This is a genomic window from Mangrovimonas sp. DI 80, from assembly GCF_001975575.1.
Taxonomy (GTDB): domain Bacteria; phylum Bacteroidota; class Bacteroidia; order Flavobacteriales; family Flavobacteriaceae; genus Mangrovimonas_A; species Mangrovimonas_A xylaniphaga.
In genome coordinates, this window is sequence record NZ_MSDT01000006.1 from 57,672 (window position 1) to 115,342 (window position 57,671).

Annotated in this window: 36 protein-coding genes (2 of these 36 cut by a window edge); 24 read left to right on the forward strand and 12 right to left on the reverse strand. The window is 37.0% G+C overall.

Annotation, left to right across the window (positions count from 1 at the left end; all coding sequences use genetic code 11):
- From BKM32_RS12210 to BKM32_RS12265, 12 genes are all read left to right on the forward strand, one after another.
- Positions 1-751 carry the 3' portion of a DUF4270 family protein gene (locus BKM32_RS12210; protein ID WP_076664058.1) on the forward strand. It extends 563 nt beyond the left edge of the window, so 751 of the gene's 1,314 nt are visible here — the last part of the coding sequence; the start codon falls outside the window, past its left edge; the stop codon is at positions 749-751.
- Positions 735-1,994 (forward strand): hypothetical protein, encoded by a 1,260-nt coding sequence (locus tag BKM32_RS12215; RefSeq protein ID WP_123812117.1) that lies wholly within the window; start codon positions 735-737, stop codon positions 1,992-1,994. Before BKM32_RS12210 ends, BKM32_RS12215 begins: the two co-directional genes overlap by 17 nt.
- Positions 1,995-2,042: 48 nt before the next feature.
- A complete protein-coding gene (locus BKM32_RS12220; protein WP_076664060.1) occupies positions 2,043-3,989 on the forward strand; it encodes a M43 family zinc metalloprotease in 1,947 nt (648 codons plus the stop codon).
- 346 nt (positions 3,990-4,335) lie between these two features.
- Positions 4,336-4,974: a formyltransferase family protein gene (locus BKM32_RS12225; protein WP_053975855.1), complete on the forward strand. Its 639-nt coding sequence runs from the start codon at positions 4,336-4,338 to the stop codon at positions 4,972-4,974.
- A gap of 552 nt (positions 4,975-5,526) precedes the next feature.
- On the forward strand, positions 5,527-6,957 hold the full coding sequence (locus BKM32_RS12230) for a choice-of-anchor Q domain-containing protein (RefSeq protein WP_123812118.1): 1,431 nt from the start codon (positions 5,527-5,529) through the stop codon (positions 6,955-6,957).
- 169 nt (positions 6,958-7,126) lie between these two features.
- Positions 7,127-8,473: a DUF255 domain-containing protein gene (locus BKM32_RS12235; RefSeq protein ID WP_053975853.1), complete on the forward strand. Its 1,347-nt coding sequence runs from the start codon at positions 7,127-7,129 to the stop codon at positions 8,471-8,473.
- 23 nt (positions 8,474-8,496) lie between these two features.
- Positions 8,497-9,837, forward strand: coding sequence for a thioredoxin domain-containing protein (locus tag BKM32_RS12240; RefSeq protein WP_076664062.1), 1,341 nt, complete (start codon positions 8,497-8,499; stop codon positions 9,835-9,837).
- A 17-nt stretch (positions 9,838-9,854) separates the two neighbouring features.
- Positions 9,855-11,186: a thioredoxin fold domain-containing protein gene (locus tag BKM32_RS12245; protein ID WP_076664063.1), complete on the forward strand. Its 1,332-nt coding sequence runs from the start codon at positions 9,855-9,857 to the stop codon at positions 11,184-11,186.
- A gap of 89 nt (positions 11,187-11,275) precedes the next feature.
- Positions 11,276-14,080: a pitrilysin family protein gene (locus BKM32_RS12250; protein ID WP_076664460.1), complete on the forward strand. Its 2,805-nt coding sequence runs from the start codon at positions 11,276-11,278 to the stop codon at positions 14,078-14,080.
- Positions 14,081-14,120: 40 nt separating this feature from the next.
- Positions 14,121-16,934, forward strand: coding sequence for a pitrilysin family protein (locus BKM32_RS12255; RefSeq protein WP_076664064.1), 2,814 nt, complete (start codon positions 14,121-14,123; stop codon positions 16,932-16,934).
- Between the two features lie 7 nt (positions 16,935-16,941).
- Positions 16,942-17,391, forward strand: coding sequence for a protein-disulfide reductase DsbD domain-containing protein (locus BKM32_RS12260; protein WP_076664462.1), 450 nt, complete (start codon positions 16,942-16,944; stop codon positions 17,389-17,391).
- A 388-nt stretch (positions 17,392-17,779) separates the two neighbouring features.
- A complete protein-coding gene (locus BKM32_RS12265) occupies positions 17,780-19,333 on the forward strand; it encodes a T9SS type A sorting domain-containing protein (protein WP_076664065.1) in 1,554 nt (517 codons plus the stop codon).
- 92 nt (positions 19,334-19,425) lie between these two features.
- Here the strand turns inward: BKM32_RS12265 and BKM32_RS12270 are convergent, their stop codons facing one another.
- The 7 genes from BKM32_RS12270 to BKM32_RS12300 all read right to left on the reverse strand — a co-directional run bounded on the left by BKM32_RS12270 (position 19,426) and on the right by BKM32_RS12300 (position 31,899).
- Entirely contained in the window at positions 19,426-22,107 is a 2,682-nt protein-coding gene (locus BKM32_RS12270; protein WP_083702184.1) for a M16 family metallopeptidase, read from the reverse strand.
- Positions 22,108-22,146: 39 nt separating this feature from the next.
- A complete protein-coding gene (locus tag BKM32_RS12275) occupies positions 22,147-23,634 on the reverse strand; it encodes a hypothetical protein (protein ID WP_076664067.1) in 1,488 nt (495 codons plus the stop codon).
- Between the two features lie 28 nt (positions 23,635-23,662).
- Positions 23,663-24,784 carry a hypothetical protein gene (locus BKM32_RS12280; protein ID WP_076664068.1) on the reverse strand — a complete coding sequence of 374 codons (1,122 nt, stop codon included), beginning with the start codon at positions 24,782-24,784 and terminating at the stop codon, positions 23,663-23,665.
- 32 nt (positions 24,785-24,816) lie between these two features.
- Complete coding sequence (locus BKM32_RS12285) at positions 24,817-26,244, reverse strand: RagB/SusD family nutrient uptake outer membrane protein (RefSeq protein WP_076664069.1); 1,428 nt, start codon at positions 26,242-26,244, stop codon at positions 24,817-24,819.
- Positions 26,245-26,254: 10 nt separating this feature from the next.
- Entirely contained in the window at positions 26,255-29,899 is a 3,645-nt protein-coding gene (locus BKM32_RS12290; protein ID WP_076664070.1) for a SusC/RagA family TonB-linked outer membrane protein, read from the reverse strand.
- Between the two features lie 162 nt (positions 29,900-30,061).
- Positions 30,062-31,249 carry a FecR family protein gene (locus tag BKM32_RS12295; protein ID WP_076664071.1) on the reverse strand — a complete coding sequence of 396 codons (1,188 nt, stop codon included), beginning with the start codon at positions 31,247-31,249 and terminating at the stop codon, positions 30,062-30,064.
- A gap of 119 nt (positions 31,250-31,368) precedes the next feature.
- On the reverse strand, positions 31,369-31,899 hold the full coding sequence (locus tag BKM32_RS12300; protein WP_053975842.1) for an RNA polymerase sigma factor: 531 nt from the start codon (positions 31,897-31,899) through the stop codon (positions 31,369-31,371).
- A 387-nt stretch (positions 31,900-32,286) separates the two neighbouring features.
- On the opposite strand from BKM32_RS12300, the gene BKM32_RS12305 reads away from it, so the two are divergent.
- On the forward strand, positions 32,287-33,810 hold the full coding sequence (locus tag BKM32_RS12305; RefSeq protein ID WP_083702185.1) for an aminotransferase class V-fold PLP-dependent enzyme: 1,524 nt from the start codon (positions 32,287-32,289) through the stop codon (positions 33,808-33,810).
- Positions 33,811-33,819: 9 nt separating this feature from the next.
- Here the strand turns inward: BKM32_RS12305 and BKM32_RS12310 are convergent, their stop codons facing one another.
- From BKM32_RS12310 to BKM32_RS12330, 5 genes are all read right to left on the reverse strand, one after another.
- Positions 33,820-35,841: a DUF2264 domain-containing protein gene (locus BKM32_RS12310; protein WP_076664072.1), complete on the reverse strand. Its 2,022-nt coding sequence runs from the start codon at positions 35,839-35,841 to the stop codon at positions 33,820-33,822.
- A gap of 11 nt (positions 35,842-35,852) precedes the next feature.
- Positions 35,853-37,160, reverse strand: a complete 1,308-nt coding sequence (locus BKM32_RS12315; RefSeq protein WP_076664073.1) for a BNR repeat-containing protein — start codon at positions 37,158-37,160, stop codon at positions 35,853-35,855.
- A 13-nt stretch (positions 37,161-37,173) separates the two neighbouring features.
- The gene (locus tag BKM32_RS12320; protein WP_076664074.1) at positions 37,174-38,400 is read right to left on the reverse strand and encodes a glycoside hydrolase family 76 protein; all 1,227 of its coding nucleotides are present in this window, start codon (positions 38,398-38,400) and stop codon (positions 37,174-37,176) included.
- A 207-nt stretch (positions 38,401-38,607) separates the two neighbouring features.
- Complete coding sequence (locus BKM32_RS12325; RefSeq protein ID WP_076664075.1) at positions 38,608-39,351, reverse strand: hypothetical protein; 744 nt, start codon at positions 39,349-39,351, stop codon at positions 38,608-38,610.
- 360 nt (positions 39,352-39,711) lie between these two features.
- Positions 39,712-40,401: an NUDIX domain-containing protein gene (locus BKM32_RS12330; RefSeq protein ID WP_053975838.1), complete on the reverse strand. Its 690-nt coding sequence runs from the start codon at positions 40,399-40,401 to the stop codon at positions 39,712-39,714.
- A gap of 237 nt (positions 40,402-40,638) precedes the next feature.
- Here BKM32_RS12330 and BKM32_RS12335 point away from each other — a divergent pair, with 237 nt between their 5' ends.
- From BKM32_RS12335 to BKM32_RS12385, 11 genes are all read left to right on the forward strand, one after another.
- On the forward strand, positions 40,639-43,692 hold the full coding sequence (locus tag BKM32_RS12335; RefSeq protein WP_076664076.1) for a TonB-dependent receptor: 3,054 nt from the start codon (positions 40,639-40,641) through the stop codon (positions 43,690-43,692).
- 19 nt (positions 43,693-43,711) lie between these two features.
- Positions 43,712-45,277 (forward strand): RagB/SusD family nutrient uptake outer membrane protein, encoded by a 1,566-nt coding sequence (locus tag BKM32_RS12340; RefSeq protein WP_076664077.1) that lies wholly within the window; start codon positions 43,712-43,714, stop codon positions 45,275-45,277.
- Positions 45,278-45,357: 80 nt separating this feature from the next.
- On the forward strand, positions 45,358-46,908 hold the full coding sequence (locus BKM32_RS12345; RefSeq protein WP_076664078.1) for an alpha-N-arabinofuranosidase: 1,551 nt from the start codon (positions 45,358-45,360) through the stop codon (positions 46,906-46,908).
- A gap of 33 nt (positions 46,909-46,941) precedes the next feature.
- Entirely contained in the window at positions 46,942-48,519 is a 1,578-nt protein-coding gene (locus BKM32_RS12350; RefSeq protein WP_253187462.1) for an arabinan endo-1,5-alpha-L-arabinosidase, read from the forward strand.
- Positions 48,520-48,621: 102 nt separating this feature from the next.
- Positions 48,622-49,629: a glycoside hydrolase family 43 protein gene (locus BKM32_RS12355; RefSeq protein ID WP_083702186.1), complete on the forward strand. Its 1,008-nt coding sequence runs from the start codon at positions 48,622-48,624 to the stop codon at positions 49,627-49,629.
- Between the two features lie 4 nt (positions 49,630-49,633).
- Positions 49,634-50,629 carry an arabinan endo-1,5-alpha-L-arabinosidase gene (locus BKM32_RS12360; RefSeq protein ID WP_076664080.1) on the forward strand — a complete coding sequence of 332 codons (996 nt, stop codon included), beginning with the start codon at positions 49,634-49,636 and terminating at the stop codon, positions 50,627-50,629.
- Between the two features lies 1 nt (position 50,630).
- A complete protein-coding gene (locus BKM32_RS12365) occupies positions 50,631-53,003 on the forward strand; it encodes a glycoside hydrolase family 127 protein (protein WP_076664081.1) in 2,373 nt (790 codons plus the stop codon).
- A gap of 82 nt (positions 53,004-53,085) precedes the next feature.
- Positions 53,086-54,429, forward strand: a complete 1,344-nt coding sequence (locus BKM32_RS12370) for an MFS transporter (RefSeq protein ID WP_076664082.1) — start codon at positions 53,086-53,088, stop codon at positions 54,427-54,429.
- Between the two features lie 2 nt (positions 54,430-54,431).
- Complete coding sequence (locus tag BKM32_RS12375; RefSeq protein ID WP_076664083.1) at positions 54,432-55,442, forward strand: glycoside hydrolase family 43 protein; 1,011 nt, start codon at positions 54,432-54,434, stop codon at positions 55,440-55,442.
- Positions 55,443-55,556: 114 nt separating this feature from the next.
- Positions 55,557-57,233: a ribulokinase gene (locus BKM32_RS12380; protein ID WP_076664084.1), complete on the forward strand. Its 1,677-nt coding sequence runs from the start codon at positions 55,557-55,559 to the stop codon at positions 57,231-57,233.
- Positions 57,233-57,671, forward strand: the 5' portion of a protein-coding gene (locus BKM32_RS12385) for an L-ribulose-5-phosphate 4-epimerase (RefSeq protein WP_076664085.1). The gene runs 263 nt beyond the window's last position; only the first 439 of its 702 coding nucleotides appear in the window; it begins with the start codon at positions 57,233-57,235; its stop codon lies beyond the right edge, outside the window. Before BKM32_RS12380 ends, BKM32_RS12385 begins: the two co-directional genes overlap by 1 nt.

Sequence of the window (57,671 nt, forward strand, 5' to 3'; positions counted from 1 at the left end):
TGAGTTCTCCGATTTTGAGGAAGTCTTCAAGGGGCTTACAATTCAGCCTGAATTGGAGAGTAATACCTCTATTTTGGGGATTTCCAAAAGTACAGACGATACCTATTTACGTTTTTATTATTCGCTAGGTGGTGAGGTAGGTGAGGATTCCTATACGTTCGATCTTAAATTGAGCCAAGGCGATGTGTCTTCTTACAATAAAATTTCCTCTACCAATAGTAGCGAATGTCTATCGCAAATGATAGATCAAGATTTGAGTATTGCGACTTCCGAATGCGATTTTCGTGGAGTGATGCAGTCGGGAACGGGGTATACCTTTAGAATCGATTTTCCAACCTTGAAAAACCTTTATGATTGGCCGGTAAAAGGAACTGTGTTGAGTGCCGATTTAACCTTTACACCCGATTGGGGAACCTATAATGAACCCTTTCATTTACAGGATTCCTTGATTGTTTCAAAAATTAGAGCGAAGAATAACATTACCGGTCAATTGGATAATGGTGAAGATTATATCTATGCCAACCGAGTGGAAGGCGCATCGGAATTTGAACTGACTTCCTATAACGTGGCTTTGGATGGTTATGTGGATGATTTACTCGATCCAGATACCCAAGATACCAATGAGGGCTTGACCTTTTATCCGGAGCTGTTCAATGCTATGGTGGACAGAATGATTATTGATGATGATCCAGATTCTGAATACCGTCCCAAATTAAAAATTGTTTATGCCATTTATGATGTTGAAAATTAAAACCTATAAGTTGTATGGGGCATTTTTGCTAGTGTTTTTAGCATCCATGTCTTTGTATTCGCAATCGGCCACTTCCAACGGGTCCCCTTATTCTTTATATGGATTGGGATACTACAACCCCAATAGCATTGGGCTGGCGCCAAGTATGTCGCAAAGTGGGTTGGCTTGGAACAATCCTTATTTTATAAACGACCTGAATCCGGCAACACTCAGTGGTTTGTATTCTGATATATTTATTTTGGATGCCGGGGTGAATGTGTCCATCAATGAGTTGTCTAATTCAGGAAATAGCAAAACCTTTCTTCAGTCTAATTTGTCGCATTTTTCGTTGGCTACCAAGTTGAATAAGAAGTCAGGGGTTAGTTTGTCATTGCTTCCGGCAACTTCTGTGGGTTACTCGTTTATTAGTGAACCGCTAGCGGTAGAAGGGGCTAACGAAGAATATAGAAATCTGTTTATTGGTTCCGGTGGAATTAATGAACTTAAATTCAGCTATGGCTACCAAATAGGTACTAATATTAATTTAGGGATTACAACTTCCTATCTGTTCGGGAAGATTGAACAATCCAGATATTCTGCAACATCTGTATCGGAATTGGCTATTGAAGAAGACTATTATTACAATGGTGTCAAGTTAGGACTTGGTGGAACGGCCAATATCAGTAAAGATTTAACTTTTGGTGCCATTGTCAACTTTCCTACGAAGGTCAACGCAAAGAAAAACATTGACGTCTATAAAACCACCGATGGAATTTCAAGTGTGGTAGAGGATGAAAATGATGTGGGAGCCGATAATTTTTATATGCCATTGCATGTTGGAACAGGGCTAACGTATTCCTTAAAATCGGACTTTTTGTTTAATCTGGATTTCAACCATAAGTTTTGGGACGCCACAGACCAAAAGGATAATCTTGGAACCTTTGTGGACCAGAGTATTTATAGTTTGGGTATGCAATATAAAAACTCCAATCCCAATAAGTATTGGGAGTATTTCAGTTTTAGGTCTAGTGTGAAATACGATTCCGGTTATTTGATGATTGATGATATGCGAATGGACAACTTTGAAGCCACCATGGGTGTTGGGATTCCTTTGGGCCGTAATTTTTCTTCATTGAACATTTCTTATTCTAGGCGTTTTACCTCTGGAGCAGCAAGTAACTCCGTAATTCAGGAGAACTTAAATACCATCAATATAGGGTTGTCCCTATCAGATATTTGGTATCAAAAGCTGAAGTACAAATAGGGGGGCTTAGGTTTTTGTCAAGTTTAATTTTAACACATCATCAATATTATGAACAAACTTTATGTAGTGTCATTGAGTATTTTCTTTGCCTTGAGTATGCAGGGTTGGGCTCAAAATAATTCAGCAGTAAAAAAGGCGAAGCAACCGAATCTTGATTCAGCAGTACGATGTTATTCGGATGAGTACAATACCATCATCCGTAATGAACATCCCAATATGATGGGGAGCAAAAGCTTTGAAAATAACCTCAAGCAGACTTTGGAAGGCATAAAATCCCAAAAGAGCAGTGCTACTACAGACGATGTTATAGTCATTCCTGTGGTAGTTCATGTGTTGCACAATGGAGAGGTTATCGGTGTAGGACCCAATATCACGGAAGCTCAAGTGCTGTCGCAAATTACAGTGCTTAATGAAGATTATAGACGTATGATGGGCACACCTGGATATAATACCAATGAAGATGGTGCTGATGTGGAGGTGGAATTTGTTTTGGCGCAACAAACACCAGAGGGTTGTCCAACTAATGGAATAGATAGGGTGAATATTTGTATGGATGGCGTAGGTTATAGCGAAATGCAAAGTCAAAAGACGCAAACCTATTGGGATTCTGCAAACTATTTAAACATGTGGTCAGCCAAATTTATAGATGATTTGGAGGGCATCTTGGGCTATGCGCAATTTCCAGGAGGCACTGCCAGTACCGATGGGGTTGCCTCCAATTACACCACCTTTGGAAGCTCCGATTATGATGACGGTACTTTCAGTCTTTCCGCGCCGTACGATAAGGGGCGAACCATGACCCATGAGGTTGGGCATTTTTTAGGTCTTTACCACACCTTCCAAGGAGGTTGTGATGATGAGGATTATTGCGATGATACGCCTGCGGTGGAAGAAGCTAATTATGGGTGTCCAACGAGTAATTTATCCTGCGGAACTTATGACATGGTGGAAAACTTTATGGACTACATTAATGACGAGTGTATGAATGTTTTTACTAACGACCAAAAAGCGAGAATTCTTGCCGTACTCAGTACGTCAACAAATAGAGCTTCCTTGGAAGATTCTTTTGCCTTGAATGCTCCAACGGAAGTCACTTCCGATCCTGCTGTGGCAATTGAAGAGCTGCAAATTGGTTGTGGAACGTCCATTACTCCCGTAGTAACTCTTTCCAATTGGGGAACCCAGCCATTAACGACTGTAACCTTTCAATATGATATAGACAGTGGAACTCCAATAACTTATAATTGGTCTGGGAACTTGGAGGCTCAATCCAGTATTCAAGTTGTTTTGGAGGCTATGGAAACAACAGCGGGAGATCACAGTTTTAATGTTTCAGTGGCTAATAGCCTTAATGCGCGGACATGTAATGATGGTGATAGTACCTGCTTTAGTGTTAATGATGCATTGCAGATAGCTGCTTCACAAATAAATTTGACTTTGACTTTGGATATTTATGGTTCTGAAACTACTTGGTCTCTTCAGGACAGTGAAGGAAATATGCTGTATTCGGGTGGTCCTTATACCGATGGGAATTTAGGAACTGTATTTAGTGAGATCTTTAACTTGTCTGGTGAGGATTGCTATCTTTTCACCATTAATGATACTTATGGAGATGGTATTTGTTGTGACTTAGGAAAAGGATCTTATCAACTAGCAGATGGAGAAGGAAATATTTTAGTAGAAGGGGGAGAATTTCAAAATGCAGAATCTGTAACCATTCATTATGCCACACTTGGTACTGAGGATTATTTTATGGACGCAGATTTGAAAGTCTATCCAAATCCTGCTACAGATATCTTGAAGGTTAAGATGAGCAACAATAATTTGCCTGATAGTTATGAAATATACAATGCGCTTGGTCAAAAAATAAATGGGAGAGAAATAAGTTTAGACGAAGATTTAAATATCAATGTCAGTTCTTGTGCTCGAGGATTATATTTTTTAAAATTGAATAAAGGAAATGAAACCATATATGTTCAATTTTTGAAAAACTAATGGTTTGGTGATTTGTTGTTATTAAAAAAACTTTTGGTTGAGTTTAATTTAGTTTTTTGAATCCAAAAAGTGTCCTGTTACGTGTGGGCCAATTTTTTAAGCATGGTCAAAATTGTTGGTCATGCTTTTTTTGTTTTTAAAGAGTTGGTAATTTATTTATGGAGAGATTTTTGGTGTTGATTTGCGATATAGAATTCGTTCAAATAGCTTCTTTAATTCATTAAATAGAATTAACTTTAATGGGGATTAAATTATGATATTTTAATCTAAATGTTCTAACAATTATTATATTGTGTTTTTATAATGGAATTATTGTTGAGTTCTTAATTTTTTTTGGTTTTGGGTTATGTGTGGAGAGAAAATTACTTGGGCTATTTTCTTTAGTGGAGGAGGGCGTAGTGCAAAAGATTGTTTAGATCTTTGGGTGGATGGATGTTTAAGTGTGCATCAAATTAATTGCGTGGTTACTGCTGGGCAAAATGCAGATAACATCAAGAGTTTCTTAGATAGGAATATCAAAGTAATTGATAAATCGCCAAGTGAGTTTGCTACCATTTCTGACTATCAAGTATGGCTCGCCAATATCCTTGTCGATATGCAAGTTGATTATCTATTTCTTATTGGCTATAAATATCGGATAAGGTCAATTCTTCTACATACTTTTAAAAATAGAATATTAAATATTCATCCTTCCCTTTTGCCTTCATTTAAAAATACGCAAAGGGCAATACACGAAGCCTTGGAATTGGGGGTGAAAATTTCGGGAATCACAACACACATTATTGATGAGAATATTGACGAGGGATATATCCTCGATCAAGAAGCTGTAAGAATTCCTGCAAATACTACCTTTTCAGAAATTGATGTGGCCTTTAACCAAGCGGGTAAGATTCTTATTGAGCGTACTTTTAATTTGGTAAGGGAATATCACAAGCCACAAAGTTATTTAAATGGATATATTGAGAATGCAGCAAATCTTATTTGAGATAAGAATTGGGAATCACCCTAAATCTAGTTTAAAAGTTCTCTCTTTTTGGTTTGAAAGATATTTTTTGAATCTTATTTTTTGTAGGATAGTGACGGAGCTTTCATGAGTCTTTGGTGTTTTTGTAAATCTAATTGAGTTACAATTATTCAGTAAGTTTAATAAGTATTTTAGTACGAATTTTTTGAATTTTGTATGGTATAATTTGTTAATTATTAATCTAAAAGTAAGGTCTTTCTTCAGATGTTTTTAGATTGAAAAAGAATAATATATTTGCTCGAATTATTTGTTTTAAATAGCAATTTCCTGTCATTTATTGGAGTATGAGATGAAGTGAAAAGTTGTAGGAATTCGAAAAGAATTTTCAGCTTAGAGCCATTCTTTTGTGCCTTTACAATACTACTGTTTTAATTAACCTACAGAACAGTTTTGCGTGTTTGGATTGTTGCGTTTGGACAAAGCAGACATAACTAAACGAAAGTGAATACGATTTGCCCCAAATTAAACCGTTTTCAAATTCACAGATTTCTACTATCAAAATCAAAGTTGTTTTTGTGTAGTGGGAAAGGATTTGGAATATTAGCCATGCTGTTTTTGGTGCTGGGATGCTCCACAGTCGAAGAAAAGTCTTACTCAATTGAAAATACGAATATTTTCTACGTTTCTCCAAACGGTAACGATTCCAATGATGGACTTTCGCCGGAAACAGCCTGGCAGACTAGCGCTAAGGTGAATAGTGACGATTTTCTTCCGGGATATACAATTCTGTTTGATGGCGGACATACCTATCAAAGTATTACTTTCGATGCTAACGATGGAGGGGATTCCAATAATAGAATAACGATTTCATCCTATGGAGAAGGTGTGGCTGTTTTTGAAGGGATGGATTTTGTGAACACGTCTGGTTTTAACGTTACTGATGTTGATGTTGTCATTCCACAAGTACCAGAAGGAGAGTTTCCTCGGAATGGTGTAAATCTCTATAGTACTTTGGATGAAGCTACCAAACTGCAAGGGTTTCAATTTTCCAATTTAAATGTCAGCGGAGGCTATGGCGGGATTGCAATAGAAGGTGTTAACGATACTTCAGGCTTCTCCGATGTGAGTATTCTTAATTGTACGATTTTTGACTGTATGGATAGCGGTATCATATCCAAAGGGTATTTCAATCAAAATAAAGCAGGGTATTCGCATGAACATATTTATGTTCAGGGGTGTACGGTTTATAATATCAGTGGCTGGGATAATCAGTGGAGTCATTCAGGGAATGGTATTGTATTATCAGACGTGCAATTTTCATCCATAAGCAACTGTGTGGTTTATGATAGTGGTTACAATAATACACATTGTGGGGGTAATTGCGGTATTTGGTATTGGGATGCCAAAGATGTGGCTATTGAATACTGCGAGGCTTATAATATCGAAACACAAGGCTGTGATGCTGCAGGATTCGATTTGGATGGAGGTGTGGTGAATGGAATCATGCAGTACAATTACTCTCATGACAACGATGGAGCTGGATTTCAGGTGGGGCAGTTCAACGGGGCGCGACCAATGTCCAACATCACTGTGCGCTATAACATATCGGATAACGATGCGAATGGCTATAGCGGAAGTTTATTTTTGTTTAATAAAGGGAGAGCGGAAGTTTCAAATGTATGCTTTTTTAATAATACGGTAATTCAGGATGATAAATTAGCTTTTAAGTCAATAAGTAATTGGGAGACCGGGATTGCTTTTGTTAAAAACAATATTTTGGACGGCGATATAGAAGTTGATACTAATATTGAGTTTGAAGGAAATTCCTATGAAAATCCAAATCTGGTGGATTATAAATTGGAACCAGGTTCACCGCTTATTGATGCCGGAATCAATCTAGACTACAATATCGGGGATTATGATTATTTTGGAAATGCCTCATTGTCAGGAGAATCCCAAGATATAGGAGCCCATGAATTTAGCAATACGCTAAGTATTGATTAAAAACTTAAAAAATAAGTTGAAAAATAGATGCTTCTTTATAGGTTGTTGATAAAATGAGCTAAATAATGGTTAGGTTTTTGTAAGCATAGATGTCACTCTAGGCATCAAATAATGCGTTTAATTATTATATGGTTACTTTAAGACCATCCTAAAAAAACTTAATAAAAATATGAAAAAAAATGTTTTGTCCCTTGTAATTGTCTTCTTTATAGGGGTTTTTAATTTATTCGCACAAGGTATCGAATTTGAGCATATATCCTTAGAGGAAGCTTTAAAAAAGGCAGAGTTAGAGAATAAATTAGTGTTTATTGATTTTTATACGACTTGGTGTGCGCCTTGTAAAATTATGTCGAAGAATGTATTTCCAATACCTGAGGTTGGAGCATTATACAATAAGGAATTTGTGAGTATTAAGTTAGATGCCGAAAAGGAAGGTTTAGAGGACGCAAAAAAGTATCAGGTTAATAGTTATCCTACTTATTTATATTTAAATTCTAGCGGGAATGTGGTTTACAAAGAATCAGGTTCGCGTATGCCTGAAGATTTTATTCAATTAGGTCGTGATGTCGCAGCGTCGGTAAGCAGCGAGTACAGTCTCGAGAAGCTTCAAACGATTTTCATCAATAAACAAGATGATCCAGATTTCTTAAAAATCTATTATACTAAAATGATGGAGTATGGGCAAAATCCAACAGAAGGAATTAATGCTTGGTTAAAAGTACAGAATGAAATAGAAGAGGATGATGTAGACATGATGGAGTTTTTGTTAAAGTATAAAGACTATATTATTCTTAACTCTAAAGGAGCAGAAATCTTGAAGGCTAATTTCGATGAATACATGGATATCGCAACCAGAAAAGAAGAAGAGGAATTAGAAGTATTTAAAGAAGTTCGTTTGGCAAAAAATACAAGAGACTATGCTTTTGAAACCAAAAACCCCGAGTTGTGGTTAATTTTCATGGAAGCTTTCAATGAATTACCAGAAAAATATAAGAAAAAGGGGAATTACTTAGAGTATAAAATTACTTATTCAGGCTTGCTTAATGATTCACAAGGTTATAAGAAAGCGGTTATTACTTATGTTGATAGTTTAATAGCTGATAAAACTATAAGTGAGATTAAAGCAAAAGATCAAGCAATTTATGAAAAGCGTAGTAAGGCTTTAGAAGGGAATAATACTCTTCAGGCAGAAAGCATGTTAAAAGCTTATAAAAACGGTATTAATTCTGGAAATATAGTTGAAGATCTTCACCAAAAAGGAGAAGCTTATTTGAAGTATGTAGATTCTAAAAAGGAGTATAAAAATCTTGAAAATTGGATTGAATACGGTTATAATTTAGAGGCTAGTGCCTATTATATGGATGACTTAACAGCCGATATGTACTATAAAAAAGGTAAGGCTAAAAAGGCCATTGAGTGTAAAGAAAGGGCTCTAGCTAATTGGCCGGAAGACGATAAAAAATTTGCTGCTAAAAAGTATGAACTGGAGCAGATGAAAAAGGGAGCATCAATTTAATTGAATATAAAAAACGGACAATAATGATTAATAAAAGTATATTTTTCTTAAGCTTGTTGGTATTGCCTTTTTTAGGGATGGCACAGGGTATGAACTTTGAGCATATAACATTAGAAGAAGCTTTAGTTAAGGCTAAGAAGGAGAATAAATTAGTGTTTATCGATTTTTATACTGTATGGTGCGGCCCATGTAAAAAGATGGCCAAAGATATATTTCCGCTTGCTTCAGTAGGAGAAGTCTATAATAAAAACTTTATCAACTTAAAGTTAGATGCAGAAAAGGAAGGTCAAGCTGTAGCTAAACAGTATAATGTAACAGGGTACCCTACATTGTTGTATTTAGATGCAGATGGTAAAATACTTCTTAAAGATACTGCCTTCAAAGCAGAAGATACCTTTATAGAAATGGCTAATAGAGCCGTAAGTTCTGTAAATAGTAAATATAGTCTGGAAAACCTTCAGGACATGTTTCCTAAAAAACAAAACGATGAGCAATTTCTAAAGATGTATATCAAAGAAATGGAGCAATATGGACAGGATACATCGGATGGAATTGATGCCTGGTTAAAAGTGCAAACAGAAATGGAGGAGTCAAGTCCAGAGATGTTAGATTATGTTTTTCATAATATAAGAAATTTCATTGTTGGAGGTAAGGGCGAGCAGATTTTAAACGAGAACTACGATACTTACATGCAACAGGCGTCAGAATATCAGGCTAAGATGTTACCTAGGTTGTCTACCCAGATTCTTAATGGTACCATGGATACAGCGATACGCAATAAAGACCCTGAGTTGATGAAAGCATATATTGAAGCTTATAAACAACAGCCTGAAAGCCGTTTTCGGGAGGATAATTTGCTGGAAGCAGAATTAATATATTACGGTATGTTAAATGATGACGAGTCTTATAAAACAACTACCTTAAATTATATTAATGGCCTTATCGAGCAATCAACAATAGCTGAAATTCATGAATCAGATAAGAAAAGCTATGAAATGTATAAACGAGCATACGATAATGATCCTAAACCTTCAAGGGAGCGCATGTTGAATGCTTCAAAAGAAGGGTTAAAAGCATCAAAAATTCTCAAGGAAATAAATGAATTAAGTAAAGGGTATTTACAGCGCGCGACCTCTAAAAAGGAATATGAAACATTAAACAGCTGGATTGAATACGGTTATGAATTGAGAAAAGACAACTGTTTTACGGATGATATAAAGGCTGAAGTTTACTATAAAAATGGAAAGAAAAAGAAGGCGGTTGCACTTAAAGAGCGGGCCGTTAAAAATTGGCCTAGGTCGGATAAAAAGTTTGTAAACAAAGAATACGAACTGGAACAAATGAAAAAGGGGGCATCAATTTAAACACTAAAGATTTATTCATGATTAAAAAGCAAACAACTTTATATATACTACTTCTATTGCCTTTTTTTGTTATTGCACAAGGTATTCATTTCGAGAAAGGAAGTTTTCAGGATGCACTTGATAAAGCGAGAAAAGAAAACAAGGTGCTTTTTGTTGATGGTTACGCTGATTGGTGCGCACCATGTAAAAAAATGGCCAAAACTGTTTTCATGGAAGATGAGGTAGGTACTTATTTTAACGAGCATTTTGTGTCTTATAAATTGAATATTGAAAAAGGAAATGGACCTAAACTAAAAGAAAAATATGGAATTCAAGGTTTACCGAGTTATGTGTTCATAGATAGTAATGATGAGGTGGTTTACAGGTCGTCAAGTGCCATGTCTACAGAAGCATTTTTGAATGAAGCAAAAGCCGCTATGGCCTCAGCTAAGAATCCAAACAGTATAGCGCGTTTATCGGAACTATACAATAAAAATAAAGAAGATGAAACTTTATTAGCTAAATACTTGGATAAGTTGCTAGAGGTGAAATCGGAAAAGAATTATGCCGATATTCTAGAGCAGTATCTAAAAGTTCAAAAAACAATTGCAGATTCAAGTCAGGCCATGGTAAACTTGTTAGCGAATCATCATAAGCAAATTGTTTTTGGAGGTGAGGCAGACCGTATTATTAATGAGAATATAAAAACTAAGGCTTGGAAAAAGTATGTTAGAAAAGACATTAGAGAAATCTACCAAGGTATTCCAAAGTCAATGATAACAACTACTACCGAGTATGCTATTGTTCTGCGAGATACAAGCTTATTAGAGTTAACATTTAAAAGAGCCGCTGAAGCAGGTTTTAGAGCGGACGATGCACAAAGAAAACGCATTTATACTTACTATTATTTAAAAACAGGACAAGGAGAGAAATATAAAGCTTTAGTGCATGACGATATAGCAAACTATGTGTCTTCGATCGATAAGGAAAGTTTTAGAACCTTTTATTTAGGTTGGTTACAGAAACGTGCAGAAGGCGATCCGGAAGCGTTAAGAATGGTTAGGCCAAATGCTGTTAAATATAGTGAGGAACTTTACGGAATGTTAAAAGATTATGTAGGTTTTGTAAATACTGAAGAAGAGAAGAAAGAAGCATTGTCTTGGATGGAAGTCGCTTATTATATTTATCCAAATTCGGCTGAAAACACTAGTAATTATGCCAATATATTGTATGTGTTAGGAGATAAGGACAGAGGAGTAGAGATGAAAGAAGAAGCCTATAAATTAGGAAAAGAGGAAAATCTTAAAAGACTTTCTGCTATTAAAGGGGAATTGGATTTAATGAAGGCAGGCGAAGACATTTTGCTTTAAGATTTAAATTTGACAATTATTAATTATTAAGAATAAGAGGCGATGTGTTTACTTAATCTGTAAACATGTTGCCTTATTACATTATAAGCATGCGTAAATTTTTATTGTTCACATTTTTATTTTTTATTGGATCGACAGTATTAGCTCAATCTGTAATTGATTTGTCCAAAGATGTTCCTTTTGATGAAGAATTCAGGATAGGAGTGTTGCCCAATGGTTTAACATATTACATTAAACATAATGAAGCTCCAAAGGGTAAAGCAAGCTTTTATTTATATCAAAATGTCGGTGCTGTTTTAGAAACTGATAAGCAGAATGGGTTAGCGCACTTTTTAGAGCATATGGCCTTTAATGGAACCGCACATTTTCCTGAAAATAGCATGATTGATTGGTTGGAGAAAAAAGGGTTGAAGTTTGGCAAGGATATAAACGCCTATACATCCACAAATGAAACGGTGTATAACATTAGCCAGATGCCTTTAGAAAATGAAAAGGATTTGGATACTTGTCTTTTAATATTGAATGACTGGTGCAATGAATTGTCTCTCATCGATAACGAAATAGATGCCGAACGTAATGTGATACAGGAAGAATGGAGACAGCGTTATAATGCCAATTACAGAGTAGGGCAACAGTTAAAGGAGGTGAAATACAATAATAGTGTCTACTCTAAACGAGATGCCTTGGGAAGTATGGAAGTGGTTCAGAATTTTAAGCATAAATCCTTACGTGAATTTTATCACGATTGGTATCGTACGGATTTGCAAGCTATAGGTATTGTAGGTGATTTTGATGTAGATGTAGTAGAAGAAAAAGTTAAAAATTTATTTTCCCAAATACCAGCCATTAATAAGGCGAAAGAGCGTATTTATGTAACAATTCCAGATAATGAAAAACCACTTTATAAAGTTGCTACCGATAAAGAGGTGAGAAGTATTAAGCTAGAATTGGAAATTAGGCATTTTAATAAAAAAGATAATTCTCAGGCTCAGTTGAGAGAGACCTTTGTTAATGCCTTTTTTACTGTTTTGCTCAATGCGAGATATAAAGACGTAATTATGAAAGGTAATGCGCCTTTTATAGAAGCAAGGACAATTTATGCTGATTTTGAAAAAAATTATAAAGCCTTCAATATGAGTTTTAAAGCGGAGGAAGCTCATGTTGAAGAGGCGTTAAATGTTGTCTATTGTGAATTGCAACGTGTCGTTCAACATGGGTTTACTCAAACTGAAATAGATCGCTTGAAATCTAAAATGTTGACAAATAATGAAGCTCGTTTTAAAAAGGGAGGTAGAGTAAGTTCAGATGCTTATGCCAAGAGTATTAAAAGCGCTTATTTAGATAATCTTGCCATTCCCGATTCGGAGTTTAATTACAATTTTGTTACATCCGTCGTTCCAACTATTACAAAAGAAGAAGTTTCGGCCTTGGCAGAACAGTACTTAACTGAAAAGAATCGAGTATTTATGATAACAGCTCCTGATAAGGAGAATCTAAAATTACCTTCTTTAGAGCGAATTCAGTCTATTATGTCAGAAGTCGAAGCGGCCTATTTGGATCCTTACGTTGATTTGGGGACAGAAGATATAGACTTGCTGGAAGAATTGCCAGAAGGAGGGGACATTATTAGCGAAAAGCTTAATAGGAGTTTCAAAGCTGTAGAATGGCAATTGTCTAATGGGGCAAAAGTGGTTTATAAATTCAGCAGCACTAAAAAGGGACAGATTGAGCTCAATGCCGCTAGCGATGGGGGAGCATCTGTTTACGATGTTAATGATATTCCTTCATTACAGGCAGTTAGTTTGGTTAATAGGTTTGGAGTTGGCGATTTGGATCCGTTGACCTATAGTAAGGTGATGTCTAATAATTCGGCAAAGTCAAAGGCGTCAATAGGAACTTATGAAGAATCTGTTACGGCAAGTGCTTTATCCAAAGATATTGAAACCATGTTTCAGTTGGTGTATATGCGTTTTGAAAAACCTAGATTCGATGAGGAGATGTTTGACAATATAATGGCCAATAATTACAAAGGTCTAGAAAGCCGTTTACAAAACCCAAATACAGTTATCGGTGATGCATATAAACGTTTGGCTGCAAATGGAGATCCCCGTTATTTTGAATATAATAAGGCCTATCTAGATCAAATAGATTTCAATAGAATGGAAGAAATCTATAAGGAAAGATTCGGTAATGCAGGAGATTTTACTTTTTATTTAATAGGGGATGTACCATTTAAAACGGTAAAATCCATGGTTCAAAAATATATAGGGGCTATAGCGGCTAGTGAAGGAAAAGAAAACTGGAAACCATTAAAAGATTATTTTCCTAAAGGATTTAATAAACATCGTATAGAAGTTCCTACTGAGGCTCCAATGGCTACCGTTGTCATTAAAATGCAAGAAGCAGTTGACTACAATAGGGAAAATATTGTATATCATACCATTTTAGGAGATATTTTGAATATTCGTTTTATTGAAAACATTAGAGAGAAAGAAGGAGGGGTGTATACAATTAGTGTTAATGCGAGAGATCTACGTATTCCTAATGCTAAATTGAATATGGATATTTCGTTTAGCTGCGATCCAAAAAATGCAGAGCATTTAAATAGTTTAGTATACAAAGAATTAGAGCAGGTTCAAAAAGAAGTGAAATTATCTGACTTGGAAAAGGTCGTTTCAAATATTAAGAAAAACAGACCCCTTATGATACAGTCCAATAAGTATTGGATGTCGACTTTAGAAGCCTACTATAATTATGGTGAAAACATGATGGCTCCTGAGTATTTTGATGCTATTTTAGATAAAGTAACAACTGAAGATATTGAGCAAGCGGCCAAAAACTTTTTTGAAAAGGCCGATACCTTAGATATTATCTTTTTGCCAGAATCCAAGTAAAATCATAAATCCAAACAAATACTATAATAACATTATAAACATGAACCGATTAGTTTTATCGTTGGCTTTCTTTATAGCCTTTTTAACAAAGGGAGTTTCCCAATCCATTAATTATAATGATCCTTTGCCTATTGACAGTACAATTAAAAAGGGTGTGTTGCCAAATGGCATGACTTACTATATAAAAAGTACGGATGTAGTAAAAAATGCTGCTAGCTATTACATCATTCAAAATGTGGGGTCTATTTTGGAAAATGATGATCAAAAAGGCTTGGCTCACTTTTTAGAGCATATGGCCTTTAACGGGACTGAGAGTTTTCCAGGAAAAGGTATTTTGAATACACTTCAAAAGCATGGAGCCATATTTGGTAAGGATATTAATGCGTATACTGGCTTTGACGAAACGGTGTATAATTTAAGTAATATACCTACTAAAGATAGGTTGGTAGATACATGCTTAACCGTTTTAAGAGACTGGTCCAATTACCTCTTATTAACAGATGAAGAAATCGATGCTGAAAGAGGTGTTATTAAGGAAGAGTGGAGAACAAGACAAAATGGTAATATGAGGATTCTTAATACTACCATGCCAATTAAATACAATTATTCGAAATATGCCGACAGAATGCCTATAGGATCTATGGATGTGGTGGAGAATTTTGAATATAAAGCACTTCGGGATTTTTATCACGATTGGTACAGAACCGATTTACAGGCCATTGCCATTATAGGAGATGTAGATGTAAATGAAATTGAAGAGAAAATAAAAAATATCTTTTCAGTAATTCCAGCAGTTGACGGTGCTAAACCTCGTTTTTTGGTTGATATCCCAGAAAATGATAGTTTAATGTACATTTTAGGTATGGATCCAGAGGTTTCAACTGCAAGTATAAGTTTTGGTATTAGACATAAACGATCGTTAGAAGACAATACAGTGGGGGATTTAAAGCGTTCTCTACTGGAGTCTATGACCACAAGAATGCTTTCCGATAGAATTTCGGAAGAAGGTAGAAAACCAGAGGCAAGTTTTTTACGAGCTCGTGTGGGTTATGGAAGTATGTCTAGAACTTCAAATGTATTTAGTGTTAGTGTCTATCCAAAACCGAATCAGCAAAAGGAGGCCTTTAAGGATGTATTGACCCTTGTCGAAAGTGCGGTGAAATATGGGTATTTGGAATCGGAAATTGAAAGAACCAAGCTTAAAATTGAAACTTCCTATGAAAACCGAATCGCAAAGAAAAACGATGCGAGTCATCAAAGTATAGAAGCTGCAATTCAAAATAATTTTTTGGTAAACTCAGAGTTAACCGATGTGGAAAAGGAGTATGAAATTGTAAAAGTATTATTGAAAGATATCACGGCTAAAGAACTTCATGAGACCATTAAGGCCTTATATTCTAAAAAGAACAGGTTTATAACGGTTACAGGGGTTGATGGACAGGACAATTTAACAAAAGAACAGGCCGAAAACATTATCGATGCTGTTGAAAATGACAATAATATTAAAGCGTATTCGGAAGATGTAGTTGCGGAAACATTGATTTCTGATACAGATATTGTTCCTGGAGCCATTCAAACTACAAGAATTAATAAAAGTACAGGGTCTACAACTTTTGAATTAAGTAATGGGGTTACGGTACATTATAAATTTGTTGATAAGCAAAAAGATCAGGTGACTTTGAGGGCTGTTAGTTATGGAGGGGAATCACTAGTGAAGAATGAGGATTTGCCTTCTGCTAACTTTGTAGAAAATTTAGTTCAAATGTCTGGATTAGGAGACTTTTCTGCAACTGATTTGAAGAAGGTTTTAGTAGGGAAAACAGCAAATGTTAAACCTAGTTTAAAGGGGATAAGTGAAAGTCTTTCTGGAAGTTCAAATACCAAGGATGTTGAGACAATGTTGCAGATGGTCTATTTGTACTTTGAGAAGCCTCGTTTTGATGAACAGGCCTTTGAGGTTATAAAAAACAATGTAGATAACTATTTGATTAGGAAAAGTAAAGATATTAATGCAAAAATGCGGGATAGTATTACCGTCGCGTTATATGGCAAAAATGACCCCAAAAAGCCTATTTATGATCAGGAGTATGCTAATGCCATTTCCTTTGATAAAATAAAGGCTGTTTATGAAGAGCGTTTTGCTGATATTTCAGACTTCGAGTTCTTTATTGTGGGTGATGTAAAAGAAGACGAATTGAAACCTCTGTTGGAGAAATATGTAGCTAGTGTACATTCTAAAAACAACTCGAAGGAGGAAATGTACAAGGATAATGATTCTGAATGGCTTTCGGAGCACATTCAGAAGGATGTTTATCTGGCTATGGAAGACCCAAAAGCCTCTGTAAATATTGCCTATAAAAAAGATATGTCATACAATGTGAAAAATAGTTTGTATGCAAGAGCTTTGGGAGATATTCTACAGTTGAGAGTTACCGAAACGGTTAGAGAATCGGAAGGAGGAGCTTATAGTCCAAGGGCGGATGCCTATATGACCAGAGAACCAAAATCACAGGTTTTTGTATCCTTTAAATTTGACTGTAATCCAGATATGGCTGATAATTTAGTGGATATTGTCAATAACGAGTTGCGCAAAATAGCAAATGGCACAATTCTTGACAATGATTTAAGTAAAACAAAAAATAACTTTATCAAGGAAGAAGAACAATCCAGAAACAGAAATTCATACGATCTAGGAATGGTGATGAAATATTTTAGATATCAAGAGAATCCTGAAGATTTGTCTAAATTTGTGGATATGGTAAATAAAATATCCAAAAAAGACATTCAAAAGATTGCTCAAAATGTACTAGAGGGATCAAAATCATACGAAATTGTATTTAAACCACTTAATTAACATGGAAATGAAAAAGATATTAGCCTTACTGGTTTTATGTATCAGTTTTAATGCTTCGGCTCAAATTTTTGATCCTGTAAAATGGTCTACCAGTGTCGTTAAAATTTCGGATACTGAATACGATTTAATCGCCACAGCAACTATTGAAGAGCATTGGCATTTATATTCGCAGGATGTGCCTGAAAATGGTCCAAGGCCTACAAAGTTTGTATTTGAGAATAATGGACAATACTTAAAAAAAGGAAATACCAAAGAAGGTGCTGGTCATGAAGTAGATGATCCTATTTTTGAGATGCGGATCAAATATTTCGACAATCAAGCAAATTTTAAACAGCGTATCAGGTTAAAGTCCAAAGAATCTTTTACCGTGAAAGGAACGGTGGAATTTATGGTTTGTAATGATACCCAATGTCTGCCTCCAAAGGAAGTAGACCTAGAGTTTAAAGTGGGGGAGTAGTTAAACATTGGAAAAGATAGATGGTCGCTTGTTATTTTTTGCGGCTATTAATTAGTTTACATAGAGTGAAAACCTGTTGGTGTTTTTGATAGATGAATCAAAATGTCAACAGGTTTTTTTATGAAATAATTTTAATTTTTTATTTGGGAACAAAAAGTTACTCAAAATTAGTTTTTGAATTGAGGAAACTGTTTGATTTTATGGGGAATATGGGGGTATTAAGGGTTTAGAAATATTGTTAAAATTTTCACTATAAAGATGTTTGTTTGGAATAAATGTTATTTTTTTCTTAAAAAAATGTCACCCTTGTTGTATTTTCTTGCGTTTTATTGGTAAGCAACCGATGTGTTGTATAAAAAGACCAATTAACTTTAAAATAAATTCATTTATGAAAAAACAACTACTTTCATGTTTGGCATTTTCTTTGGCCCTTGCTGCAACTGCCCAAATTTCACTAGTAAAAGATATTAACCCAGGAACAGGAGACTCAAGACCTGGTTCTAATGGTTTCTTTGAATTCAATAACAAACTTTATTTTCAAGCAGATGATTCTTCTGGAGAAAATACAGGAGGTGTAGATTATGGAAGTGAACTTTGGGTAACTGATGGCACCGAAGAAGGCACAATGTTTATTCAGGATACCAGAGAAGGGGGAGCGTCAGGGGGACCTGAGGGGTATTTTGAATATAATGGTGCGTTATATTTTTCGGCTAATTCAGGAAGTGGTCATGAATTATTTAAATTAAATGCTTCAGGAACAGGAGCAGAGCCTGTAGGAGATGTGCCTGGTTTCTATAGCTTTTGTGAGTTGGATGGTAAAATTTATTTTATAAATAATCAAAATCAGGCAGATTCAAGCTTGTGGGTTTTTGATGGCACATCCGCAAGTCAAGTAACTAATAATTCTGAGGCGACTTTAGGTACAGAAGTGCTTTCTGGTGCAGTGTCAGACGTAGCACCTAAAACTATTTTGCCTTACAATGGAAAGTTATATTTTATGGCTACAATGTCCTTAGATAATGCCTCTGAGGATTTTTCTCAAAATATTGGATACGAACTTTATTCTTACGATCCCGCAACGAGTGAGTTTGCTTTAGTTAAGGATGTTTCGCCTGGAGCAAACACTCAAAATGATGGTGCAGCCGGTAGTAATATTACTTCTTTAATAATTATGGGAGATAAGTTTTATTTTAAAGCTGGAATGGAAAATATTTTATATGAAAGTGATGGTACTGCAGACGGGACCATCCCGGTGTCGGTGGTAATGGATGCTGGTATTGATGGTGTTGTGTCTTTGTTTGTTTGGAACGATAAGTTGTATTTTGAAGGAGATGATGGTGTTGTGGAAACAGGTGAGGTAGCTGATACAAGTAGTGATGATCAGCTTTTTATGTATGATCCTAGTGCTAATACAGTAACTCAGATTAGTTCGAATGTAGAAGAAGATTATGACCCTCGTTTTTATGCGATTGTTGGTGACGATTTGTATTATGGAGCTAGTATAGATGATGACGATGGAGATTTCAGTATTTTTAGAATACAAAATGGGTCAAATACTCCTGAATTAATTGAAGCTACTCTTGATTATGATTGTGAAGATTTGGTGGAATTTAATGGTAAGCTTTATTTTAATGGCGATGATGATGGTTTGGAAACACCAGTAACAGGGGCAGAGTTATATGTATTAGACCCTGCATCACTTTCAGTAAATAAAGTGTTGGCCAATGTAGCTAAGGTGTATCCTAATCCAGCTACGGAGTACTTAATGGTTTCATCAAACTTGTTGAATGCTCCATATACAATTTATGATATCACAGGTAAAGTGGCACAGGATGGTGTTATAGAAACAGAAAGAGTGGACCTAAACTTAAACCAAGGGATGTATTTGTTTGAAGTAACAATAGATTCTGGTACTTATACCCATAAACTATTGATTAAATAATTTTGTTTTTTTAGATTATAGATTAATTTGAAAAAAGGCCTTCTGTAACAGAAGGCCTTTTTTAGTGATGTAGATTTGAAAATATGTACAACTTATAAGTTATTTACCTGGATAATTTCCATCATCTGTTTTTTTAGTTCTTGTTCGGAAATGTTTTTGATGGCGTTATTCAAGGCTTTTATTGTATACAATTTACCATATTCCAAGGCTGTTTTTAAATAAGTGTCACTGATAACTTCGTCGTCATAAAAATACAGGTCTAATTTAGTGGCTACCTTAGCTTTGGCTATTTCTAAACCTTCGTTGGAAATGTTCCCTTGATTCATTGGGGTTAAAATCTCCTCGATCATTATAGCTTTATTTCTCATTAAATTATCATTATCGGCAATATAGCGTAGACTCACCAAAGATGTTTTAGTTGGTTTAGTGCCACTGCCAGTAACTCCTAAAGCATAAATTAAACCGTATTTTTTGCGTAAAATTTCAAAAATACGATAGTAACCATCCTCAGCAATAGCTTGGGCTATTAAGGCATCTTTAAATGTATAATCCTTACTGTATTGTTTTTTGAATATAAAGCTAGCTCTGGTTTGGGTCTTAACTTTTCTATCTTCTACATATTCAGCAGCAATAACTTTATTTATTTTACTGTTTTTGGGAGGGTTTTCTGTCCATTCTAGAACGGGTATTGTAGCAATGTAGGTGGAAATTAAGGTGTCAATGTTTTCAGGTAAATCTCCTCCAACATACAGATAGGAATCCTTAAAACTACGTTTGAATAGTTGATTGTATCGAAACATTCTGTCAGCCAAAACTTGATTGAAAACTATATTGTTTAAACTATCTAATTGCTTATTGGAATTCAATTTTTTTAGGACTTCTGAAGTATCTGGTTTTTTCTCATTGGCAACTACAAGATAAAAAGCCTTGAGTAAGTTTTCATAATTCAGTGACTGATTGGCACTTCTTAATTCAAATTCAAAATTATCTTTACTTATATCCGTTCGACTTGAAAACATGTATTGACGTAAAAAGCTCGAGGCTTCTTTTTCTGAATTTTCCCCGAAGGCTTTGCCAAAAAGGTCCAAGCTTTCATTAAAAATAGGTTGGTCTTCTTTGGGTAAATCGTTCAAACCATGTTTGGATACTATCCGAATTTTAGGTTTCGCGGTGGGCGAATTATTAACTACTACAGAAATCCCGTTTTTATATTCTAAAAGATATAAATCTGTACCGAGTGTTGTTTTCTTTTTAATAGCTATAGGCATTTGTGCTTCTAAACTAATATCGGGTAAATTCGATTTGCTTTTAATAACAAAATTGCCATTAGGCTCCACAAATTGATACTTTGGAAGTACTGTAAACTCTGTATCTATATGCTCCAGCTTATTTAAAATATATGCCTTGGTAAATTCTGAGGTGTATAAATCTGAGGTGCTATCAAATAAAATGGTTTTATGATATGATGTAAATGCAGTTAGGATTTCAGTAAAATCACTAGGTTTTAGACTTTTCTGTAATTCAATAAGTAGTTCATAGTGTTCTTCATTGTTAAGTGGTACATCGCCACTTAAAAAATGGTTTACAGCCTCATTAAAAGTTACTTTGTTGGCTTTGGCGTCTCTTTTAATCTTTGAAATAAATTCTTTAATAAAAAAATCTATTTCTTCTTGAGTAAATCCATGGGTTCGTGCTTCAGCTACTACTTTACAAAAATTATCTAACATTGCTGAATATGATGTGGTATTTCTTCCTTGAAGTCTAACATTGTACATCATAGATCCAGGAAGAATTTCTCCTTTGTTTATGTTTGTTTCGGCAATACTCCTGTCTGGATAAGTCGCAAGCCTATTTTCTAATATTTTAGAGAATAGATAGTGCTTAAAATTATTTTTAAAAGTTTCATGGCTATCAATAGCATAACTAGGGGTTTTAAAGGCCATTACCAAAGTATGTTTGCTATTTCTTACGCTAGATTTGTAATTAGAATCAATAATTGTTTGTTTGGTTACATCAATATAACTTCTTTCTGGGTTATTGACATTTATTGGAATAGCACTAAAAATTTTATCAATAAATTTAGCCGCCTTTTTCTCGTTTACTTTCCCTTGAATAATTAAGGCAAACTTATCAGGGGTATAATATTTATCATAAAAATCTTTTACCCGTTCCGCCGTAATACCATTAATTTGTGCTTCTGTACCCAACCCCCCATGGCCTTCTAAAATTGTCCCGTTTAAATAAGGAGAAACAGAAGAATTTCGTTTTTTGATTTCTTCAATAACAACTTTTTGTTCAATTTTAAAGGACGTGTCTTCCATTTGTAAATCGCTTACCCAATCTTTCATTAGAAGCAAGGTTTGTTGTAGGTATGGCCAATTGTCTTCAGGTAAATTAATGTGGTATTCTGTTTTAGTGCTGTTAACACTGGCGTTGTAATCTCTACCTATCCGTAACCCCATTTTGTCAAGGGTTAGCATGGTTTTTTCTCCAGGGTAATTTTTACTGCCCTTAAATACCATGTGTTCTACAAAATGAGCAACACCCCTTTCATCAAGCTGCTCAACCAAAGAGCCAACCGTGGAAACCAAATGGACAGTAACTTTACCGCGTTCACCATCATCAGGGAGTATATAATAAGAAAAACCATTGTCTAACTTTTTGTGAGCAATACTTTCTGGCATAAAAAAAATCTGCCCAAAGCTTTGGACAGAAATTATAAAAATGCTTAGAAAGCTTATGAAGTGTTTTACACTTGTTAAATTAACTTTCATTTTAATATTTATTGTTCTTTAATCTTTGCTGTATTGTGCTTAATTGTAAAAGAATGAATAGGTGACTGTTCTTCCTTCCCATTGATAGCCTCCACTTGTATAGGTTTTTACAATACTTGTAATGTTTCCATCGGCATCTGCCTCATAGGTATAAGCAGGCAGTCTTAAATTTGGTCCTTGGGTACTGGTTGGATCTGTAACCACAGTTTTGGTCATCATATACTTGTGCCAAAATAGATCATTAAATAACGGAAGCATTGTGCTGGTTGGAGCAATGAATGGAGGTATGCTTTCCATATAAGTAGGAATCAATACTGGGTCATAGTCCTCTCTATGCTGTCTATAGGCATCTCTGGTACTCGACATATAGGATTCGAATTGCCAATATTCACCATAAATATTTTCACCTAAGTCAAAAGGATCACTATAATAAATGTTGCTTACGGTGTTTGACCGTTTAAAGGATAGGACTTTGCCGGATGCATCGTAAACAAACTCACTGCGTTCTAAATCAATATCTCCTTCACTTGTGTTACCACTGCTATCATAATTGAAGTCTTGAGACTCTATAGAGGATAATTGAGTTGTGCCAGGGATATAGTTGTAATATGTGTAACTGTCCCTAGGATAAGTGCCATCTGCAGCAAAGGAACGATATAATAGTGTGTCCAGCATGTTTAGCTCGTTGTAATGGTATTCACTGTGGTAATTAACTCCACTAGGAAATTTGTAATCTAGTTGGGTTAAATTACCATTGTCATCATAGGCAAGCTCAATATTAATTACCATTTCAACTCCTGTATCTAACATGTTGATTTTAGTTGGTTTTTTAATGGTTTCACTTTTTCTAACAGTGATGGTAGTTGAAGAGGATTGTCCTTTGTCATCTGCTACGAAGATATCGATACTGTATTCCAATCCTGATTCCAAATTACCAAGAAATACCAATTCCTTGATTGTCTTTTCGTGGACAGGGTCACTAGCGCTTCCGGTAAATCGATACTGTTCTTTACCTTCAAAACTTATGGTAATGGTTTCTATATTATTTAAACCGGCGGAAGCAATCCCCTTCACAACAAACGCAGGGGCTGCAACCGATATATTTGTACCTCCTACCAATTTAATTTCAGGAAAAGAAAAGCCTTTAACATCAATACGGATACCTTGGTTAAAACTACGTTGGTCTTTATCAACTACTTTTATGATATAGTTTAGTACAGTGTCTTTTTCAAATGGTGTTAAATCTACACGATAATTAAAATCAAATTTGGTTTTACCACTGTAGCCATCTACCATATCTAATAGGGAATAGTCGGTGGCATCCAATATGTCAATAGTTTCAACACCATTAGGGACATTCATTTTGATGTTGATATCATAAAAATCCGCAGTATCTCTACGAACTTCAACTCTTTGGTCTTCTATTTCAAAACCTGGGTCTGGAAATTCTGGGTCATTTTGACATGCCTGAAAAAGCAAGAGGCCAATAGTTCCCAGAAACAATATATTTAATAGGTTCTTTTTCATAATGTTTATATTAAAATTCTTCATGAAATTAATTAAGTACTTCTAGGTCCGGGTTTACACTCATGATATCAATTCCTAAAGATGTAAACGTATCTAGTAAAAGTTTCATGTTATTTTGGATGTTTTCAGGGAAGGCTTCTATTTCAGTCGCGTTTCTATGAATCATTTCACTTAAATAACTTCTAACATCAGTAAGCTCATCTTCAACAAAATCATAGCTAACAACGATAGCATTTCTATGTCTTATGTAATTGATTATAGATAAACTATTGCCATCTTCATCTACTGTTTGAATAAATGTTGTTAATCCTGTAGGTGAATTGTAGAAATATTTGGCGTCTATAAAACCTTTTGAATAAAACCATTCTCTATCCACAACAAAAACCAATTTGTCATCAGGAACTTCTGTTTCTTCTCTGTAAATAGCTTCCATGTTTTGTGCATAGTATTCACTTTTACCTTCAAAGAATTCAGCAGGTATCAGGTCTATCAAGTTATGCATGCTAATGATGCGGCTTACCAAAATATAAAATGCATCTTTAGAGTATTTGTTTATTGTGCTTTCAGAGGTGAATTCATCGAGATCGACACCAAAGACAATGGAGTGATCGTTATATACGGCTCTTAAATCGCCTTCTGTGCTACTGCTTTTGCGGGATTCCGACTCAATAAGTACATCACGGGCTTCCCCGCTTACACTATTAGGGCTATATACATAATTGCTAATTAAAACTTTGTAAGGCATGTAATTGGCGATAGTTTTACTGGCATCAAAATACTTAAATAGGGCAGTGTCTAAAAATGTGGTGACAGAGGCTTTGTATGATTCGTATTCTGAAATTTGATCGGCAGGAATCAGACCTGCTTCATTTTCAAAACGAGTTCTTATCTCTGGAATTTCAATTCTAGCCCAAGTTGTTGCTTGGTTACTAGTGCCTGCTACATAGGCAAAATCTAATATGCTATCATACTCATAAAGCACTCCCATGTTTAAATCTGTATACCATTTGTTTATGATAGGGTCTGATACATCAATTTGGGAGGCTACACGATCTTCATCCAAGTAGGAGGGCTCTAGATTGTCTTCGTTCTCGCAGGATATTGCAATAATAGCAATTAAAAGAAGGAATAGAATATTGTGTTTTTTCATAAATATATTTTTAAGAGGTTAACGGGATTCAATTAATCAACAATCACTTCATTGTTGATTTCAGGAATCTTTTCATAACGCTCATTATTTCTAATTAATGGGTTGTTTTGTCTTTCCTTTAATGGAATTGGTAACGTATAGTTTAGATCGTTGGATAGTAACGTGTAAGTTTCTGTACCCACTTTAACACCATCATCACCTACTAAACTGAACACATGTTTAATTTCAGGCCTGTTATCCATACGTCTTAAATCAAACCATCTGTGGTGATCTTCAAAGCATAATTCTTTGCGACGTTCATCCAATACAAATGCTAAGGTTTCATTAGGATTTGAAGGATATAAGATGTTTGAAGTACTTGAATATCGTTTGTTATGCAATGCTACTATATCATTAATCGCATTTTCTGATTGGCCTTTTTGGGCATAAGCTTCAGCCCTATTTAAGTAGGCTTCTCCAACTCTAAGATTGGCAAAACCTAAACTGGTATAACTGCCCATGCCATATTTTGCTGGGATATATTTCAGATTCCCTGATCCATCATCCACGGCAGAAAAGAAAGCCTCTTTACGAGTGTCGTTATCTTCAAAAAGGGCAAAAAAGTTAGGGTTGACTAAATAGCCGGTTTGATCAAATGTTAAAGAGGCTGTGGTGTAAAAGGAGTATAATATTTCAGAACTGGATTCACTCACAAAAGGAGAGGTTGTAGTCATTTTTGTTAAGCTTCCAGAATTTATTACCAAGTTGGAATATTCAATAACTTCATCCCAGTTTTGTTGATATAACATTACTCGAGACATAAGTAAATTGCATGCAGCGTTTGATGGGTGAAACTTGTTTTTTGTAATACCACTAAGTTCAAAAAGGTCTTTTGCCATTAAAATATCACTTTCTATTTGAGCGTAACATTCTGCAACGGTATTTCTGTTGTATGTTGTTTCAACTCCAATGTCGATTCTTAAAGGAACTCCTAAATCAATGTTAGAAGAGGCAGGATCAAAAGGTTGGCCGTAAAGGTTTAAAAGGTTAAAATATGATAATGCTCTTATAAAATAAGCTTCTCCTTTAACAAAGTCAATCTCATCTTGTTCTCCTAATGCTTCATCTATAAGTTCTATAACATAATTTGCAATGGCAATATCTTCATACATGCGTTCCCAAGAGTTATTTATTGAACTTAAAGAATTTCCTTCTTCGTCAATTTCAATTTCGCGCTGCCAGGTGTAAGTAGTTTTTCTGCTTTCTTTAACAGTAGTCCTGGAAGGAGCATTCTCTGTAATGTTATCGGTCATATGGTCAACCGTTCCGAAAATTGGATATTGGGAGTTGAACTCTTGCAGTAACAATGCTGCAAAATGGTCAGTCTTTTCCGGGACTAACTTATCTTGGTCGCGCTCATCTAAAAAGTCGCTACAACCAAAAATTGCAACTAAGGGTAATATAAATAGTATTTTTTTCATAGCTCTTGGTTTAGAAAGACATGTTTAAACTTAAACTGTAGGTAGGTAAAGTAGGCAAACCTATGCCTGATACCTGCTCAGGGTCTTGGCCTCTTAAATCTTTGTCGAAAGCGAAGTAGGATAAATTACTTCCCTGTACTGATAAATTTAGATGTTTGATACCAGAACCTGTAAAAAGCCTGTCTGGGACATTATACGATAAGGTCAAAGATTGAAAGCGAATATGATCTGCTTTTACAACTCTGGCATCACTATTATCGTACATCCACCATGAGTTTGTTCCTTCAGGAACAACTTTGCCATAATTTGTAACATATACTGTTCCGTATCCATCTGCTGTAAAGTTGGATGTAAAAGTTTGGTTATGATTTGAAATTCCAGGTATATTAGTTATAGCCTCATCTCCAGGTTGTCTCCATCTATCATTAAAATCGGCGTGCATATTTTCATAAGGCAATGGTAAGTTTTGGTTACCATTGTATAAACCTAGCAATCTGGTTTTGTATCCTAATTTGTAGGTGAAATTAGCAGAAAGTGTAAAGTTTCCTGCTCTTATCTGGGTTCCAAAACCTCCATAGAATTGAGGGGTTCTACTTCCTTCGTAAACCAGTGCAGCTTCCAACTGTTCTTCAGCGGTCATATTTTCTTCAACCAAATGTTTGAATGTGGGCAGACCTTCTTCGGTTAAACCATCAAACTGATAAGAGAAAAATCCGTTTGTAGGGAAACCAGCTCTATAAATATTACCAGCCAAGTAATCTCTTACGGTTAGCCCTCCACTTTGAGCTCCTTCTTCAAAACCACTCAATACGCGATCTCTATCATAGGAAAAGTTAAAATTGGTACTCCATTGAAGATCTTTAAGTTTCAGATTAATAGTTCTAATGGCAAATTCAAAACTGTTAACATCTTTACTCCCTGAATTGTATGTTTGAACGGAAGAGCCATTTACCAGAGATACAGGGCGATTTTGAAGTAGGTCGGTACTCTTTGAGTATGCATAATCTATAGCCCCACTAATTTTCCCTTCAAGTAAACTATAATTTAAACCAATGTTAGTGGTTGAGGTTTTTTCCCAACGTAGGTTCGCATTCGGAAACTGTGAAAGACTAGCTGTGTTTTCCGGGTAATAAATGGCATTATTCTTACCGTAATTAGAAATAATTAAATATGGGGTAGCATTTGGCATGGTACCACGAACACCATACGATGCTCTTAACGCTAACTCATCTATACCGTAACTATTTTCCATAAATTTCTCGTTATGGATGTTCCAACGTGCTGACGCAGACCAAGTTGGTTTGAACTTGTACCGTTCATATTGGCCAAAAGTATTGGACCCATCACTACGGGCGTTAAAATTTAAAACATAGCGTCTGTCGTATACGTAATTGAGAATTCCAAATACAGATAAATTGTTTTGAACACGATCTGTAATGGATGGATACACAGAATTACTACCTGTAGAAGTCAACCAATTGATCATGGCGTCGTAATCATAAGACCCATAATCAAGAATAGAGTAGGTGCCATCTTCATTAGGTGTTACACTTACTCTAGGAAGAGCAACAAAGCCTCGACCTTGGTAATGATTGTATCCAGGAACGGTAAAACCAGTGGCTCCCCAGTAATTCACAGATCGAGCCTCTTGACCTAAGTTTATATTAAAGCTATGTTTATCTGCTAAAGAGAAATTATAGTTTAATTGGTTAGTTATCGAGTAGCTATCTTGACTTACCATACCCCCGCTATAGACACCCCCAAAAGGAGCTAGGGAGGAGAGGTTTACACGATCTTCAATTAAATTTTCAAAAGCATCATAGGTACGTAAGCCTGCAATATAATAGGTGTCTTCAGTAATCCATTGCTCAGTAAGGTTAGTAGTATTTCTATAACTAACTTGAGAATTAAATCGAAGATTTTTAAGAATGTCCCAACGTAAAGAAGCTACGATATCTAAGCTTTTATTTGTGATATTTCTTTCGGAATTATCCATTTCGGATAATACATTATAATTGGCATATTCTACACCGTAACTATCAGAAAGTATGCGCTTGCTTTGGTAGAAATAGTTTCCATCTTCATCATAAATAGGAATGGTTCTACTAGTATAGTAAGCTTCGTCAAATGCATTAAAAGAAGTGTGGTTGTATTTTGCTTTTTGAATGGCACCACTTAGTCTTAAACCTAAAACCACATTGTCTCTTAAGTCTATATCAAGATTTGATCGGGCAGTGATTCTGTTCAAGTCTACATTTTTCTCGGTACCTTCCTGGTCATCATAGCCCAAGGAAAAATAATATCTAACATTTTCTCCTCCTCCAGATGCACTAATAGAATGTCTTTGGGTAATCGCATTGCTATATAGCTCGTCAAACCAATCACTGTTTAAGGTTTCTAAATAGTTAACCTGATTTTGGAATTCTTGGAAATTATAGGTTCCGTCCCATAAATTCATTAGGGCTCCCTCATAGCCCAAACGATCCACGTTGTCATAAGTGCTTGAATAGCCTAGGTTTCTTTCGGACATTTCCCTCGAGACGTCTATGCGTTCTTTTGAATTCATCAAATTAAAATCGGAATATCTAGGAGCTTGTACAATACTGTAATTACCAGAGTAAGTCAATGTAGGAGTTCCTTGTTTCCCTCTTTTTGTAGTGATGACAATAACACCATTAGCGGCTCTTGTACCGTATATGGCTGTAGCCGAAGCATCTTTCAAGATGTCTAATTTGGCAATATCTGAAGGGTTGATCCCTGTTAAGGCATTACCAATGATGTTTATATTGTCGAAACTATTGATTTGGTCAGCGGAAAGGGGTACTGGGTCTTCGTAGATAACGCCATCTACTACCCAAAGTGGACTTTGGTTTCCTGTAAATGTACTACCACCACGAATTCTAATTTTAGCAGCTGCACCAGGAGTGGAGCTAAGGTTGCTAACACTCATACCTGTAGCCTTACCTTCTAGCATCTTTTCTACGCTTATAGCACCTGAAATGTTAAGTTCTTCTTCTTCTATTGAGGCGATTGAGCTTGTCAATTCTCTTTTGTCTATTACTTGGTAGCCTGTAATAACGACTTCTTCCAAATCTAAAATTTCAGGTTCTAATTTAATTACCACATTTTCTTTAGATTCAGTAAATTCAATTTCTTTGGTGGCGTACCCTAAATATGAAAAAATTAAAGTTACTGGAGAAGATGGAACTTTTATTTTGAAGTTTCCATCAAAATCGGTTACAGCTCCAAGTCTGCTATTTTTTACCAAGACATTAGCTCCAGGTATTGGCATACTGTTTGCTCCATCTATGACGGTTCCACTTATTTCAATGGCGTTTTGAGGAGGAGCAACCTTGTTGTTTTCAACAATAACAATAACACCGTCTACTAATTTGTAGGATAAATTGGTGCCTACCAAGACTTCATCCAAAAGGTCTTTTACAGAAATATTGGTTTTATTTACGGAAATATTATCTAACTCATTAATTTTTTCATCATTAAAGAAAAAACTATAGTCTGTTTGTTTTCTAATTTCTTCAAATAATTTTGAAAAACTGACATTATTTAAATTTAAGCTGACTTGTTTGGATTGCGAATAGGTTGCTGCATTGATGGAAAAAACAGCACTGAAAATTAAAATAATGGATATCCTCATCTTTTATTATTGTTTTTTTGGGACTCAGTGAACTGGAAAGGAGTAGTTGATAGAATCGTTTGTGTCATATTTATATTTTATTAAAGTTGGTTGGTTGAATTGCACTTGCAAACGGTCATTAAAAACAACCTTAGTAATTTAATGATAATAAATTAATGAAATTTATTTGTAAACATGTATTTTTTTGTTGGCTTCAATTTTGATGTTTACAGACATTTCGGCTTCAATGATTTTTAAAATATTTGTCATGTCGCTATATCTGGGCAGGTCTCCTGTAAAGCTTAAGTTTTTTAAGCTTTCATCATCAAAAAACACTTCAACATCGTACCATCTGGATACTTTGGATAGAAATAATTCTAAATTAACATTGTTAAATACAAATCGGCCTTCTTTCCAAGCAATATAAGGATAGGTGTCAACGTTCAATTTATTTATATTATTGTCTTCCTTGTTAAGAATAGATTGCTCATTTGGAGATAATATTGTTTTGTCGGTTGAAAGTTTATTCGTAACCTGTACTTTACCTTCAACAAGGGTGGTCGTTACGCTATTATCGTTACTATAGGCCGAAATATTAAATTCTGTACCCAATACCTGTACTTCTTGATTGCCTGTAGCTACTATGAAGGGCAATTCTTTGTTAGGGCTAACATCAAAGTATGCTTCACCTTTTAATTCAACACGTCTAACATTTCCAGTAAATGGTACAGTATAGGTTAATTGTGTGTCTGAGTTTAACCAAACTTTAGTTCCGTCAGGAAGTACTAATTGATATTCCGCACCTCTTGGAACTTTTAAGGTGTTGGTTTTAACTTCTACTTGTTTTTCTCCACCTTCACTTTTATAATGGAGTATTCCTTTGGCATTTTCTACAGAAATAGTTCCTTCTTGAATTTCATTATCTTTAGAATCTTCTAGGTCTATGATCTCACCAGTTGATAGCACCAATTCAGCATGTGAGATGCCAGGAGCAATACTGGAAGCTTCAATTGGTTTTAAATGACTTTCATTTTGGGTAAACAATGTGAATATAGAAATACCAACCACCAAAATAGCAGCTGCAGCAGAGATCCACTTTTGGGCTTTTAGGTTAAAAACTTTCTTAGGCTTTTCGGATGCGGTCTCCATATGCCCTAAAAAAGACGCCCACTCCTCCATAGTGTCTAATTTATCTATTTTTTGTTGCCATTCCGAAAAATTATTATCATTAAGGATGTTGTTAGCAATTTCTTTATTGTTTTTCTTTTGCTCCCAATCATGTAAAGTCTCTTTCTGCTCTTCGCTTAAAGCATCTAATACTTTTCCAGATAAAAGCTCTGAGAATTCTATTTGTTCAATTATTTTATCCATTACCTAAAATTATTTCATAAGTATAAGTGGGTGTTATTTACCTAATATGACGCGATATTTTTACTAAGGAGTGACAGTTTTGTTAAAAAAAAGCTAAAAAAACACATGAAATAGTTAAGTTACCATGCAATAAATTGGTGTCCCAAATTTTTTCTGAGTAATTTATATGCTCTTCTTTTAACAGTTTTAACTGTGTTGATTGTCACATTAAGTTCATCGGCAATATCTTGATTGCTATAGCCCTTTAAAGTTAAGTTAACTGCCTGTTCTGCTTGAGGAGAAAGCTCTTTAATAGCTTTGTGTAAAAGAATATAAGTTTCCTCTTTTAAAACTTCGTTCAAAAAAGCTTCATTATTAACGGAAAGTCCATTTTCTAATTCTAAATTGGTAATTTTTTTTTCTTTTCGGATGATGCTAATGCAGGCATTTTTTACGAGTACGTACAAGTAGGCTTTAAGGGAGTTTTCGTCTGTAAAATCTTCCACATCTTTTTCCCAAAGTTTTATAAATGCTTCTTGGGCAACATCTTTTCCCTTTTGCTCATTTTGAAGTATTTTTGAAGCTAACAAGTACAATGATGGAAAATGACGTTCAAATATGACTTTGAATTCATGACTGTTGTACTGTATTTTTTTGCCAGATATTCTCATGTTCAATATCAGAAACAAAAGGTATAATCAAGAATTTTGTTCAAACTAATGTTACTGAATGTTCTAAAAATGATTCTAAGGTTAGATTATGCGGCTAGTTAAAATGAAAAAATCATGTGTACCAATAAATAACAAAAAAATAACAAAACAAAAATATATTTTCTTTTTTATTGAATAAAAGAGGAAGAATAAAAATAGTCTAGTTTTCTGGGGATTTAATGGAAATTTTTTCTTAATCTTTTAAGCATTAATAAAACTTTTAAAATTGTCACTCTTTTTGTTGGAAAAGACGTTTAGAGAATGGAGAGTCTTGTTAAGAATTGTATTTGTGCGTTAAAAAGCGAGACGCTTTCTGTGATCTGGACTAATTCTACTTAAAATAATAATATGGGTACAATAGGTAATTTTCTTAAACCGGTAATAGGTAAAGAGGGGCTGTCAAAAAGCAAATTGGAAGACTATTTTAAACCTTTTAGAGAAAATGTTATTGGATCGAGTACTAGTTTTAAGTCTCCTTATGGACGACAATCTATTATTTATGCTGATTGGACAGCTAGTGGAAGATTATATCGTTCCATTGAAGAAAAGCTTTTACATGATATAGGACCTTACGTAGCTAATACTCATACAGAAACGGCAATTACAGGTAGTGTGATGACGCATGCTTATCATGACGCCAGAAATATTATCAAGACTCATGTTAATGCTTCATCCGATGATGTATTGATAACTGTAGGTACAGGAATGACTGGGGCTATCAATAAGTTTCAGCGTATTTTGGGTATTCGGCTTAATGAAAACTTGAAAAATCACACTCAAATACCAGAAGAAAAACGTCCTATTATTTTCATCACTCATATGGAGCATCATTCCAACCAGACGTCCTGGTTGGAAACCATTGCTATTGTAAAAGTTATACCTGCTAATGATCAAGGGATGCCTTGCTTGGATAGTTTACAAAAATTATTATTGGAGTATAATGGGTACCCTATAAAAATAGCAGCGGTGACAGCCTGTTCTAATGTTACTGGTATTAGGACCAATTATCATGGAATAGCTAAAATTATGCATCAAAACGGAGGTTTGTGTTTTGTTGATTTTGCATGTTCTGCTCCTTATGTCGATATAGATATGCATCCTATTGATGAGGAAGCATATTTAGATGCCATAACATTTTCTCCTCATAAATTTTTGGGAGGACCTGGGACTTCTGGCGTGCTGATTTTCAATAAAAAACTGTACAAAAATATGGTTCCTGATAACCCTGGAGGAGGGACTGTGAATTATACTAATCCATGGGGAGACCATGATTATATCGATGATATCGAAATAAGAGAGGATGGTGGAACACCAGGTTTTTTACAAGCTATAAAAATAGGATTGTCTATTAAGTTGAAAGAACAGATGGGGGTTGAGAACATTTTGAAGAGGGAGCATGAACTTTGTGATATTGTTTTTGATAGACTGTCCAAAATTGATAATCTGACCATTTTAGCTGGGGAGCATAAAGATAGGCTTGGAGTGTTTTCGTTTTATATTGATAATGCTCATTATAATTTGGTAGTGAAACTTTTGAATGATCGTTTTGGAATCCAAACAAGAGGAGGTTGCTCATGTGCAGGTACCTATGGGCATTATTTGTTACATGTGGATCAGCAGACCTCTAAGTCCATCGAACAAAAAATTCTTGGAGGATGTTTTTTAGAGCGTCCAGGATGGGTCCGTATGTCAATACACCCAACAATGACTAATTCTGAAATTGAATTTATTTGTAATGCTATTGCTGAAGTTGCTGAAAAACATGAGATATGGGGTGTGGATTATCATTATGATGCTTCAAAAAATGAATTCAAACATCTTAGTGAAGATAATGGAGAGGCAATGATTGTTGATGATTGGTTTGAAATTTAAAATTACCTGTTAGGGGTAAACTAAAAATTTACAGGTTTTGGTATTGCCATCTTTCATTTTGATAATGACCTTGTCATTTTTCAATTTTAGACTTTTTACAGGAACTAAATCCTCTTTACTCCAAGAGTCTCCTGATGCTTTCCAAAGCATCAAAGTAGCGAAAACGATGTCTTCTTTTGGTGTGTATTGTGAAATGGCATTCAAAACACAGCTTTCTCTAGAAACAGGATGCAATCCTGTGGTTTCAACAAATTCTAAGTTGTCCCAACCACTAAGTATGACCATGGCAAGTTGGTAGGCGCCATTATCCATAATAAATACCTCGTGGTCATCAATGCGTTTTCTGGAGTATTTGATATCCTGTTCCAATTTAGGAAGGGCGTAATGTCCCAAATGCATTTCCAATGGTTTGCTGGTTGTGTTAAGGTCTATACGTAGTATCCCATTAGGTAAGGGGATGTCGGCCAATTGCATGGTAACGGTTTCATCGGTTTCCAAAACAGCATCTCGATAGTAAATGCCGTCTTCAAATTTTTTGAAATCGTAAAGTCTAAATACTTCCCATTCATTTTTTTTGTTTTTGATGGCATAATTCATTGAGACTTCTCCGTTCTGTCCATCCGCTTGCCAAGGAAAGGCACTGTTGTAGGACAGTTTATTGTAATTTTCCGAAGAACGGAACTTTTGCCAATCATCGGCTACCTTTTCATGGCACCAAGCACGTATTTCGGAAGCACCAATATTGGGGTAATCTGTAATTAAGGTGTTTGACTTTTCTTGAAATTTATTGTAAACCGTATCTTTTTTAAAATCGGTTTTCCAGGGGCCGTTGTTTTCTATGGCAGTCCAAAATGGATTGTTATCAGGAATGAGCAACCCAAGAAAGGCTTTGCCCATCCAATACACACTGCCTCGACAGCTGTAATTTTGAACAGCGGGTTCAAAATGTCCGTAAAAGCCTAGAGTAGGAACTTCGTCTTCCAGAAATTCTGGGTTGGACAAAAACTGCATTAGGACGCCTGAGGAAATTCTGCGCATCCAACCATAATTAATGTCTTCCTTCTCCAAGGTTCCGAAAAAGGGAAGAGGGCTAATAGAAGCAAACCGATAGCTGATACTTCTGCCATACATGATCATTTCTCCATTTTCTGAAAACAGATAAGGATAATTGTCGGTCATGTCTGTAAAATTGCTGGTGAACTTTGCAGCAATCTCTGGAAGGTACTTCTGTCCGTAAAATTCAGACCATAAAATACCGTAAAGTTGAAAGGCCCACATGCTGTAATAGTCATAGGCAGGAGCGTCATTATACCAACCATCCGCGCGGTATTGGTCTAAGGATAGATTTAAATATTCGTTTAATAATTCCTCGTTTATAGCGTATCCTTGATCTTTGAAAAAACTCATCACGAAAATGTTGAAAAACCTCCAATTGGAAGGTACAGTTGGTCCATTCCCGTAGCTCAGCATGGTATGGGCTAAGGCGTTTTTTTGCTCTTGGGACAATGGTTCCCAAATGGCCTCCGGTGCTACAAAAAGTGAAATGGCCAGTGCTCCAAATTCAACTAGAATTTGAGTGGGGCCCTGATCTTGAGTTCTAGGTGGAATATAGGAGACCTTAGCTGGATCAAGTAAATTCAAAATTTGAAGGCGATAGTATTTTGCCACATCAATGCCGTTAACCTGTAAGGAGGGATTTTCCTTTAAAAGTGGCGCTGCCACAAACAACGTACGGCATAAGCCTTCTAGCTTTTCCGTTGGTACCTGATCTTCGTTATGCGGATAGCTTTTTCCAGGCAACTTGGGGAACTTCATCGGGTCTTCATAGGAATTGATGTATGAAAAGGCGCCTTCCAATATGTATAATGCGGCATCTCTCCAGTGTTGTTTGGTCATTCCGGTATAGGGACTCTGTTTGTAATCTGGCTGGTCAATTTGAAAAATAGCCGCTTCCTTTTGGTTGCTTTGGGCGTTTAGCCTTGTGAAATTTGCTGTTAAAAAGAGTGCTATTAATGTAAATATGATTCTCACCGTTTTATTTTTTAAGGTTGCCAGTCTAAAACTTCAACATCACTTTCCTGAATGTTGGATAAGCCTTCTCCGTCTACTTGATAGGTTTTTTGTAAAAACAAACTCAGTATTTTTGAACTTTTCCAAAGTTCCGTGTCTAAAGTCGGTTCCCAAGCTTCGTAAGAGTCCTCGGTTACATCCAAAATTTGCCAGTTACTATCAAATGGAAATGTGTTATAGGCAATTGATACTTTGCTACCGCGCTCTTCATCCCTGAATATGACAATAATGTCCTTTGAGTCGGTTGCTACTATTTGTGGTCTGGAAATAGGAATTGATTTCGTGCCTAGTCCGCTTAGGCTAAAAGGTGTTTTTCTGAAACCTAAATCGACAGTTTGCCATTGGTCTGTTTTGTAGGTGAGATGGAATTGCGGAATCTCACTATCTGCTTCACGCCAATAACTAACAATGAAAGGATTGCCATGTTTGTCGGAGGTCATGGAAGTTTGGTTGATAAGCTCGCTGTTTTGAGGAATATTTTTAATCACTTCAGCAGAACTTTCTGTAATGGGAAGTTGGTAAATTTCTCCTGTCGATTTTTGCCAGGTTTTGCCACCGTCTTTGGAAGTGGCGTAAGCCAAATCATGATTGCTAGCCACATCGGGGCTTTCTCTCCAAACCCAGGAAATATGAATTTGGTCATTTTTGTCTACATAGGCCTGCCAATAGGCATTTCTTAAACCTTCTCCACCTATAAGATTATCCTGTACCCTGTGCCAAGTTTGAGTTTGGGTGTTGTAATAGTTGATGAGAAGATTGCCGTTCCCTGAACCTCCATCTCTATAGAAAAAAAGGAGGTTGCCATCCTGTAAGGCGTAGAATTCAGGGTAACTTACCTGTTGCTCTTTGTCGCTCAACATTGGTGTTTTTTTGCCTAGTTCCAAAGAATTGGGACGGACACTTTTGGCATAGTTAAGCTGATTGTTGTGGTTGCCCCAAGCCACATGTAAAAACCCCTCGCCATCCACCATAATGCTGATGGAGTTATGCGCATCTTCTACATGGGCAGTGTAAGGAGTAACTAAGGTTTCCCATTGGTTTGATTTTAGGAGTCTTTTTCCCAATACCACATGGCCTTCTGGATTATAGTAGGCAATGTACTGGTGTTTGTTGTGCGTTGCTAAAGAATTTTTTCTAAAAATAACCGTATTGATAGAGTTCTTGGCCCATCCTTCACCCACCTTCGAGATGTTGGTTTCTAAAGGTTTTTGGAACGAAGTTTTGTGGCAAGATGCCGCTAAAAGAAAAAGTAAAAGATAGGGAAACGTATGTCTTAACATGATTGCCTAATGTCTAATTGATGAGTTCTATTTTGTTTAAATATCTTAAAAGAGCTTCCACGTAATAATAATCGGCATAGGAGAGGGGAACATCAACTTCGGTATTATCTGGCATATTCCCAACACAATGTTTGATGATAAAGCCGCCTTGTTCACCTTGCGATGCAAAATATTCAGGGGAAGAAAGACTTTTGAGCATTTGTTCGCCAGTATGGAAGTAGATTTTGGCTTTGTCTTCAGAAGCGTAGTTTTTGAGCTCCAATAAGGCAGAAGCCATGATAGCCGCAGCCGAGGCGTCTCGTTTAGCATTTGGAATATTGGGAGCGTCAAAATCCCAATACGGAATTTTATCTTTTGGAAGGTTGGGGTGATTCACGATAAAGTCTGCAATACCCATAGCATGTTCTAAATACTTTTGGTCTTTGGTATATCGGTACATGGTAGTGTAGCCGTACAATCCCCAGGCTTGTCCTCGTGCCCAAGAAGATTCATCGGCATAGCCTTGATCGGTATTTTTCATTTCAACATTTCCTGAAATGGTATCGTAGGAGACAACATGGTGGCTACTAAAATCTTTACGGAAATGGTTTTTTAGGGTAGTATCGGCATGTGTGAGGGCCACTTCGGTAAATTGATCGTTGGTGAAATGTTTCCCTGCCCAAAGCAGCATTTCCAGGTTCATCATATTGTCAATGATTACAGGGTATTCCCATTTGTCATTCCACGGTGCAGGATCCCAAGAGCGGATAGTTCCCGTTTTTGGATTGAAACGAGAGCTTATGGATTGTGATGCATTTTTGAGGATTTCGGCATATTCAGGATTGTGTGTTACTTGATAAGCATTGCCAAAACTGCAGAACATCATAAATCCTAAATCGTGGGTAGTGGTATTGTATTGTTCTTTTTCAAGTTCAATTAATTTTGTTTCGGCTGTTTTAAGAAGCATGGAATCTTGAGTACCTTCAAATAAATACACCAAAGTACCCGGGTAAAAACCACTGCACCACCAACCAGAGTCACTGAACCTAAGAGTATCGTTGACATAAGTGGTGGGGAATTGGTCGATAGGAACATTTTTTGAAAGGGTTTTGTAATTGTCGGCTGCCATTTCCAAATGCTGCTCAGCCCAATTAGTTTCTGATTGCTGAGGTGTTTTGTTCTCTGTTTTACAAGAGGTAAGGCTAACTGTAAAGCAGAAATTTATCAGGAGGTATGGGACTAATCGATTTTTGAATTTCATTTAATTTTCAGGTGAGAGGTTAATTTTACAACTTAGTTTTTCACTTATAAATACTGTTGTCCTACAAAACTACATGTTTTTTATGGTATTGGGGAACATGTTATTTGTAAAAAGGCACCCACGTATCACTATGCTTGCTGCTACGTGGGTGCCAAGGTGTTATTGGGAAAGATTTACATCAAATTGTATTCGGTTATAAATTTTGTTTTATTCTATAATTTCCACCAATTGTTCCATTTCAACTAATGCACCGTTTACATATTTTTCTTCCTTGATAAAGCCAATATCGGGGGCGTAATATTTTATTTCGTATTCACCTGTTTCAAAGGGATTTTCGTCTTTGGTCATCAAACAGTTTTGATAGGTTCCTAAATCGATGGTGACCGTTTCGTTGGTACTTAAAACTTCGGCATAATCTTCAGCTTCGTCTTCCCAATATTCTTGGTGGTACGTCTGTCCTACATATGGTGCAATTGGAAGCCAATAACCGGGTAGGGCATCATCTATTCCTGCTTCCCAAGAGCCGTCATTGTCTTCAAAATCTCCATCATCGTCGTAATTTTTAACCGATTCTCCAAAATACCAAAGGTTGCCATTGTCATCTTCGGCAATCCAATCATCGGTATCTTCAATAAGAATACCGTCTTTATAAACCACATCATGTTGGATAAAACAGGTTACTCCCATGACTGTTTTGGTGTTGGTCCTTATTTCTATTCTAATTTCCTCTTCGGGTTCTTCTCCAATATCTCCGGCTTCATACACATAGATGGTTCCGGTGGTTTTCGGGCCAAAATAATTGTTGGTGATAGTGGTTGGTGATGTGAAGGTTACTTGCGAAACATCCGGAAGGTCATCAGGAATGTTGTTGGACGGAGTGGAAGAATCGTCGTCGTTGCTACAAGCCAAAAGGCTTGCAAAGATTGTGATTAATAGCAGTACTTTTTTCATAGCCTTAGATTTTATATTTGTTTTTAATAGCAGCCTAAGTAGAAAAGATGTAAAGGATAGCAGTGAACAAGGTTGGAAGGCAATAACCGAGGATGGATTATTTTGTTGAAAACTATACAATGACGCTTATTTCACGTAATAAGCATCAATATTTTACCCAAGCTTTGTGTTTCGTCTTCCAATTTTAGCTTTTTGGAAGTCATTGGCGGAAGGTGATGCAGGTAAAAAGTTTAGTTAATTTTTTAACGTAATATATTGAAATATATTGTGTTGTGTGTGTGGTAGTGAATTTTTTTGCTTTACTGTTTGGGATGAACTGTGGAATAAAAAAAGAGAACGGTTACGTTCTCTTTTTGTGTGTTAGATCTTAAAAATAAAGCCTTCGTGGGTTTTTTTGTCGTATTTTTCTTTGTCAAACATATGAAGGTAAGAACCTTTTCTTGAAGATTCCATGTCCTTTTCATCTAGCTTGATTAAAATGTCCAAGGCATTGATTTTACTGATGAAATTCCGTTTGTCCAAGTCTGTGTCCAAAATAGATTCATAGAGTTTTTGCAATTGCCTCATGGTAAACTTTTCAGGTAAGAGTTCAAACCCAATAGGTTTGGTAGAGGCTCTGTATTGTAGGCGTTTAATGGCCTGGTCTACCATTTCGTTGTGGTCAAAAATCAGGTTCGGAATTTTATCAATGGTGAACCATTTGGCCGAATAGTGCTCTATGAGTTCTTGGTCGTGGTCTTCAATATTGATAAGTGCATAGTAAGCAACCGAAATGGTGCGCTCTTCAGGATCACGGTCTACTTCACTATAGGTGAAAAACTGTTCCAGATATACTTCGTCAAGACCTGTAAGGTGATTCAAAACCCTATTGGCTGCATCGTCTAGGTTTTCTTCTTTTTTCAAGAATCCTCCAATTAGGGACCATTTTCCTTTTTCAGGTTCAAAATCCCTTTTAATGAGCAAAATTTTCAGCTTGTCTTTGTCAAAGCCAAAAATGATACAGTCCACGGCCAATAAAACCTTGTCTTCTTTACTGTAGTTATTTAGCATCTAAATTTATTTGAGCATTGCTAGGCAACTTTATGAAAAATATTACAATTAATCAATTAAAATTTAATAAATGTAAAAAACACAATTATTAATTCGGTAATAAATATAGTGCTTAAATATGTAATTCTTAAAAAAATCATAAAAAAACTTGCTTATTTGAAAAAACTTTAATTCCTTTGGAAGTGTATAATTAACACTTATAGCTAAATTTTAAAACTAATTCTAAATTATTCTAGTATGATAACAACCAAATTTTTGATTGGTAATCATTTGACACTAAGGGTTCCAAAGTGTCTTTTTGTGATGATTATGGTGCTGTTGTCGGCAACTGGTTTTGCCCAACAGAAAACCATTACTGGAACAGTGACATCGGCCAGAGATGGCATGACACTTCCAGGAGTAAATATTGTTGTGAAGGGAACTTCCAACGGTACTGCTGCAGATTTTGACGGAAACTATTCTATTACGGCATCTTCGGGTGACGTTTTGGTGTTTTCTTTTGTTGGGTACAAGCAAAAGGAGGTAACCGTAGGAGGTCAATCTGTTATTAACGTGGCCATGGAAGAAGATGTTGCAGCCCTTGACGAAATCGTTGTAGTAGGGTACGGTGCTAAAAAGAAAGAAAATTTAACAGGATCGGTAAGTGTCGTTGACGTAGAGGATGCTAAAAAGACCATTACTTATGATGTTGCTAAAATGATCCAAGGGCAAGCACCTGGGGTGACTGTACAGTCATCTGGTGAGCCTGGTGGATTTGTAAACATTAAAATTAGAGGGATTACTTCTTTTAGAAACAATAACCCATTGTTCGTTATCGATGGAGTAATTGTTGATGATCCTTATGATTTTGCTACAGGAGACATCGAGTCTATTCAAATATTGAAAGATGCCTCTTCTGCAGCTATCTACGGTGCTCGTGGAGCTAACGGGGTTGTGATCATCACTACTAAAAAAGGTAAGCAAGGAAAGTTGGATATCAGCTACAAAACAACACTTGGATTCCAAAATGTTGCTAAAAGCAGATGGTATGATTTAGCCAATAGAGAGCAGTACCAAGAATTGGTAAGAGTAGCGGAGACTAATGCAAATAATCAAGGTGCGAATTTGCCAATTTCACCAGGAGTATATCCTGATAACGATTTGTTTATTGACGATGTGGATACCGATTGGCAGGATGAGGCCTTCAGAACTGGAATTTTGGAGAATCATTCCTTAACCTTTAATGGAGGAGCTGAATCATTGAGTTATAATGTGAACCTGGATTACTTCAAAAACACCAGTTACTTTGAAACACCTCAGGCTTACGAGCGTTATTCCACAAATGTGAACTTAGGAGGAGAGAAAGGACGTTTTAAATACGGAGCTAAATTAGCCTATTCTCAATCTGATAAAGAAAGATTTAATGAGTATTTGGCAGGTACAAGTTCTATTATCAATTTGTTAGGGGCGGTGCCAACTATGCCGGTTTATGATGAAAACAGACTAGGAGGTTACGGTGGTACTGATGGTATTGCCCAACGTGCGATCTCTTTGAATGTTATTGGATACAATAACCTGATAACCAATGAAGGAAAGCGTAATCGTTTTATTGGAAATATTTGGGGAGAATACGAAATCTTGAAAGGCCTTAAATACAGATTGAATGTAAGTGGGGACCGTACCAATTGGAATGATCGTTATTTTAATCCGCCAAGTGATTTAGGGTGGTATTATGTAACCGAAAATGCGGAGTCTAGATTGGAAACCAATAATGGTCATAACACTAGGACGATTATCAATAATTTGTTAACTTATGACCTTACTCTTGGAGAGAAACATAATTTCAATCTGTTAGGAGGTATGATTCATGAGCGTGCAGATTATTATAACTTAATGACAAGAGGTACTGGTTTTGAACCAGGAGAAATTTCTGAGTTTCAATATGCTGATAATAGAGATGCAATTGAGCGTTACACAACAGAAACTTATAAGTCATATATTGGTCGTTTCAACTATGATTTTGACGACAGATATTTATTTGAAGCTAACTTCCGTCAGGATAAATCTTCAAAATTTGCACCAAGAAACAATACAGGAAACTACTTCTCTGTATCTGGAGCCTGGAAAGTACATAACGATATCAACCTTCCTGAATGGTGGAATACCTTTAAAATCCGTGGAGGTTATGGACAGTTAGGAAACAACACCATTGGTTTGTATGAATTCGCCTTGACCACCAATGATTTCGCGAGCTACTTATTCGGTAATGAATTGGCGCCAGGATCAACGGTGGTGAAAATTGTAGACCCAGATATCAAATGGGAGGACACTGAGTCTACCAACGTAGCAGCTGAGTTTGGTATGTTTAATAACAGACTACAGTTTACTGCAGAGTACTTTAAAAAGCAATCCACAGACTTGTTGGCTGATGTGCCAATCCCTTACTCTTCTGGATCATTCCCAATTTTGTTGACTACCAATGCTGGTACGGTTCAAAACACAGGTATGGAATTTACTTTAGGATGGGGAGATTCCAAAGAAGATTTTAGCTATAACATTTCGGCCAATTTTGGTACCTTGAAGAATGAGGTGTTGAAGATAGGTAATGATGATACCCCAATTCCTGGATTTGCATCTAGAACAGAGGTGGGAAGATCTGCAGGTGAAATATATGCCTATGAAGTAGAGGGGATATTCCAAACCCAAGAGGAAATTGATAACCATGCTTCTCAGCCTGGAGTTACAATGCCTGGTGATGTTAAGTTTAGAGATGTGAACGGTGACGGTGAAATTAATGCCGACGATAGAACATTCCAAGGTGTTACAATTCCAAAGTTCAATTTTGGTTTGAATTTAAGCGCTCGTTATAAGAATTTTGATGCTTCAATGTTCTTCCAAGGAGCTGGAGGTCATAAAATTTACAATCGTACTTATCAAAGTTTAATGGTTGGTGATTTAGGTAACAGTCATGTGGATATGTTGAATTACTGGTCGCCAGATAATACCAATACCAATGTGCCAAGACCTATAGTTGGTGATCCTAATGGTAATAATAGAGAGTCAAACAGGTTTGTTGAAGATGGAGACTTTATTAGATTACAAAGTTTGGAACTTGGATTTAACATTCCTTTAGAAACTAAAGTATTTACGAGAGCAAGAGTATTTGCTTCAGGGCAAAACCTATTTGTAATTACTAAATACAATGGCTATGATCCTGACTTTATCAGTGATGGATTATTTAATAGAGGTGTAGAATTTGGATCTTTCCCTAACCCAAGAACTTTGGCTTTAGGAGTGCAGGTAGACTTTTAATTAGAAACAATTGAAAATTATGAAAACTAGAAATATATTATATTCAATAGCAGTAGCAACCTCAGTGTTGGCTACCAGTTGTGTAAGCGACGAGGATCTAAACCAAATTTCCCCGAATTTTGAGACAGCAGCATCCTTTTGGGAAAATGGCGATGATGCCCTGAAAGGGGTAAATGCTGTCTACGGAAGTTTGTTAACAGATGGAACTTACATGCGTAGTACCCCTTTATTGTTGGATTTGAAGGGAGATTGTACAAGAAGTAATTCGCCTTGGGGTGCCATGGCTAATGTAGGAAAGTTTAATTCTAATGTAGCTGATGCGGCCATTTATGGATGGGCTTTTGAGACTTATTATCAAGGTGTTTATAGAGCCAACCAAGTGTTGGAAAACGTTCCTGGGATAGAAATGGAAGATGCCGCTCTAAAAGACAGAATTTTGGGTCAGGCTTATTTTATGAGAGGTCTATACTTTTTCCATTTGGTAAACATGTTTAAAAATGTACCGCTTCCTATGACAAGTGTTGAGATTTACCATGAGCAAAAGTCTCAGGAAGAAGGTTGGGCTCAAGTAAAGTCAGATTTTGAAATGGCAGCCAGTTTGCTACCAGTGTCTTATAATGATGTGTCTGGTCCAGATCAAGGACAAAAAGGACGTGCAACTAAAGGCGCGGCTTTAGCCTACTTAGGAAAAGCACATTTGTTTAACCATGAATTTGCAGAAGCAAAAACAGCCTTTGAGCAAGTTATCGGGTTCGGTGTTTATGATTTGGTAGCAGATTATAGAGATAACTTTACTATAGTTAATGAGAATAATGAAGAGTCTATCTTTGAAGTGCAATTTAACAGAGAAGTTGGAGGAGTAGACTTAGGATGGGGAGGTACACCTTCTTCAGCTTGGGGGAAAACTTCAGCAAGAGCGATTACTTATGGACCGCCTACATTTGGATTTACAGATGTGCAGCCAACTTGGACCTTATTTAATGAGTTTCAGGAAGAGTTAACTGTAGATGGAGAAATCGATCCTAGATTAGATGCTACCATGTTCTACAATAAGCCAGGGATGATGTTGTACGGTGTAGAGTTTGCAGTGCACTATGCTGGTAATGAGTCTCAGTTAAATGACATCTACTGTGCTAAATACCAAAATTCAGATGGTAGTCAAGCCAATGAATACGATTGGAGATCGGGAATCAATGAGCGTATCATGCGTTATGCTGATGTGTTGTTGATGTATGCGGAGTGTTTGAATGAATTAGGACAAACCGATGCGGCTTATCCTTATATCCAACAAGTAAGAGACCGTGTGAACTTACCTGATTTGGCAACCGTAAACCCAGGAATGAGCCAACAGCAAATGCGTGACCAAATTGCACATGAGCGTTACTTGGAGTTTGCTTTGGAAGGACATCGTTTTGACGATATCCGCCGTTGGGGATGGCTTGAGGATTCTTCTAAATTGGAATGGTTGAAATCTAGAGATCCAGAGTACAACAGTTACACTCCTGGAAGAGAGTATTTCCCAATTCCACAATCTGAAATGGATAATAACCCGTTAATGACCATTGGTCAAAATGCAGGATATTAATATTTGTTAATTTTGAATTAGTCTTCAGTTACGAAAGACCGCGCCGGTCGCGCGGTCTTTCTTTAAAATAAAAAAATGATATGAAAAAGAACAGCATTACAACTTTGATAATCGCTGTATTTTTGTGTTTAGGCCTGTCCCTAAGCGCTCAAAATACGGTAGAAGTAACCCTTACACAAAAAGAGGACGCGCCTCAAATCAGTAAACATATTTATGGCCATTTTGCAGAGCATTTAGGGCGCTGCATTTATGACGGTTTTTATGTAGGAGAAGATAGTTCCATTCCAAATACAAATGGAGTAAGAAATGATATTATTGAAGCGTTAAAGGATTTGAAAGTTCCAAATCTTAGATGGCCAGGAGGTTGTTTTGCTGATACGTATCACTGGAAAGATGGTATTGGACCTAAAGAAGATAGACCTACGATCGTGAACCAATGGTGGGGAGGATCAACCGAAGATAATAGTTTTGGAACACATGATTTCTTGAATTTATGTGAAGCTTTAAACGCTGAACCATATTTGGCTGCCAATGTTGGTAGTGGAACGGTTCAGGAATTTGCCGAGTGGTTGCAATATGTAAACCATGACGGTATTAGTCCTATGGCCAAATTAAGACGTGAAAATGGTCGTGAAAAACCATGGAACGTTAGAATTTGGGGTGTAGGAAATGAAATGTGGGGATGCGGTGGTAACATGCGCCCAGAATACTATGCCGATGTGTATAGAAAGTATGCTACTTTCATGACCGATTGGACCAACAGCAACGCTTTGTTTAGAGTTGCTTCTGGAGCAAACAGTGAAGATTACCATTGGACAGAAGTGTTGATGCGTGATATTCCTAAAAATTTAATCGATGGTGTGGCATTGCACCACTATTGTGTGTTGGATTGGGGGGATAAAGGACCAGACAAATCCTTTACAGATGCGCAATACTTCAAGATCATGCAACAAGCCATAAAAATGGATGAGCTAATAACTAAGCATACGGCTATCATGGATAAGTATGATGCCGAACATAAAATTGCCCTAGTAGTTGACGAATGGGGAGGCTGGTATGACGGTGAAGCCCAAGATAAAGGGGTGTTGTATCAACAAAACACGATGCGTGATGCTATGATTGCTGGGGTAACCTTAAATATTTTCAATAACTGGGCAGATAGAGTAAAGGTGGCTAACCTTGCACAAACGGTAAATGTATTGCAAGCAGTAATCTTGACAGAAGGAAACAAGATGTTGTTGACTCCAACCTACCATGTTATGAAAATGTACAATGTGCACCAAGATGCTACATTAATGCCAGTGTCATTCACATCGCCTCAATATACTTTGAATGGTCAATCCTTACCGGCTGTTTCAATTTCGGCATCTTACAATGCTGAGAATGAAAAGCACATTTCTTTGGTGAACATTGATCCTACAAAAGAACATACTATCAGTATTGATGTAGATGCATTGAAGATTATAAATGTGACAGGTACGGTATTGACGTCTTCCGATGTACACGATTACAACTCTTTTGATAATCCTAGTAAAATTGCTCCAGTAGCATTTAAGGATTTCAAATTGAAGAAAGGGAAACTTCAGATAACGGTTCCTGCTTTATCAGTAGTAGTATTGGAAGCTAAATAATATATAGTCATGATAACTATCAAAAGAATATTTATGATACTGTTGATCTTAGGAACAGCCTTAGGCTGTTCCAAAGACGACAGCACTACAGAAGACCCTATCGGAGGTGAAGATCCTACAGATGATGACCCAATTGAAAATACCTTTGATGGTCCAACTTACTCAGATAATTATACACCGATTTCTTCATGGTCCAATAGAAGTAATTGGAACTTGGCCAATGTGCATGATCCAACAGTAGTAAAGCAAGATATTTATTTTTACATGTACCAAACCGATGCGTCCTACGGGAATGCCCATGACGGACATGGCCATTTTCATGGTCGACGCTCTACCGATTTGGTGAATTGGGAATATTTGGGAAGCACTATGGATAATGCCCCTGCTTGGGTAAAGGATTCCATGAATACCAAAAGAGTACAAATGGGATTGCCTGAAATCGATAGTCCCAACTATGGCTTTTGGGCACCGTGTGTGAAAAACGTGAATGGCGTTTACAGAATGTACTACAGTATTGTGGTGGATGAGTTGATTGAGGGAACCGATCCATGTGCCTCATGGGGAGAGCGTCCTTATATTGGGATGATGGAAACTACCGATTTGGCTTCCAACAATTGGGAAGATAAAGGTATGGTAGTAACAGCCATTCCTGATGGAATTGAAGATCGTTACAGAACGAGTTGCAATGACTGGAGTTCGTACTACAAGTTTAATGGTATCGACCCTAGTTATATTGTAACTCCAGGAGGGGAACATTGGTTGGTCTATGGTTCTTGGATGACAGGAATTGCAGCCGTACAGTTGGATCCTGCTACAGGAAAACCATTTCAATTGGATACCGTTGAGGATTATGGTACGAGAATCGCAGGACGTGGTAATATAAATACCAATAGATGGCAAGGAACCGAGGGAGCTGAAATCATTTACAATCCAGATACTGGATATTATTACCTGTTTTTGGCTTATGACGAATTGTCTAAAGCTTACAACACCAGAGTTGCAAGAGCTACCGATATTATGGGACCTTATTACGGTATCGATAATCAAAATGTATCTGAAGGTGCCGAGTGTTGGCCAATGTTAACACATCCTTATCAGTTCAACAATCATACAGGATGGGTTGGAATTTCACACTGTACGGTATTTCAGGATGAAGCCACTCAAAAGTGGTATTTCTCCTCTCAGGCTAGGTTGCCAGAAGGGGTTCCTGGAATCAATGTATCCAATGCTGTGATGATGGGGCATGTTAGGGAGTTAAAGTGGACTTCAGATGGATGGCCTGTGGTTGCTCCTGAAAGATATGCGGCTGTACCGGAAACCGAAATTACTGCTGAGGATATTTCTGGAATTTGGGAACAAATAACAATGAACTACCAATATCAGGTAATGCAAACCTCAGAAACCATCGTGTTTAACAGTAATGGAACTTTGTCTGGTGCTGTTTCAGGAACATGGAGCTTGGATACGGACACTAATACGCTAACCATAAACGGGAATGAGTGTAAGTTGTTTGATGCTTGGGATTGGGAGGCCTCTCCAAGAGGGGTGACCATTTCATATTCTGGTTTAACCGTTGATGGAAAGCCGATTTGGGCCAAAAAAATAAATTAAATAATGATGAAACGACTATGAATTTTTAGATACTTAACTAACTGATGAAGTATCAAAAAAATATATAAAGTTCCATCTGACAATTGAAATAAAATCGAACAGATGAAATATAGTATAGCATTGACCTTGGGAGTGGCTTTGTTCTTGTCATGTAAAGAACAGAATAAGACTCTTGAAATTGCAGAGGTGATACCTACTGAAAAAGAGGTTGCAAAAGCACCATTACAGATCAATAACCCAATTATTAAAGATAAGTTTACCGCAGATCCTGCTGCTTTGGTGCACGATGGAACGGTGTACTTATATGCTGGCCATGATGAAGCGCCAAACGATTTTCATTTCTATAGAATGAACGAATGGTTGGTGTATTCCTCTACAAATATGGTAGATTGGCAAGAACATCCCGTACCATTAAAACCATCAGATTTTAAATGGGCCAAAGGCGATGCTTGGGCTGCTCAGGTAATCGAGCGTAACGGAAAATTCTATTGGTATGTTACCGTAGAGCATGATGATACCCATCCTGGGAAAGCAGTTGGAGTGGCAGTGGCCGATTCTCCAATAGGACCTTTTAAGGATGCCCTAGGAAAAGCTTTGGTGACCAACGACATGACAACGCATTCGGATATTTCTTGGGATGATATTGATCCGTCGGTAATTATCGATGATGACGGTCAGGCCTATTTATTTTGGGGAAATACGGTTTGTAAGTATGCCAAGTTGAAAGAAAATATGGTGGAACTTGACGGGCCAATCCATGTGATTGATGTGCCTAAGTTTACCGAAGCACCTTGGATTCATAAAAAAGGCGATTGGTATTATTTGTCGTACGCATCAGAATTTCCAGAAAAAATTGTGTATGCCATGAGTAAATCGGTTACCGGACCATGGGAATACAAAGGGATCTTAAATGAATTGGCGGGGAATTGTAACACGAACCACCAAGCAATCATTGAATATAAAGGAAAGGATTATTTCATCTACCATACGGGAGGGATCAATCCTAATGGAGGTAGTTTTAGAAGATCGGTATGTATCGATGAGCTGAACTACAATCAAGATGGCACGCTGCAACGTGTGGTAATGACTTCTGAAGGAATTCAAAAATAGAGTTATGAAATTTATAAAGCAATCTATAGCAGTCTTTGCTTTGTTGGCAGGGATGATGGTATTGGCCCAAACAGATAAGCCTATAACCCATGATCCTGTCATAGCCAAGCAGGGAGATACCTATTATTTATTTTGTACCGGGCCTGGCATTACCAGTTTTACATCCAAGGATTTAAAAACATGGACACAGGCCGATCCTGTGTTCTCAGTAAATCCAAAATGGGCTAAAGAAGTAGCGCCTGGATTCAATGGACATATTTGGGCGCCGGACATTACCTTGCATAAGGGTACCTACTACTTGTATTATTCCATTTCTGCTTTTGGAAAAAACACGTCCGCGATAGGCTTGGTAACCAATACGACCTTAAATCCTAAGGATAAAAATTACAAATGGGAAGATCAAGGAATTGTAATTCAATCCATCCCGAATAGGGATTATTGGAATGCCATTGACCCTAATCTAATCTTTGATGAACAAGGAACGCCTTGGATGGCTTTTGGATCGTTTTGGGGAGGGCTCAAAATGGTGAAAATGGCACAAGATTTAAAATCACTTGCAGATCCTGAAGAGTGGTATACCATTGCTCGTCGTGAGCGTTCATTTGAAAAAGAAGATGCTGATGCAGGTGATGCCGCTTTGGAAGGTCCGTTCATTTTCAAAAAAGGGGATTACTACTATCAGTTTTTGTCTTGGGACTATTGTTGCCGCGGAGAAAACAGTACCTATAAAGTGGTGGTTGGACGCTCTAAAACAGTGATGGGACCTTATGTAGATAGAGAAGGAAAGCCCTTAAATGAAGGTGGTGGAACTTTGGTGCTTGAAGGCAATGAGAAATGGTATGGTGCAGGGCATAATAGTGTGTATACCTTCAATGGTAAGGATTATATTTTCTTCCATGGTTATGATGCATCCGATAAAGGTTTGCCTAAACTTCGAGTTTCTGAATTGAAATGGGATGCCGATTTATGGCCAAGTCTAAAAGACAATGTACTAGATTAAAATGAAATCATTAATAGCAAGTTTGGGAATTATTTGCACGCTGACGGCCACGGCACAAGAAGCGGTAAACCTATTCCCATTAAATCAAGTTTCTGTGACTTCCGGTGTATTTAAGGAAGCCGCAGAAACTGATTTTAATTATATACAACAGTTAAACCCAGATAGACTGCTGTCGCCATTTCTTCGAGAAGCAGGTTTGGCGCCCAAAGCGCCATCTTACACCAATTGGGAAAATACCGGATTGGATGGGCATACTTTCGGGCATTATTTGTCGGCTTTGTCAATGTATTACGCCTCCACAAATGATGCAAAAGCCAATGAGTTGATTGATTACGTGTTGTCCGAATTGCAGCGTGTGCAACAGGCAAACGGAAATGGATACATTGGTGGAATTCCTGGTAGTAAGGCTTTATGGACCGAAATTGAAAATGGGCACATCAATGCTGGAAGTTTTAGTTTGAATGATAAATGGGTGCCGCTTTATAACATCCATAAAACCTTTGCAGGCTTAAAGGATGCTTGGGTATTTGCCCAGAAACCACAAGCTAAAACCATGTTGGTTGCTTTAACCGATTGGTTTATTGGGGTGACCAAAAACTTATCAGAGGCACAGGTACAAGACATGTTGCGTTCAGAACATGGGGGATTGAATGAAGTTTTCGCAGAGTTGTATCACATTACAGGGGAAACAAAGTATTTGCTGTTGGCCAAGCGCTTTTCTGAAAAAGCCTTGTTAGAACCACTGGCAGAAAACAAAGATATTTTAACAGGTATGCATGCCAATACGCAGATTCCGAAATTTATTGGGTTCGAGCGTATTTCACAGTTGGATCATGATGCTATTTACCATGATGCAGCTTATAATTTTTATAACAATGTTACAAAGGAGCGAACTCTAAGCATAGGCGGGAACAGTGTACGGGAGCATTTTAACCCAATCGATGATTTTAGTGATGTGCTAAGTAGTCAAGAGGGGCCTGAGACCTGTAACACCTACAATATGCTAAAGTTGAGCAAGCTTTTGTTTGAGGATACCGCCAACGAAGCGTATATCGATTTTTACGAACGCGGCCTTTACAATCATATTTTGTCCTCTCAAAATCCTAAGGGAGGTTTTGTGTATTTCACACCAATGCGTCCGGGGCATTACCGCGTGTACTCGCAACCGGAAACAAGCTTTTGGTGTTGTGTTGGCTCTGGGATGGAAAACCATACCAAATACAATGAGTTGATTTATGCCAAAACTGACGATGCACTTTATGTGAATCTTTTCATGCCTTCCAAAGTAAATTGGGAAGCGCAACAAGCAAGCATTACACAAGAAACCAATTTTCCCGAAGAAGCTACTACAACCTTGATTTGGGAGAGTAAAAAAGCAAGAAAAACTACCTTGATGTTGCGATATCCACAATGGGTGGCAGCCGGTAATTTAAAAATTTCTATTAACGGAAAGTCTATTGAAGTTGAAGGAACTCCAGGATCTTATATTCCAATTTATAGAAAATGGAAATCTGGTGACCGAATCACTATGGAATTGCCAATGCATTTAAGTTTGGAGCAAATTCCTGATCAGTCAGGCTATGTGTCTGTAAAATATGGGCCAATCGTTTTGGCCGCAGTAACGGGAGAGGACCATCAAGATGGTTTGTTTGCAGACGATAGTCGAGGTGGTCATATTGCTCACGGGCCGTTTTTACCAATGACGGAAGCCCCAATGTTTCTGTCAGAAAAAGGAGAGGATATTTTAACAAAAATAAAGCCGGTACAAGGAAAGCCGCTACAGTTTACCGTAGAAGATTTAGTATATCCACAAACCTATAAGAATTTGGTACTTCAGCCATTTTATAAAATCCACGAAAAGCGCTATGCTATTTATTTCAAAAATGAAACACCTGAAGGCCTAGAGCAAATGCAACGGGAGTTGGCTGAAAAGGAGAAAGCCGAAGCCTATTTGCGATCCATCACTTTGGACTATGTCGCACCTGGAGAACAGCAACCGGAGTCAGATCATGGTTTTAAATCAGAGCGTTCCAATTCTGGAGTGAACCAAAACCGTCACTGGCGCGATGCTTCGGGTTGGTTTAGTTACGAGCTGAAAAATAAGGAAGCTGAAGCAAAAGCTTTACGCATCACCTATTTTGGGTTGGACGCCAATAGGAATTTTAAGATTAGTGTGAATGGACAGACTATTGCCAATCCCAAATTAAAAGGAGATAAAGGCAATACGTTTTTTGAAGTGGATTATGAATTGCCTGAGGATATTGTGAAAGAGAACGAGCTTTTGGAAGTACGCTTTATAGCCGATGAAAATTCAACAACGGCAGGAATTTATGGGGTACGCTTAATGAGTGTCTCTGGTACTTCAAATGAATAGAAAACAAGAAAAAAATAATTGCTAATAGAGATCAATGAAAATTGTGCCTCACTGCTAGAAATAGTATTTTGAAAAAGACCATATGAAATCAGAAAATCAAAAATTAAGCCTACTTGAAAAAATTGGATATGGCTCTGGAGACGCAGCGGTAAATGTTGTGATATCTTCCATGTTCCTTATCATCACCTTCTTTTACACGGACGTGTTTGGGTTGAAGCCTAAAGACATGGCCTTATTGTTTTTATTGGTACGATTAATCGATGCTATTACGGATCCTTTAATGGGATTGATCACCGATAAGTTTACGACCAAATGGGGACGTTACAGGCATTACTTTTTGTTCTTAGCGGTGCCTTTTGGGATTTCGGTGTTTTTAACCTTCACCACACCCAATTTTGATTATGCCGGTAAAATGATCTATGCGTACATCACTTACATATTTGTGACGATAATGTTTACATCGGTAACAATTCCGTATATCTCTTTAATTGGGGTGTTGACCAGCGATCCTCAAGAACGTTTGTCGGCTAATGGTTACCGACTGTTCTTTGCTAAGGTAGCAGCCTTCTTAGTGTCTATCGTCGTACCTATTTTGGCGGAGAAGTTTGGAAAAGATGATTTGGGTAGAGGCTATCAAATGGCCATGGGTTTAATGGCCCTTTTAGGAACCCTATTGTTCTTATTTAGCTTTTTTACCACAAGAGAACGCGTAGAACATGTGGTAGAGGATAAGCCTTTGAAAGAACAGTTTCAGTTGTTGTTGAAAAATGGGCAGTGGACCCTTTTATTTGGGGTGTGTTTCTTCGGTACCGTGGGTTACGTAATCCGTAATTCAGTAGCCATTTTTTATGCTAAATATTTCTTGGGTGGTGATGCCAGTGTGCAATCATCGTTTATGGCAACTGGGGTTGCGGCGGCTATTTTAGCTATGCCAGCCTCGACATTTATTACCAAAAAATACTGTAAGGTAAAATTGTTTAAATGGTCCCAAATTGCGGTGGGAGTGATTAGTCTTATTATGTTATTGGTAGTACAGCCAGGAAACCTTGTGATGGCCTATGTACTGTATTTCATCTTGTCTTTTGTAGTCGATTTACATGCGCCAGTTTTCTGGTCGGCTATCGCAGAAGCGGTGGATTACGGTCATGCCGAATCAGGAAAACGCGTGTCTGGTTTGTCCTTTGGAGGAATTTCCTTTGCTCAAAAATTGGGAATGGGAATCGCCGGAGCTGCCGTAGGATATTTATTGGATTTCTTCGAATATGTACCAAAAGCAGAAACGCAAACTGAATTTGCCCTTTGGGGAATCGCCTTAATGCTAACAGTAATTCCAGGAATATTCCATGTGATTATGGGAGGAATGATGTTCCGTTACAAAATCACCGATTCATATTACGAAACAATTAAAAAGAAATTAAATATATAACAATGAAGATGGAGAGTTCTGAAAAAAATGCACCGATTGTAGAGCAACGTGCTGACCCGTTTATTTATAAACATACTGATGGATATTACTATTTCACGGGGTCTGTGCCAACCTATGATCGTATTGAACTGAGAAGAGCGAAAACAATTGCTGAACTGCCGAATGCCGAAACCTTTGATGTGTGGTTCAAGCATGAAAGTGGTCCAATGAGCCGTCATATCTGGGCGCCTGAGATTCATTATTTGGATGGTAAATGGTATGTGTATTTTGCGGCTAGTGAAGAGGAGGATATCTGGGCATTACGACCTTATGTTTTAGAGTGTACAGGTGAAGACCCTCTTAATGATGAATGGATTGAGTTGGGGATGATGCAAGCTGCCGATGGTGACGAAAAATCATTCATCGACTTTTCATTGGATGGTACCGTGTTTGAAAATAATGGCAAGCGTTATTTCTGTTGGGCTGAAAAAACAGGAGGTCAATTTGCGGCGTCCAATTTGTATTTGGCAGAAATGGAATCGCCAATAAAACTTAAAACAACGCAGTTCATGCTGACCACGCCAGATTACGATTGGGAGCGTATCGGCTTTTGGGTGAATGAAGGTCCAGCCGTTTTAAAACACAACGGCAAAATATTTATCACCTTTTCGGCTAGTGCTACTGGAGCCTGTTATTGTATGGGTTATATGGAAGCGGATGAAACTGCCGATTTACTAGATAGAAATTCATGGACAAAAACCAGATATCCGGTATTGGAAACCAATTACGATAAGAAAATTTTTGGCCCAGGGCATAATTGCTTTACCGTGGCAGAAGATGATACAACGCCATTGTGCATCTATCATGCAAGAGATTATGAAAATGCAGTTGGTGATCCAGCAGTTGTTCCGAAAACTGATACTAGACCTTTGGAGGAAATTGTGGCCGATCCACTATACGATCCAAACCGACATGCTAGAATGTTGGAGCTGAAATTTGATGAAAAAGGGAAGCCTCTTTTTGAGTTTTATTAGGTCAAATTTGTGACCTATTGTTTTGAATGTTAAAACTAAAATTTAAAAGTGTATAAAATACACTTATTTTAATGTAAAGCGTATCTTTGTATACAAACAACTAAACAAGTTAAGATGAAAACATATGTTATAGGATTAGATTATGGGTCGGATTCTGTTCGTGCGGTCTTGATTGATACACAAAACGGAGCCGAATTGGCTTCGGAAGTGTTTTGGTATCCACGATGGAAGGAACAAAAATATTGTAATGCGGGAATTAACCAATTCAGGCAACATCCTTTAGATCATATTGAAGGACTTGAACATACCATTACCTCAGTAATGCAGCAAAGTGACGTGAAACCAGAGGCGGTAGTGGGAATTTGTATTGATACTACTGGGTCCTCACCAATGCCATTGACAGTAGATGGGACACCATTGGCTTTTGTGGATGGGTTCACTGAAAATCCAAATGCTATGATGGTACTTTGGAAAGATCATACTTCGGTTGCAGAAGCGAATGAAATCAATGAATTGGCTAGAACTTGGGGAGGTGAAGACTATACCAAATTTGAGGGAGGAATTTACTCTTCTGAATGGTTTTGGGCAAAAATATTACATATTGCCAGAGAGGATAAGGCTGTAAAAGAGCAGGCTTACACTTGGATGGAGCACTGCGATTACATCACCTATTTATTAGCCGATAACAAAGATTTAAATACGTTTAAAAGAAGCCGTTGTGCTGCGGGACATAAAGCCATGTGGCATGAGAGTTGGGGAGGATTGCCAGCTAAGGAATTCTTAGGACAATTGGATCCATATTTAGCCGATTTAAAAGATAAATTATATACAGACACCTTTACGTCCGACGATATTGCGGGTCACCTTAATGAAGAGTGGGCCAACAAACTTGGTCTGTCAACAAAAACCGTAATCGCCGTGGGTACTTTCGATGCACATTCTGGTGCGGTGGGAGCTAAGGTTGACAATAATGCGTTGGTACGTGTTATGGGAACCTCTACTTGCGATATCATGGTATCACCTCGCGAAGTGATTGGGGATAACTGTGTAAAAGGAATTTGTGGGCAAGTAGATGGATCTGTGATTCCTGGAATGATTGGTTTGGAAGCTGGTCAGTCTGCCTTTGGGGATGTCTTGGCTTGGTTTAAAGATGTGTTGTCTTGGCCTATCGAAAACCTTGTGTTGACTTCTAAAGTGTTGTCAGATGAGCAAAAGAAAGCTTTAAGTGAAGAAGTTGAAGCTAAGTTCATTCGTACTTTAGCGGAACAGGCTGAGAGAATTCCAATTTCAGAAGCCATTCCAATTGCTTTGGACTGGGTAAACGGAAGAAGAACGCCTGATGCCAACCAAGAGTTGAAAAGTGCCATCTCTGGAATTTCCTTGGGAACAAAAGCGCCTCATATCTTCAAGGCTTTGGTGAATTCTATTTGTTTTGGTTCCAAAATGATCGTGGATCGTTTTGAAAGCGAAGGCGTGAAAATAGAATCTGTTATCGGAATTGGAGGCGTGGCAAGAAAGTCGCCCTTCATCATGCAAACTTTGGCCAACGTTTTGAACATGCCTATTAAAGTGGCAGAATCAGACCAAGCACCAGCTTTGGGGGCTGCCATTTATGCCGCTGTAGCAGCAGGTTTATATCCAAACGTAATTGAAGCCAGTAAAGTCATGGGAAGTGACTTTGAGGCAGAATATTTTCCGCAAACAGAACAAGTGAAGGTGTATGCCAATTATATGGAGGCCTACAAAACGTTGGCAGCCTATGTTGAAACTAACATTAAATCCAAAAAGTAATGAGTTCTAAGTATAAATCTTTAAAAGAAGAATGTTACGAGGCAAACATGCAATTGAATGCCTTGAACCTTGTAGTGTACACTTTCGGAAATGTAAGTGCTGTAGACAGAGCCAATGGCGTATTTGCCATTAAGCCAAGCGGGGTGCCGTATGAAATTTTGAAGCCTGAAGATATCGTGATCTTGGATTACGACAACAATATTGTGGAAGGAACCATGAGACCGTCTTCCGATACCAAAACGCATTCCTTTTTGTATAAAAATTGGGATGACATCGGTGGGATTGCCCATACGCATGCTACGTATTCGGTATCATGGGCGCAGGCGCAAAGAGACATTCCTATTTTTGGAACCACCCACGCCGATCATTTAACAGCCGATATTCCTTGTGCACCACCTATGAGCGACGACCTTATTGAAGGGAATTATGAGCACAACA

Bases quoted from the DNA above. Each gene is read 5' to 3' on its own strand.
- BKM32_RS12215 (WP_123812117.1), top strand. From the start codon at position 735: ATGATGTTGAAAATTAAAACCTATAAGTTGTATGGGGCATTTTTGCTA.
- BKM32_RS12220 (WP_076664060.1), top strand. From the start codon at position 2,043: ATGAACAAACTTTATGTAGTGTCATTGAGTATTTTCTTTGCCTTGAGT.
- BKM32_RS12225 (WP_053975855.1), top strand. From the start codon at position 4,336: ATGTGTGGAGAGAAAATTACTTGGGCTATTTTCTTTAGTGGAGGAGGG.
- BKM32_RS12235 (WP_053975853.1), top strand. From the start codon at position 7,127: ATGAAAAAAAATGTTTTGTCCCTTGTAATTGTCTTCTTTATAGGGGTT.
- BKM32_RS12240 (WP_076664062.1), top strand. From the start codon at position 8,497: ATGATTAATAAAAGTATATTTTTCTTAAGCTTGTTGGTATTGCCTTTT.
- BKM32_RS12245 (WP_076664063.1), top strand. From the start codon at position 9,855: ATGATTAAAAAGCAAACAACTTTATATATACTACTTCTATTGCCTTTT.
- BKM32_RS12250 (WP_076664460.1), top strand. From the start codon at position 11,276: ATGCGTAAATTTTTATTGTTCACATTTTTATTTTTTATTGGATCGACA.
- BKM32_RS12255 (WP_076664064.1), top strand. From the start codon at position 14,121: ATGAACCGATTAGTTTTATCGTTGGCTTTCTTTATAGCCTTTTTAACA.
- BKM32_RS12260 (WP_076664462.1), top strand. From the start codon at position 16,942: ATGAAAAAGATATTAGCCTTACTGGTTTTATGTATCAGTTTTAATGCT.
- BKM32_RS12265 (WP_076664065.1), top strand. From the start codon at position 17,780: ATGAAAAAACAACTACTTTCATGTTTGGCATTTTCTTTGGCCCTTGCT.
- BKM32_RS12270 (WP_083702184.1), bottom strand. From the start codon at position 22,107: ATGAAAGTTAATTTAACAAGTGTAAAACACTTCATAAGCTTTCTAAGC.
- BKM32_RS12275 (WP_076664067.1), bottom strand. From the start codon at position 23,634: ATGAAAAAGAACCTATTAAATATATTGTTTCTGGGAACTATTGGCCTC.
- BKM32_RS12280 (WP_076664068.1), bottom strand. From the start codon at position 24,784: ATGAAAAAACACAATATTCTATTCCTTCTTTTAATTGCTATTATTGCA.
- BKM32_RS12285 (WP_076664069.1), bottom strand. From the start codon at position 26,244: ATGAAAAAAATACTATTTATATTACCCTTAGTTGCAATTTTTGGTTGT.
- BKM32_RS12290 (WP_076664070.1), bottom strand. From the start codon at position 29,899: ATGAGGATATCCATTATTTTAATTTTCAGTGCTGTTTTTTCCATCAAT.
- BKM32_RS12295 (WP_076664071.1), bottom strand. From the start codon at position 31,249: ATGGATAAAATAATTGAACAAATAGAATTCTCAGAGCTTTTATCTGGA.
- BKM32_RS12300 (WP_053975842.1), bottom strand. From the start codon at position 31,899: ATGAGAATATCTGGCAAAAAAATACAGTACAACAGTCATGAATTCAAA.
- BKM32_RS12305 (WP_083702185.1), top strand. From the start codon at position 32,287: ATGGGTACAATAGGTAATTTTCTTAAACCGGTAATAGGTAAAGAGGGG.
- BKM32_RS12315 (WP_076664073.1), bottom strand. From the start codon at position 37,160: ATGTTAAGACATACGTTTCCCTATCTTTTACTTTTTCTTTTAGCGGCA.
- BKM32_RS12320 (WP_076664074.1), bottom strand. From the start codon at position 38,400: ATGAAATTCAAAAATCGATTAGTCCCATACCTCCTGATAAATTTCTGC.
- BKM32_RS12325 (WP_076664075.1), bottom strand. From the start codon at position 39,351: ATGAAAAAAGTACTGCTATTAATCACAATCTTTGCAAGCCTTTTGGCT.
- BKM32_RS12330 (WP_053975838.1), bottom strand. From the start codon at position 40,401: ATGCTAAATAACTACAGTAAAGAAGACAAGGTTTTATTGGCCGTGGAC.
- BKM32_RS12335 (WP_076664076.1), top strand. From the start codon at position 40,639: ATGATAACAACCAAATTTTTGATTGGTAATCATTTGACACTAAGGGTT.
- BKM32_RS12340 (WP_076664077.1), top strand. From the start codon at position 43,712: ATGAAAACTAGAAATATATTATATTCAATAGCAGTAGCAACCTCAGTG.
- BKM32_RS12345 (WP_076664078.1), top strand. From the start codon at position 45,358: ATGAAAAAGAACAGCATTACAACTTTGATAATCGCTGTATTTTTGTGT.
- BKM32_RS12350 (WP_253187462.1), top strand. From the start codon at position 46,942: ATGATACTGTTGATCTTAGGAACAGCCTTAGGCTGTTCCAAAGACGAC.
- BKM32_RS12355 (WP_083702186.1), top strand. From the start codon at position 48,622: ATGAAATATAGTATAGCATTGACCTTGGGAGTGGCTTTGTTCTTGTCA.
- BKM32_RS12360 (WP_076664080.1), top strand. From the start codon at position 49,634: ATGAAATTTATAAAGCAATCTATAGCAGTCTTTGCTTTGTTGGCAGGG.
- BKM32_RS12365 (WP_076664081.1), top strand. From the start codon at position 50,631: ATGAAATCATTAATAGCAAGTTTGGGAATTATTTGCACGCTGACGGCC.
- BKM32_RS12370 (WP_076664082.1), top strand. From the start codon at position 53,086: ATGAAATCAGAAAATCAAAAATTAAGCCTACTTGAAAAAATTGGATAT.
- BKM32_RS12375 (WP_076664083.1), top strand. From the start codon at position 54,432: ATGAAGATGGAGAGTTCTGAAAAAAATGCACCGATTGTAGAGCAACGT.
- BKM32_RS12380 (WP_076664084.1), top strand. From the start codon at position 55,557: ATGAAAACATATGTTATAGGATTAGATTATGGGTCGGATTCTGTTCGT.